Annotated in this window: 51 protein-coding genes and 8 pseudogenes; 30 read left to right on the top strand and 29 right to left on the bottom strand. The window is 61.7% G+C overall.

Annotated elements, in window-relative coordinates; translation table 11 throughout:
* The first annotated feature begins 161 nt into the window (after positions 1-161).
* Positions 162-842, top strand: coding sequence for a nucleotide-binding protein (locus NKJ01_RS26975; RefSeq protein WP_352732642.1), 681 nt, complete (start codon positions 162-164; stop codon positions 840-842).
* Positions 839-1,246 carry a hypothetical protein gene (locus NKJ01_RS26970; protein ID WP_352732640.1) on the top strand — a complete coding sequence of 136 codons (408 nt, stop codon included), beginning with the start codon at positions 839-841 and terminating at the stop codon, positions 1,244-1,246. The genes NKJ01_RS26975 and NKJ01_RS26970 overlap by 4 nt, the downstream gene beginning before the upstream one ends.
* 117 nt (positions 1,247-1,363) lie before the next feature.
* On the opposite strand, the gene NKJ01_RS26965 is transcribed toward NKJ01_RS26970, so the two are convergent.
* The 3 genes from NKJ01_RS26965 to NKJ01_RS26955 form a co-directional block, all read right to left on the bottom strand.
* Entirely contained in the window at positions 1,364-1,705 is a 342-nt protein-coding gene (locus NKJ01_RS26965; RefSeq protein WP_352732638.1) for a hypothetical protein, read from the bottom strand.
* Between the two features lie 57 nt (positions 1,706-1,762).
* Positions 1,763-2,086: a DUF736 domain-containing protein gene (locus tag NKJ01_RS26960; protein ID WP_006205585.1), complete on the bottom strand. Its 324-nt coding sequence runs from the start codon at positions 2,084-2,086 to the stop codon at positions 1,763-1,765.
* A 713-nt stretch (positions 2,087-2,799) separates the two neighbouring features.
* Positions 2,800-3,045 (bottom strand): hypothetical protein, encoded by a 246-nt coding sequence (locus NKJ01_RS26955; RefSeq protein ID WP_352732636.1) that lies wholly within the window; start codon positions 3,043-3,045, stop codon positions 2,800-2,802.
* A gap of 113 nt (positions 3,046-3,158) precedes the next feature.
* Between NKJ01_RS26955 and NKJ01_RS26950 the strand changes: the two genes are divergently transcribed.
* Positions 3,159-3,302 carry a hypothetical protein gene (locus tag NKJ01_RS26950; protein ID WP_352732633.1) on the top strand — a complete coding sequence of 48 codons (144 nt, stop codon included), beginning with the start codon at positions 3,159-3,161 and terminating at the stop codon, positions 3,300-3,302.
* Positions 3,303-3,566: 264 nt separating this feature from the next.
* Here the strand turns inward: NKJ01_RS26950 and NKJ01_RS26945 are convergent, their stop codons facing one another.
* From NKJ01_RS26945 to NKJ01_RS26920, 6 genes and pseudogenes are all read right to left on the bottom strand, one after another.
* On the bottom strand, positions 3,567-3,848 hold the full coding sequence (locus NKJ01_RS26945; protein ID WP_352732630.1) for a type II toxin-antitoxin system TacA family antitoxin: 282 nt from the start codon (positions 3,846-3,848) through the stop codon (positions 3,567-3,569).
* A 156-nt stretch (positions 3,849-4,004) separates the two neighbouring features.
* Positions 4,005-4,414, bottom strand: a pseudogene (locus NKJ01_RS26940) (hypothetical protein).
* Positions 4,404-4,664: a type II toxin-antitoxin system prevent-host-death family antitoxin gene (locus tag NKJ01_RS26935; RefSeq protein ID WP_023758670.1), complete on the bottom strand. Its 261-nt coding sequence runs from the start codon at positions 4,662-4,664 to the stop codon at positions 4,404-4,406. The pseudogene NKJ01_RS26940 and the gene NKJ01_RS26935 overlap by 11 nt, the downstream one beginning before the upstream one ends.
* A gap of 72 nt (positions 4,665-4,736) precedes the next feature.
* Entirely contained in the window at positions 4,737-5,675 is a 939-nt protein-coding gene (locus NKJ01_RS26930; RefSeq protein WP_352732627.1) for a DUF2493 domain-containing protein, read from the bottom strand.
* Positions 5,676-5,922: 247 nt separating this feature from the next.
* Positions 5,923-6,966, bottom strand: a complete 1,044-nt coding sequence (locus NKJ01_RS26925; RefSeq protein WP_352732624.1) for a DUF7146 domain-containing protein — start codon at positions 6,964-6,966, stop codon at positions 5,923-5,925.
* A 12-nt stretch (positions 6,967-6,978) separates the two neighbouring features.
* Positions 6,979-7,611, bottom strand: coding sequence for a hypothetical protein (locus NKJ01_RS26920; protein ID WP_352732621.1), 633 nt, complete (start codon positions 7,609-7,611; stop codon positions 6,979-6,981).
* Between the two features lie 185 nt (positions 7,612-7,796).
* Between NKJ01_RS26920 and NKJ01_RS26915 the strand changes: the two genes are divergently transcribed.
* From NKJ01_RS26915 to NKJ01_RS26905, 3 genes are all read left to right on the top strand, one after another.
* Positions 7,797-8,990 (top strand): DUF1173 domain-containing protein, encoded by a 1,194-nt coding sequence (locus tag NKJ01_RS26915; protein ID WP_352732619.1) that lies wholly within the window; start codon positions 7,797-7,799, stop codon positions 8,988-8,990.
* Positions 8,991-9,326: 336 nt separating this feature from the next.
* Positions 9,327-9,449, top strand: a complete 123-nt coding sequence (locus NKJ01_RS26910; RefSeq protein ID WP_280948961.1) for a hypothetical protein — start codon at positions 9,327-9,329, stop codon at positions 9,447-9,449.
* A gap of 244 nt (positions 9,450-9,693) precedes the next feature.
* A complete protein-coding gene (locus NKJ01_RS26905; RefSeq protein ID WP_352732616.1) occupies positions 9,694-9,906 on the top strand; it encodes a KTSC domain-containing protein in 213 nt (70 codons plus the stop codon).
* Positions 9,907-10,088: 182 nt separating this feature from the next.
* On the opposite strand, the gene NKJ01_RS26900 is transcribed toward NKJ01_RS26905, so the two are convergent.
* The 4 genes from NKJ01_RS26900 to NKJ01_RS26885 all read right to left on the bottom strand — a co-directional run bounded on the left by NKJ01_RS26900 (position 10,089) and on the right by NKJ01_RS26885 (position 11,809).
* Positions 10,089-10,274 carry a DUF3606 domain-containing protein gene (locus NKJ01_RS26900; protein WP_023761792.1) on the bottom strand — a complete coding sequence of 62 codons (186 nt, stop codon included), beginning with the start codon at positions 10,272-10,274 and terminating at the stop codon, positions 10,089-10,091.
* A 324-nt stretch (positions 10,275-10,598) separates the two neighbouring features.
* Positions 10,599-10,955: a helix-turn-helix domain-containing protein gene (locus NKJ01_RS26895; protein WP_352732613.1), complete on the bottom strand. Its 357-nt coding sequence runs from the start codon at positions 10,953-10,955 to the stop codon at positions 10,599-10,601.
* A gap of 223 nt (positions 10,956-11,178) precedes the next feature.
* Positions 11,179-11,550, bottom strand: coding sequence for a hypothetical protein (locus NKJ01_RS26890; protein ID WP_156938610.1), 372 nt, complete (start codon positions 11,548-11,550; stop codon positions 11,179-11,181).
* Between the two features lie 46 nt (positions 11,551-11,596).
* Positions 11,597-11,809: a hypothetical protein gene (locus NKJ01_RS26885; protein WP_352486273.1), complete on the bottom strand. Its 213-nt coding sequence runs from the start codon at positions 11,807-11,809 to the stop codon at positions 11,597-11,599.
* 125 nt (positions 11,810-11,934) lie between these two features.
* Between NKJ01_RS26885 and NKJ01_RS26880 the strand changes: the two genes are divergently transcribed.
* On the top strand, positions 11,935-12,225 hold the full coding sequence (locus tag NKJ01_RS26880) for a DUF1173 family protein (RefSeq protein ID WP_352732610.1): 291 nt from the start codon (positions 11,935-11,937) through the stop codon (positions 12,223-12,225).
* A 459-nt stretch (positions 12,226-12,684) separates the two neighbouring features.
* On the opposite strand, the gene NKJ01_RS26875 is transcribed toward NKJ01_RS26880, so the two are convergent.
* The 3 genes and pseudogenes from NKJ01_RS26875 to NKJ01_RS26865 form a co-directional block, all read right to left on the bottom strand.
* Complete coding sequence (locus tag NKJ01_RS26875; protein WP_352732607.1) at positions 12,685-14,835, bottom strand: ParB/RepB/Spo0J family partition protein; 2,151 nt, start codon at positions 14,833-14,835, stop codon at positions 12,685-12,687.
* Positions 14,836-15,187: 352 nt separating this feature from the next.
* Positions 15,188-15,526, bottom strand: a pseudogene (locus tag NKJ01_RS26870) (hypothetical protein); the annotation flags it as partial.
* A 196-nt stretch (positions 15,527-15,722) separates the two neighbouring features.
* Complete coding sequence (locus tag NKJ01_RS26865; protein WP_352732653.1) at positions 15,723-15,986, bottom strand: hypothetical protein; 264 nt, start codon at positions 15,984-15,986, stop codon at positions 15,723-15,725.
* Positions 15,987-16,465: 479 nt separating this feature from the next.
* On the opposite strand from NKJ01_RS26865, the gene NKJ01_RS26860 reads away from it, so the two are divergent.
* The 9 genes and pseudogenes from NKJ01_RS26860 (at position 16,466) to NKJ01_RS26820 (ending at position 27,224) form a co-directional block, all read left to right on the top strand.
* Positions 16,466-17,548, top strand: coding sequence for an ABC transporter ATP-binding protein (locus NKJ01_RS26860; protein ID WP_352604539.1), 1,083 nt, complete (start codon positions 16,466-16,468; stop codon positions 17,546-17,548).
* A gap of 36 nt (positions 17,549-17,584) precedes the next feature.
* On the top strand, positions 17,585-18,910 hold the full coding sequence (locus NKJ01_RS26855) for an ABC transporter substrate-binding protein (protein ID WP_352732603.1): 1,326 nt from the start codon (positions 17,585-17,587) through the stop codon (positions 18,908-18,910).
* A gap of 93 nt (positions 18,911-19,003) precedes the next feature.
* Positions 19,004-19,942, top strand: coding sequence for a carbohydrate ABC transporter permease (locus NKJ01_RS26850; RefSeq protein ID WP_023761783.1), 939 nt, complete (start codon positions 19,004-19,006; stop codon positions 19,940-19,942).
* A gap of 1 nt (position 19,943) precedes the next feature.
* Positions 19,944-20,837 (top strand): carbohydrate ABC transporter permease, encoded by an 894-nt coding sequence (locus NKJ01_RS26845; protein WP_023761782.1) that lies wholly within the window; start codon positions 19,944-19,946, stop codon positions 20,835-20,837.
* Positions 20,838-21,215: 378 nt separating this feature from the next.
* Complete coding sequence (locus NKJ01_RS26840; protein WP_352732599.1) at positions 21,216-22,388, top strand: MFS transporter; 1,173 nt, start codon at positions 21,216-21,218, stop codon at positions 22,386-22,388.
* Positions 22,389-22,524: 136 nt separating this feature from the next.
* Positions 22,525-22,731, top strand: a pseudogene (locus NKJ01_RS26835) (ABC transporter ATP-binding protein); the annotation flags it as partial.
* Positions 22,732-23,069: 338 nt separating this feature from the next.
* Positions 23,070-23,819 (top strand): SDR family oxidoreductase, encoded by a 750-nt coding sequence (locus tag NKJ01_RS26830; RefSeq protein ID WP_352604543.1) that lies wholly within the window; start codon positions 23,070-23,072, stop codon positions 23,817-23,819.
* A 2,717-nt stretch (positions 23,820-26,536) separates the two neighbouring features.
* Complete coding sequence (locus NKJ01_RS26825; RefSeq protein WP_352486265.1) at positions 26,537-26,779, top strand: DUF982 domain-containing protein; 243 nt, start codon at positions 26,537-26,539, stop codon at positions 26,777-26,779.
* 226 nt (positions 26,780-27,005) lie between these two features.
* Positions 27,006-27,224 carry a hypothetical protein gene (locus NKJ01_RS26820; protein WP_352486264.1) on the top strand — a complete coding sequence of 73 codons (219 nt, stop codon included), beginning with the start codon at positions 27,006-27,008 and terminating at the stop codon, positions 27,222-27,224.
* Between the two features lie 247 nt (positions 27,225-27,471).
* Here the strand turns inward: NKJ01_RS26820 and NKJ01_RS26815 are convergent, their stop codons facing one another.
* Positions 27,472-27,861, bottom strand: a complete 390-nt coding sequence (locus tag NKJ01_RS26815; RefSeq protein WP_352604547.1) for a hypothetical protein — start codon at positions 27,859-27,861, stop codon at positions 27,472-27,474.
* A gap of 289 nt (positions 27,862-28,150) precedes the next feature.
* Positions 28,151-28,450, bottom strand: coding sequence for a DUF1236 domain-containing protein (locus NKJ01_RS26810; RefSeq protein ID WP_352732595.1), 300 nt, complete (start codon positions 28,448-28,450; stop codon positions 28,151-28,153).
* 604 nt (positions 28,451-29,054) lie between these two features.
* On the opposite strand from NKJ01_RS26810, the pseudogene NKJ01_RS26805 reads away from it, so the two are divergent.
* The 3 genes and pseudogenes from NKJ01_RS26805 to NKJ01_RS26795 all read left to right on the top strand — a co-directional run.
* A pseudogene (locus NKJ01_RS26805) lies at positions 29,055-29,246 on the top strand (Arm DNA-binding domain-containing protein); the annotation flags it as partial.
* Between the two features lie 173 nt (positions 29,247-29,419).
* Complete coding sequence (locus tag NKJ01_RS26800) at positions 29,420-29,620, top strand: hypothetical protein (RefSeq protein ID WP_023761775.1); 201 nt, start codon at positions 29,420-29,422, stop codon at positions 29,618-29,620.
* Between the two features lie 102 nt (positions 29,621-29,722).
* Positions 29,723-30,148: pseudogene (locus tag NKJ01_RS26795) on the top strand (DUF899 family protein); the annotation flags it as partial.
* Positions 30,149-30,282: 134 nt separating this feature from the next.
* Here NKJ01_RS26795 and NKJ01_RS26790 read toward each other — a convergent pair.
* Together NKJ01_RS26790 and NKJ01_RS26785 are read right to left on the bottom strand one after the other, a co-directional pair.
* A complete protein-coding gene (locus tag NKJ01_RS26790; RefSeq protein WP_352732593.1) occupies positions 30,283-30,645 on the bottom strand; it encodes a hypothetical protein in 363 nt (120 codons plus the stop codon).
* Positions 30,646-31,205: 560 nt separating this feature from the next.
* Positions 31,206-31,409 carry a hypothetical protein gene (locus NKJ01_RS26785; protein WP_352732590.1) on the bottom strand — a complete coding sequence of 68 codons (204 nt, stop codon included), beginning with the start codon at positions 31,407-31,409 and terminating at the stop codon, positions 31,206-31,208.
* A 299-nt stretch (positions 31,410-31,708) separates the two neighbouring features.
* On the opposite strand from NKJ01_RS26785, the pseudogene NKJ01_RS26780 reads away from it, so the two are divergent.
* From NKJ01_RS26780 to NKJ01_RS26770, 3 genes and pseudogenes are all read left to right on the top strand, one after another.
* Positions 31,709-33,540: pseudogene (locus tag NKJ01_RS26780) on the top strand (fimbria/pilus outer membrane usher protein); the annotation flags it as partial.
* A 38-nt stretch (positions 33,541-33,578) separates the two neighbouring features.
* Positions 33,579-34,487, top strand: coding sequence for a Csu type fimbrial protein (locus NKJ01_RS26775; RefSeq protein WP_352732650.1), 909 nt, complete (start codon positions 33,579-33,581; stop codon positions 34,485-34,487).
* A gap of 471 nt (positions 34,488-34,958) precedes the next feature.
* Positions 34,959-36,194, top strand: a complete 1,236-nt coding sequence (locus tag NKJ01_RS26770) for a GGDEF domain-containing protein (protein ID WP_352732587.1) — start codon at positions 34,959-34,961, stop codon at positions 36,192-36,194.
* A 355-nt stretch (positions 36,195-36,549) separates the two neighbouring features.
* On the opposite strand, the pseudogene NKJ01_RS26765 reads toward NKJ01_RS26770, so the two are convergent.
* The 8 genes and pseudogenes from NKJ01_RS26765 to NKJ01_RS26730 all read right to left on the bottom strand — a co-directional run.
* Positions 36,550-36,696, bottom strand: a pseudogene (locus NKJ01_RS26765) (PAS-domain containing protein); the annotation flags it as partial.
* Positions 36,697-36,733: 37 nt separating this feature from the next.
* Positions 36,734-37,054, bottom strand: a pseudogene (locus tag NKJ01_RS26760) (PAS-domain containing protein); the annotation flags it as partial.
* A 1,475-nt stretch (positions 37,055-38,529) separates the two neighbouring features.
* Positions 38,530-38,718, bottom strand: a complete 189-nt coding sequence (locus tag NKJ01_RS26755) for a hypothetical protein (RefSeq protein ID WP_352604563.1) — start codon at positions 38,716-38,718, stop codon at positions 38,530-38,532.
* Positions 38,719-39,122: 404 nt separating this feature from the next.
* Positions 39,123-40,106: a substrate-binding domain-containing protein gene (locus NKJ01_RS26750; protein WP_352732584.1), complete on the bottom strand. Its 984-nt coding sequence runs from the start codon at positions 40,104-40,106 to the stop codon at positions 39,123-39,125.
* A 71-nt stretch (positions 40,107-40,177) separates the two neighbouring features.
* Complete coding sequence (locus NKJ01_RS26745; RefSeq protein ID WP_352486259.1) at positions 40,178-41,233, bottom strand: ABC transporter permease; 1,056 nt, start codon at positions 41,231-41,233, stop codon at positions 40,178-40,180.
* Complete coding sequence (locus NKJ01_RS26740) at positions 41,233-42,750, bottom strand: sugar ABC transporter ATP-binding protein (RefSeq protein WP_352732581.1); 1,518 nt, start codon at positions 42,748-42,750, stop codon at positions 41,233-41,235. Before NKJ01_RS26740 ends, NKJ01_RS26745 begins: the two co-directional genes overlap by 1 nt.
* On the bottom strand, positions 42,747-43,745 hold the full coding sequence (locus tag NKJ01_RS26735) for a LacI family DNA-binding transcriptional regulator (RefSeq protein ID WP_352486258.1): 999 nt from the start codon (positions 43,743-43,745) through the stop codon (positions 42,747-42,749). The genes NKJ01_RS26740 and NKJ01_RS26735 overlap by 4 nt, the downstream gene beginning before the upstream one ends.
* Before the next feature lie 350 nt (positions 43,746-44,095).
* Positions 44,096-44,347, bottom strand: a complete 252-nt coding sequence (locus tag NKJ01_RS26730) for a terminase gpA endonuclease subunit (RefSeq protein ID WP_352732578.1) — start codon at positions 44,345-44,347, stop codon at positions 44,096-44,098.
* A gap of 152 nt (positions 44,348-44,499) precedes the next feature.
* Between NKJ01_RS26730 and NKJ01_RS26725 the strand changes: the two genes are divergently transcribed.
* Positions 44,500-45,501 (top strand): DUF1236 domain-containing protein, encoded by a 1,002-nt coding sequence (locus NKJ01_RS26725; RefSeq protein ID WP_352732575.1) that lies wholly within the window; start codon positions 44,500-44,502, stop codon positions 45,499-45,501.
* A 564-nt stretch (positions 45,502-46,065) separates the two neighbouring features.
* Here NKJ01_RS26725 and NKJ01_RS26720 read toward each other — a convergent pair.
* The gene (locus NKJ01_RS26720; protein ID WP_352732573.1) at positions 46,066-46,659 is read right to left on the bottom strand and encodes a TetR/AcrR family transcriptional regulator; all 594 of its coding nucleotides are present in this window, start codon (positions 46,657-46,659) and stop codon (positions 46,066-46,068) included.
* A 187-nt stretch (positions 46,660-46,846) separates the two neighbouring features.
* On the opposite strand from NKJ01_RS26720, the gene NKJ01_RS26715 reads away from it, so the two are divergent.
* The 7 genes from NKJ01_RS26715 (at position 46,847) to NKJ01_RS26685 (ending at position 55,229) form a co-directional block, all read left to right on the top strand.
* Positions 46,847-47,341, top strand: a complete 495-nt coding sequence (locus tag NKJ01_RS26715) for a (2Fe-2S)-binding protein (protein ID WP_352732571.1) — start codon at positions 46,847-46,849, stop codon at positions 47,339-47,341.
* Entirely contained in the window at positions 47,338-48,396 is a 1,059-nt protein-coding gene (locus NKJ01_RS26710) for an FAD binding domain-containing protein (RefSeq protein WP_352732569.1), read from the top strand. Before NKJ01_RS26715 ends, NKJ01_RS26710 begins: the two co-directional genes overlap by 4 nt.
* Positions 48,389-50,641 carry a xanthine dehydrogenase family protein molybdopterin-binding subunit gene (locus NKJ01_RS26705; protein ID WP_352732566.1) on the top strand — a complete coding sequence of 751 codons (2,253 nt, stop codon included), beginning with the start codon at positions 48,389-48,391 and terminating at the stop codon, positions 50,639-50,641. Before NKJ01_RS26710 ends, NKJ01_RS26705 begins: the two co-directional genes overlap by 8 nt.
* A gap of 731 nt (positions 50,642-51,372) precedes the next feature.
* Positions 51,373-51,660, top strand: a complete 288-nt coding sequence (locus tag NKJ01_RS26700) for a hypothetical protein (protein ID WP_352732564.1) — start codon at positions 51,373-51,375, stop codon at positions 51,658-51,660.
* Positions 51,661-51,792: 132 nt separating this feature from the next.
* A complete protein-coding gene (locus NKJ01_RS26695) occupies positions 51,793-53,259 on the top strand; it encodes an efflux RND transporter periplasmic adaptor subunit (protein ID WP_352732561.1) in 1,467 nt (488 codons plus the stop codon).
* 10 nt (positions 53,260-53,269) lie between these two features.
* Positions 53,270-54,010 (top strand): ABC transporter ATP-binding protein, encoded by a 741-nt coding sequence (locus tag NKJ01_RS26690; protein WP_352732559.1) that lies wholly within the window; start codon positions 53,270-53,272, stop codon positions 54,008-54,010.
* Positions 54,011-54,068: 58 nt separating this feature from the next.
* On the top strand, positions 54,069-55,229 hold the full coding sequence (locus tag NKJ01_RS26685; RefSeq protein ID WP_352732556.1) for an ABC transporter permease: 1,161 nt from the start codon (positions 54,069-54,071) through the stop codon (positions 55,227-55,229).
* The last annotated feature ends 448 nt before the right edge of the window (positions 55,230-55,677 follow it).

The following is a 55,677-nucleotide window of genomic DNA, read 5'->3' as shown; positions in this document are numbered from 1 at the left end:
CCCTTTAGCGAGCCCTTATCGATGCGCGCCTGGGTTGCCAAACCAGTCTTCCCCGTCGACAATGTCACCATGTTGCGACCGTGATTTCGTTTCATGTGTCCATGATGACTTGTTTCCAGGTTGACATGGAAACAAGGAGACAACGCCGGAAGGAGGCCCCCATGATCATCTGCGCTGCGATCCCAAAGGGCGGCACTGGCAAATCGACGATGCTGCGCACCCTCGCATCCGTCGCGCTGCATAGGGCGTACTCGGTCGCTCTTATCGACGGCGACCGGCGGCAGAACATGAACCGCTGGTTCCAGATGCTGGGCGAAGCTGGCAATCGTCCTGACAGGCTCCAGATGGTGAGCGCGATGACACCGCAGGAAATCCTTCGCGCGGCCGCCACTCACAACGGTGAACGCTCGGTCGTCTTGATCGATACGGAGGGCACCACAAACGATAACCTCATGGCCGGGCTCTTCGCCGCCGATATTGTCGTCGTGCCGGTCTATTTTGCCCTCGACGATGTCACCGCCGCCATCCAGATCACCGACCACTACATCCCGCTGGCGGTCGAGAGCCGGGGTAGACCGCTGCCTGCGATATTCGTGCTGACCAAGCAGACCATCATCGATGGCAGGGCGCGAGCCCTGACCGAACTGCGCGCCATCATCCAGGCCAACGGCACGCCCATTGCAGGACACGTCCTGCACAATCGCGTTGCCTACCGCGACCTTCAGACCGGGCAGACCCTTTACAGCCCCGAGGTGCCTGACGCGAAGGCGATTGCCGAGAGCGAAGGCGTCTTCGACGACCTTCTGCAAACCTTCATCGAAGCCACAAGGAACGCGGCATGAGTGAAGAAGCCGCACCGAAACCCGGTGACGACAAGAAAGCCCGCATGATGAAGGCGATCTCCACGCAGCCGCCGGCGCTGCCCAGCATGTTCATCCCACAGAAGGCCGAGCCATCAGGGATCAAGGAGCAAGCTACGCCACAGATGCAGGAACCGGCAACGCCATCCCCGGCAGTCGGGCCCGATTTCCGCAAGCTGCTGCGGCAGGGTCAGAAAAGGGACCCCATTGCCGGAAAGAAGATTCGCGAGGAGGAGATGATCCGCTGTGGTTACTACCTGACGGCTGCGGAGCAGCGCCAGTTCAAGTTACTGGCGATCAGCAACGGGCACAGCATGACCGAACTGCTGCGAAAGGCCGTGCAGGATTATATCCGCGTTCATAAGCACAAACTGCCAAAGGAATAATCGGCGGTATGGAGTCGCTGTCGCATGCTGTGACGGGTGATGTTCGTGGCTCTTTGCGACGCGCAAAAAAAAGGCCCGCAACGGAAACACTCCGTCGCGGGCCCTGAGACGTGTTGCCTACTTGGGTTGGTTGAGGTGTTTCAGCACCTCGCCGAGGATTGTGTCTCGCACCGGACGCCCGCTGGCTGCCGCTTTGTCGTCGACCAGCTTTGCGGCCAGTTTGGGCGACAGCGCCATGAAGTCGTAGCCGTGTGAGATGGCTGCATGGCGAATATCCTCAAGTGCTTCGAACGCGCGATCGTGGGTGCCGAGCCAGAGCGCGGGCTCGTCGGTTTCTTCGTGCAGGAACGCTTGCAGGGAGTAGGTCCGAAGCGGTGGGTCGTAACCGATGACAGCGTCTGGATCCGAGCGGACTTTTCCGGTGACGGTGACAGTGACAGTGATGGTGTAGCGGCTCATAGCAACTTCCTTTTGCCGGGGGGGAGCCGGCCCCTTGCGGGGCCGGCCACCGATGCCTCACTGGGGGTTGTTCCAGAGGATGACCTTCTTGTTTTCCTCGCCGCCCGGGGCGGGTGCGAGGTTGCCGAAGATGACGCCGATCTCAGGAGCTTCCAGCTTGACTGAGAGGTATTCCTCGCCCGAACGCTGGGAGATGCGGTGCCAGCCGGCTCCGATCTCGAAGCCCGTGCGCTTGTTGACGATCCGGTAGTCCGGTGCGTCCTCGCGCGACTTGTTGGTGTTCGGGATGAGGGTGATCGGGGCGTTGACCCGCAGCGTGGCAAAGACGCCTTCCATCGAGCCGTCGGCTTTGGTGGTGAGGTTTGCGATCGTGGTGGCCATGGTGGTTCTCCTTCGGTTGCATCGGGACCATTCCCGATGGCGCCAAAGGAGAGGACCGTCCTGCTGCGGTCATCTCGGTGAAAATTCTGGAAAATTCTATTTGCCGAAAAATAGCGGGCAGGCCCTTCGCCTGCCCGCAGACAAAAACAGAAATCGAATTTTCCTGAATATTCGCCGAGTGTACCCCCAACGGGGGTTGACCGCACAAAGCAGGCGGTCGTCTACAAAGGCGACATGAAACGGGAATGGCCCCGGATGCGACCGAAGGAAAAGAACTCAGGCCGCCATCGCCAGACCGCCGACGCAACGCTGCCGGATCGCAGGACCAGGCTGCAGCCTCTCGGGTCATGTCGTCGGCATCGCCAACACATCGAACAGCAGCCCGGCGCGTGGCCGCCTTGCATGTTCGGTCTCGCGGCAGAGTGGTTTCGAGATCGGAGCCGGCTGGCAGCGGCCTTCACGCCCCCTCGGGGACGATACCGCGCAGTCAGGTTGGATGACCCGGCAAGCCAGGATGTTGTTCGGCACGCTTGCACCCGTTTCAGAGGCGAGAAGCGTCAAGATGATCATCCTGCGCAACGCCCGCGGCTCGGCGCGAGGGCCGGTTTCAAAAGGGGCCGGCTCCGGCCGTTCATACTGGTGAAGTTGGGGGCGCGGGCCGGATCAAGCATATCGGATCGGACCCGCCGGCTGTCGGCGAGACCACGCGTACATCATCCCGGCAACGCCAGACGCTCGTCCGCCGTCATGCGGGCTTCGGCCTGGCGGCGAATGTCCAGACCGGCGTGATGAAGCATGGCGCACCAGTCTCTCACATTGTAAGTGGTCGCCATGCTACCCTTGGCCAGATCGTAAATGACGCACCGCTTGTTCGCGATGGCGAGCCGAAGCATGTTGACGGCCGTCTCGGGTGATGCGCCGTCCCAGACCATCATCCCAAAGTCGGCGCGCCGCGCCATCTCCCGGTCTTTGGCGGCGTCGTACCAAGATCCATGAGGTGCCTTCAGGTGACGGGACATGGTAGGCGGCCCAGTCGCCCAGGGGGTTCCTTGCCGGCATGGAAGACCCCGACATGTTCGTAGCCGTAGCCAGCGAGCAAGCCCTGCGCCTCGGCATCGGCTCCGGGCGCGTCGCCAATCAGCACGCCGTGCTCGGCAGCAACGATTGCGCCGATGCGAGTGATGGCAGGTTCTGGCAGCTCGAATATCTCGCGTGATCCGCCTATGAATATCATCGACATGGTGACTTCCCTTCTCTGCAGCGTCCCCGCCCCGCGCCGGCCGCCCTCTCACTCTGGCCCGGCGCGAGGCCGTAGTAGCCGACGACTGTTCCCTCGTCGTGAATGACCAGGACGCGGGTAAACCCGCGGGCCTGGTTCGTTCGCGCGAAGTCGGCCAGCAGCGTTGAGCGCCGGCTTGCCGCAATCGAAGCTGTCGACGCGGTGCGCGTCGTCGAGGAGTTCGATGCCTGAAAGCGCCACCTAGCGGTCCCAGGGCGGGGACCGACGCAGCCGCTCGGCCGCCTTCGGCGGGGACGGAGCGGCCGGGGCTGTGATCGCCTGCATGAAGGCGTCATAGGCTTCCGGGAACACGCGGATGACGGTTTCGTTGAGGATGGCGGCCCGCGCCTCGTGGAGTGCTGCGCGCCGCATGAACTCCGCGCGCGACAGGCCGAGCAGCTCAGCACCGCGGTCGATGATGGTGAGATCATCGCGACGAAACCGCATCGAGACGGATATCTTCCTATTTGCGGCGGCGGTCATGCTGTGTTCCTGTGCTGGAATTGAATACGTCGGCGCAAAGCAGCATGACACCGGATTTGCGCGACGAACATTCCTGTTCCTGCGACCGGCGTACAGGCATGCGGAAACGGCGGACTGATCCGATCCGAGGTATGCTCCCTGCCGCGAAAGAGAACGTCAATCCAGACGGCTGACGCGGCGGCCCTCGCTGCGCGCTTCGATAAAGGCGCCTGCGATCTTCATCATGAATGCGTTGCTGAAACGACCGAGGGGCTTACCGTCGGATTCGATGTACCAGTTCGGCAATATCGTAGTTGTATTCGTCAACCACGATCCAACAGCGCTTGAGATCGGTCAGACCGGCGCGGCGGCACTCGATAGCAGAGACTTCCAAGCCGACTCGATCGGCGGGCGGTGGCTAGGTGGTTATCGCCAGGAGCGCGAGATGGGTCAGGCCGTCTCTTGCGCTGCGGACAGCAATGACCACGCAGGTCGGCCGGCTTTTGCGGCCTTCCGTTTCGCCGCGCTCGTGTTGCCATGCCCAAAGATACGGGTATCACCTGACCGGGCAGAAATCTACCGCTCATCATCGTATCCTTCGCCGCGCGCTAGCCGGTCGATCTCGGCGGCGAAGACTTCCGTGTGTTCCTCCGGCATCTCGGAGACACGGTATGCGCGGCGGGGATCGCCGCCGATGCGCATCCGTTCGTAGTGCTCGTAACTCATCAGCACGAACCGGGGTTTCCGGTGCTTGGTAAGAATAACGGGTTCGCGGCTGGCAACGTCGGTGACGTCGCCAACCTGCTTGTTGAGATCCCCCGTCGTGAACTGACGCATGGCTGGACTCCTTTTCGATCTCTATATTATCCAGAATTATCCAGATTTTCTGGATTTGGAAGAAAAGGGCGCTCACGCGCCGCCCTCCGCGAACCGCCAGACGGGAATGCCGAGCCGACGGGCCTTGTCGGCGAGGTTGTCGGTGATGCCGGAGCCGGGAAAGACGATCAGGCCATAGGGCACCACCGAGAGAAGCTGGTCGTTGCGGCGGAACGGAGCCGCCTTGGCGTGCCGGTTCCAGTCCGGCTTGAAGGCGATCTGGGTGACCTTACGGTTCTCGGCCCAGCAGGCGGCGATACGTTCGGCGCCGCGCGGGCTGCCGCCGTGGAGCAGGACCATGTCGGGATGCTTCTCGCGGGCCTTGTCGAGCGCCTCCCAGATCCGGTCGTGATCGTTGCAGTCGAGGCCGCCGGCGAACGCGATCTTGGTGCCGGCAGGCACCAGCACCTCGGTTTCGGCATGGCGGCGGGCGGCGAGGAAGTCTCTCGAGTCGATCACCGACGCGGTCATCGCCTGGTGGGAGACCTTGGAGCCGGTGCGCGGCCGCCATGCCGATCCTGTTTGTGCCTCGTAGAGGTCGGCGGCCTCATCGCGCATGATTTCCAGCACGTTGCGGCGCTCGATATAGGTGATGCCTTCCGCGGTCAGCCGTTCCAGCTCGACGGACTTCACCTCCGAGCCGTCCTGCTCCTGCTGGCTCAAGCGCTGGGCCTCCTCATTGCGGTCGAGGTTGCGGGCAATGCGCTCGGCGGCGCGGTGGAAGACGTTTGCGAAGGACCAGAGCAGGTCGTCAAGATCGGGTTCGAGCCTGGTATCGCCGAGCATGCCCGCAAAGGTCTCGACGATCCCGGCGAGGCCGGCCCGGATCACCTCGTCGTCGGGAAGGGGCCGAGGGTCGGGATCGTCCTGATGCGGGCGATAGCCGTACATCTGCAGTTCGAGGATGACGCGGTCGGTCGGCGAGGACGCGTGGAAGGGCTCGTAGGAGTCGAAAGGAAGCTCGTAGGTCATGGCGTGTCTCCGTCGGTTGTGGCCGCGCCTATCGCGGCCTGACAGCGCATCCCGGCCGCGCCGCGGGCCGGGCCGCACCGAAGGCCGAAGCGCGAGCGGAGGACGGCGCAGCCGTTGCGGCCGTGACCGGGGGGTGGCAGGGGTCGCCTCTCGGGCAGGCCGCGGGCGCAGCCTCTCCGGCGGACCGTCGCCATGCCTGCAAGGCTTCCGGTGACGCCGACCGTGCCCGCCTGCCGGCCCCGCCCGTTCATCCTGGTGGCAGGAAGAGACGGGCATCATTCGGGACGAGCTGATCGCTGAGCCATGCGGCGAGATGAGCTGGGCCGAGATGGCGCAGATCGTCGTTGAAGTCGCCGAGCTGCGGCCGCAACACCAGGGCGAGGATTCCTGACTCGCCTGCGCGCTGGCTGAGACGTTCGATGCCGTGCCGGCCGGCGGCGTCAGCGTCGGCCGCGATGTAGAGGCGGCGGCAGCCGGGGGGAAGCCTCAGGCCGGCAAGGTGATTGGCCGAGGTGGCCGCGGCCACCGGCAGCACCGGCATCACAGTCCGTAGCGAGGCCATCGTCTCGAGCCCCTCGCCCGCGGCCATGACCGGGACGGGCGCTCCGGGCAAGTGGCCTAGCCAGATGCCGTTGCCAAGGAGATCCCCCAGCGAGCGGCGTGGATCCGCGAGTTGCGCCTTGCCCTGACCCGAAGGATCAAGCCAGGTGCGTTGTAGGCCGGTGATCTGCCCGTCGAGGCTGGTGACAGCGGCAATGAGCGCAGGAAGAGTCTGCGTCTCGCCCGTTACGAGATCCCTGTAGTAGCAGCCGGGATGGAAGCGCAGCGCGGGCTCATGCGCGGAAAGCAGGATGCCGCGGCCGGCGAGGTATCGTTCGGCCAACGTGCCGGCGATCGGCTGCGACATGGCGAACAGGCGACGCGCGGCGTCAGGCGAGCCGGGTGCGGCGGCAGGCTGGCGTTGCGCGTCAGGAGCTTGGGGCGGTGGCGGCGGCATAGATAGAAAGCGACGCGCTTCATCCGCGATGTCACGGAAGTTGACGAGGCCGCAACTTTCACGGATGACATCGAGCAGATCGCCAAATTCAGATGTCGCCTCGTCGACCCACCTACCCGCCGGGCCCTTGGCGTTTGCCCTCAGCCGCACATGCATTGAGCGGCCGCGCGTGTTGCGGACATCGCCGACGATCCAGTGATTGCCGGAGCGATGGCCGTTGGAGAGATATTCGCGGCACACTGCCTCGGCGTGTTCGCCAAGGCGGCGCGCCAGCTCGGAGGCCGAGCCGGTCATGATCGCCTTCCCTCAAAGCGCGAGATGATCGTCGATATGGGCGGCGTCGTAGCGCGAGACGGGGAACCGGGGAAACAGCAGGCCGAGGAGATCGGCCCGCGTCTCGGCAAGCTCGTTGAGTGTGATCGAGGCGCGCGCCATCTCGGCATGGACGGCGAGCAGACCGGTGCCGGCCGAGGGTTCGAGAACGAGGTCGCAAGATGCGATCGACGCTGCGCGCGCCGTGATGAAGGCCAGCGGCAAGGGCGTAGAGAGCTGCTGCATGGCCTGGCTCTCTTCGGAGCGTCGCGTATGGGTGGGAAGAAGTTCGGCGATGCGCTTCATCATCGCCAGCGTTGCCCGCGGCGTGGTCGACCGGGACAGGATCGCAGGGCCGAACCGGCGCAGAAACAGCACCTGGGCGGTTTCGAGCGCCTCATAGGCGTCTTTCCAGACCCAGAACCCTTGCGCATCGCTGCCGCCAAAACTTGTCGTCATGGCGGTGCGCAGTGCGGCGGTGGTGACAGGCTTGCCGTGTTCGAGGAAGGGCAAAAGCCGCATTGCCGCCTGATAGATCGCCTGAGCGTTGTTGATGGGGGCGTGCATCGGCGCGCAGACGGAAGCGCCGGTACGTGCGACGGTTGAGGTGGTCGAAGCAATGTTCATGGAAATGTCCTTCGCGAGAGGGGAGTGGCGCCCGCGCCGGCACTCTCTGCGCGCCAGCCGGGCCGCACTCCTCCCGGCTCCTCTCTGCCTCTCGCGCTGATGCACCAAACGGGTTGCACTCTGCGCAAAGCCATGACTTGAATGCGCGCACAGGGATGCGGCGACGACCTGGAGCTGCGGAGGTGATGCGACGGTTCAGAATTGGCAGTGAGGTCTACGAGGAGGGAGCGCCTGACCTGCAGGCGGCGCTGGCGAACGCCTATGCCCGCACCGAGCGTCCGCTATGCCTGTGCCGCGAGCCGGGCTGCCCGATGTACATCGCCCGCATCGGCGGCCTTCACCTGATCAAGCGCATGCCGCTCAGCGGCGGCGGGCATGATCCATCCTGCGATTCATACGAGTCGCCTTACGAGCTGTCCGGTCTGGGCGCCTTGATGGGCAGCGCGATACAGCTCGATCCGCAAAGCGGCATGGCGGCCCTCAAACTGGACTTCAGCCTGTCGAAGACAGGGAGCCGCGCAGCATCCGTGCCTGCGGGGCAAAGTTCCGCCAGCGCAACCGCCGATCCCAGGAGGATGTCGCTGCGTGGCCTCCTTCATTATCTCTGGCACGAGGCCGAATTGACGGTCTGGACATCGAGATGGGCCGGCAAGCGACATTGGTGGAATGTCCGCTGGCATCTGCTCGAGGCTGCCGGGCAAATGACGGTGAGGGGCGGACGCCTCGCGGATATCCTGTTCGTGCCCGAGCCGTTTCGCGCCGAGAACAGGCAAGCGATCGAACATCGTCGCAATGCGGCTCTCGGCATGGCGCTCCCGCCGAAATCCGGCCCACGAAAGTTACTGGTTCTGGTCGGCGAGGTGAAAGAGATTGTTTCTGCCCGCTCCGGTCAGAAACTTGTCATCAGACATTTGCCCGGCTTTCCCTTTTACATCGACAATGCATTGGATCGGCGTTTGCAGATACGTTTCGAGAAAGAATTGTCACTGTGGGGAGCGGATTCCAGTTCACATTTGATGGCGATCGCGACGTTTGGACTGAACGCGGCCGGCCTCGCCATTGTCGAGGAGGTCGCGTTGATGGTGGTGTCCGAGAACTGGATTCCTTACGAGACGATCCCGGAGAAAAGGCTCGTCGACGCGCTCGCCCGCCTTCGCGAGAAAAGCGTGAAGGGATTGCGCTACGACCTGCAAACCGACCAGCCGATCGCCAACGCACTGCTCCAGAACAGGGACGAGCCGATAGCGCTCTTTGTCGTTCCGGCCGGAGCGCACGAGACCTTCGAAGCGTCGCTCGAGGAAATGATGGCCGCGCGACCGGAGATCGGCTCCTGGGTGTGGCGGGTCGGCGAAGGCGACATGCCGCCGCTACCGGTTTGAGCGTCGGACGGAATGTCCCAATCCGAATGCCGAGCTTTGCCGCTTGGGCTTCGCCTGCTGTTCCGCGTAGGCGCCGTGGCTATAGCGTGCCAATCGAGTGACCGGCCATGCTGGACCATCCATGCCGCCCGCTGGCCCCGTCTGCACGCCGGGACTCTCCGACTAAACGGCAATAGTGAGGCCGGGTTACGAACGTGCACTGCATGGGTATCGAGGCGGAACGCGTCGACCGCTCCTACCGATCGCCGGCCGCACGGATATTCTCAATTCCTTGGCGCCATGGCAGTATTACCTGCTCTCCGGCGCATCGATGCCGTTGAAGCGGATGCGCTGCCCGTGGACGTCGATCGTGCCGCCGTCGACGACGGAGGCGATGCCAATGATCGGTTCCGGCTTCGCCCGATCAAGTTCGACACGTTGAACTCGGGCAGGCTGTCGCCGTTCTGCATGGCCGCTTGAAGGGCCAGCGCGCCGGCTGCGGCGATGGTCCCGGCACGCTCACCCATCGTTGGGTGCACGAAGCGCTTGGTACTTGTGCGGTTGCGCCACTTGTCGAACGGGTGTCGTGCCGTGATCTGTGCAAGCCCTTCTCCCGGGGGAGAATGCGCCCAAACGCTGTAGTCCAAACAACGCGCCGAGGAACGTTAATGCAATCGCGAAGTTGATGCACAGGCGCGTGGTTTCGTAAAAAGAGCAAGGGTCTATGCCCTCCACCTCGATAAGCAAAACAGACTATGATCCGGAGAGCCGTGTCTTGTCCGTGTGGTTTGTCGCCAGTGGCAAGCGCTACGAGTTTGAAGGTGTGCCGCCGGAGACTTTTGCGGCGTTCCGGGCAGCCTTCGCCAAGGGCCGCTTTTTCAACGACCACATTCGAAATCACTTCCGGTATCGTCGAATTTCAGGCGACGAGCGCTGACCGCTAGGCGTCTGAATCAAGCGGCTTATGCCACGGCTGCTCGTGCCACAGCACTTGTCGGAGGTCGCGCCGGTCGACCGCCTGGCCACACACCGGGCACGTGTGGAAATGGTCGCGCTCGTCGGCTGGCTCTTTCCCATGCCGACTGCCGATGATCGTCGGCCCCAAATCGGAAAGCTTCGTCACCCCCGCAGCTTTCTGGCCTCATGCGCCAAGGTTTTGCGGTCGTTGCCATGCTCGCCGATCAGTTCCCGAACCTGCTCGGGCGTGATTCGGTGCTGCTTGGCGAAGTAGCGGACCTCATAATCCTCGTCGGCGGACACGCGATCGCGGTCCCGGAAATCTCGTTTGTATTTGTGGTCGCCCATCGCTGTTCCTCCTGGTGAGGAAAACAGTGACGCGGCAGGAATGTTCCGCATTGCTTTTTCAGCAAGTGCTAACGGAACTCTTATGGCTGTGCGATATCAGCAAATTGTTGGCTGGAGTGCTTGTACGTGCCTAACTCCGCTGGCGGCGTCCGGTTGTCCTTCATTCGTCCGATTGAGCCGGAGCTGGTCGAGCAGCCAAGGGCGATGGCTGGGGCCACGAAGTTCGACGGCCACCGGACCCAGGCCATCAAAGATGTTGACGGCAAGACCCGGCATTGACTGAACGTCGAAATATCGGCCGCGCGATGATAAGCCTTGTACTTTTCAACGTCGTGGCAAAGGATCAAGCAAATCGGTAGGGCTCGTCCCTTCATTCCGCCCTTGTGGTTGTTGCGCTCGACCGGCTTCTGCCGAATGGGGCCCAACGTCCTTGAACCGATTACTTCGGACAGCATCTTCCGAGAGATTGGCCAGCGATAGCCCTTCAGCGGTGAAGATCACACCTGCTGCTTCCAAAGCTCGTCGAATGCGAGCGAGGTTGCCGGCACGCGGAACCCTGTTGCCATTCTCAAATTCGCGGATCGTGTCTTCGCTAACGTCGGACCTGCCGGCTAGTCGCGCACGAGACCAGTTCAAGAGGGCTCGTGCTGCTCGCGACTGCTCTGCTGTAAGGATTTGCACAACGAGCCTTCCCGCCACTGACCTCGCCCAGAACAGCGTAACGGGCCGAAGGTTCCGACAAATTTCATCAACTGCTAATGCAACGGAAATCTGTCTGCCGATGAAGCAAATAAGCAAATCCGAGAGCTCTATCGCGTTTGGAGGTGGCCATGCCGTCGGTGAGATTGCGACTTAAGTCCTGTGCTGAACGGCAAAAGTCCCAAGCGCGAAACATCAGGGTCGGTCACTCATTGAATGCCTGCCGGCGAACATGAGTCCCTTCATCGTCGGTTGTTGAGCGCCCGTCATTGTATGTCCCCGAGTGGCGGGTGCTCTCATTGGAGGTCGGATGCTGCCTGGTGAGATCATCGCGAACACGTTTGCAACGCTTCTCCTGATCTGCGTTGTTACCGTTGTGCTCTTCCTTTTCGGAAAACCACTGTGGCCTGAACAACAGGTCCGGATGGTGATAATCGTACCGGTTGACAGGACGACCACGACGGCGATTGCGAACACCCAGGTTCAGCTGCCTCGCAATTTCGATCTGAGCAAAGCGATGCCGAAACCAGAGCCGCCTCTTGGTTTCGCAGATCGTTAGACTCGTCGCAATGCGCATGCCGCGGACGCATTGCCAATCACAGTGGCGGGGGCGCTTCTGGCCATTAGGTCCGGTTGGGATAGGCGCGTTTCGCCTGTGCGCTCTTGCAGAGCTGATCCAATTTGTCGCGGATCCGATCGTTATCAAGCAATAGCTTGGCGCGTGGGAATCCTCTTTTGCGAAGCTCCCATTCGATGACCTGCCACCCTTCGTAGTCGCCAGATTCCGCAAGCTTGCCGGCCTCGCGCCACATACGCACGTCACGCTCTCGGGACATGACTTTTCTCCCATCCTCTTGCGCCGAGCATACTGCTGATCGGAGCGAATATGCGAAATGCCTATCGCGTTCCGTCAAGGCAGCCGGATCCCGAGGGCCGACCGCTGCCTGCGCGGATTGCTTGGTTGGCCCGTCAGCCGCGTGAGACGGTGCCGGAAAAGAGGCTCGTTGACGCGCTCGCCCGCCTTCGCGGGAAGACCGTGAAGGGATTGCGATATGACCTGCAGACGGACCAGCCGATCGCCAACGCTCTGCTCCAGAACGGCGACGAGCCGATAGCGCTCTTTGTCGTCCCGGCCGGTGCGGACGAAGCGTTGGAGGCTTCGTTGCAGGATATGATCGCGAACCGACCGGAGATGGGTGAGTGGACCTGGCGGATCGGTGAGGAGGAGATCCCAGCCCTTCCATGGCTGTGAACGGCATCTCAAATTTCCATCAACGTCGTGAATCGATTGCCGGCAATCGATTCAGACAATGCATTGGACAAGGACGCTGCTGTCTTGGACCATGACGCTATGGTGAGGGGTGACCAGCGATCGTCCTTTTCGGTGAGCATGCTGCGGGTTTGCGAAGATCCGCGGCGTAAGCACAGTCGGCGGCTGATCGTTGTAAACATTGAACTCGCTATGCCATTCGACCTGTCCGAATCCAGCGTTGCATCGGCGAGCGAAACTCTGGAGAGTTGGCTTTCTCATCGGCGTCCGCCGGGGCGTCACCCCGGTCGATGGTTCATTTGACCAACTTCTGTTCCAGTCGAACATGTCGATCTCCGTGAAAGGAGGGCCCGGGCGCGCTATGGCGGTCCCGGGCTTGAGAGTGAGTTACAGCCGGAAAGGCCCGGCGGAATGCCGGGCCCGGTGCGAGCGTGAGGCCGATTATTCGGCGGTCTGGAGGTGGTCGGCCTTGTCGCCGTCGATGGTCACCGGCTCATCGCGGGACGGATCCGCATCGTCGGCGAGGAAGGCCGGCAGCTCGGTGGCATCGCCGTCGAGAGCTGACTCGTGCGACATGTCGTCGGCGACCGCATCGCCAGAATCGGTAGCCATTTCATCGACCTCAACGCGCAGCGGCTCTGGAAGCCAGTTGGACCCTTCGAGAAAACGGGCGGCCTCACGCGCCATGCTGTCCTTCTTCATGTGGTCGATCAGCTGCGCAGATTCTATGCCACGAGCTTCACTGACAGCCTGTAGAATCCGCGCTTTGGTGAGCCTCCCGAGGAACTCGACCGAAGGCGTCCAGCCGGCGTTGACCATGTCGAACTGGAGCGAGCGGCCAAGCATGTCTGCATGCTGGAGCGCCTTCGCTCGCCTGTTCCAGGGTTCGACCACCGCATTGAGGGTTAGCGAGACGCAGTGCGCCAACAGCGCCTTGCGGCTTGCTTCGTCGAGGCCGAGAAGGAAGTCCCACAGGCCTTCTGCCTCATCGGGCAAATCGCGATCCCACGCTTCGTGCCGCTCGGCGATCTCCTTGGCCCAGGGCGTCTCAGCAAGACCCTCGACCTGACTGAAGCTGCCGCTCTTCAGGCTGATCTCAAGGCAGGTGTCCGGCGCGAAGCGATAGAAGACCTGCAGGACGAAGGCGTGGAGTGCGGCGACGAAGGCCATGTCGACGTCACCGGCGAGTGCGTTGCGCAGTGCCAGCGTCCGCTGCGCGGTCAGGTCGAAGACGAGTCGATCAGGCAGCGGCTTGATGCCATCGTCCTCGCTGTCGTCACTAGCGCTGTCGTTCACTGGATTGCCGTTGACGACAACACCATCGCCACAGTCGTCGCCACTGGATCGGGTTCCGCGGTCGGCGCGTCCTTCCTCGCCCTCATCGACGTCGCCGGTTTCGGTCCGCGGCTCGTCCTCCGATCGCACGAAACCGGCATTGACTTGAAGCTGACCATTCGCAGCGAGGGTCACGAACACACCGGCAATGGCCTTGTGGGCGGGATCGTAGCTTTGGGGACGATCATCGATCGCATCGAGCTCGGCACCCAGCTGGTCGAGCTTCGCCTCGATCGCTTCGTCGGCATCGTCGGCCTTGGCATAGTCCGCATCCAGCTTGTCGTATTCGGCCTTCAGCGCATCGTAGCGTTCGATCTCCCCGGCGCTGAGTTCCTCCGCCTCGGCATAGATGCGCCGCATGCCGGAGGTATGGCCGTAGGGAAAGCTGATCGCCGCCTCGACCCATTTCCACCCTTTGGCGCGGATCGCCTCGGCATCCATCTTCAGCTTGTCGAAGACGAGCTGCTCGAGGAGCGCCGCATCCTGGAACCAGCCGCCGGAATCCTGCTCGAAGAGATCGCGCAGGATGACGCCGCCGGCCGCCTCATAGGCCCCGGCACCGACATAGACGGCCCGGCGATCATCGGCCCGGACCGTCGTCTCCGTCAGCAGGCGTCTGATGTAGTACGGCTCCTGCATGTGCGAGCTGGCAATTCGCTCCCAGACCTGCTCCTGGCGCGCGTGATCGTCCGAGATCGAGAAGGCCATGATCTGTTCGAGCCGGATTTCGTCCTTCTCGTAGAGGTCGAGCAGCTTGGGTGAGACCGATGCCAGCCGCAAGCGCTGCGTCACCGTGGCTGGCGACACGAAGAAGCGCGCGGCGATCTCTTCCGGATCGAGGCCCTGATCGCTGAGTGTCTTGAACGCGCGAAACTGGTCGAGCGGATGAAGGTCTGCACGACGCAGGTTCTCTGCAAGCGAGTCTTCTTCGGCCGACGTCTCGTGCCTGCGGTTGACGATGCACGGGATCAGCTCATTCTTGGCCAGGCGCTTCTGCTGGATGAGCATACCGAGTGCGAGATAGCGCCGGCCGCCGGCGGGCACTTCGAACGTGCCGGTCTCCTCGCCCTCGCCGTCGAGCACGGGCCGAACGTTCAGGCTCTGGATCAGCTTCCGCCGTCCAATGTCTTCGGCCAGTTGCTCGATCGACACGCCGTCCTTGATGCGCCGAACATTCTTCTGCGACAGCATTAGCTTGTCATAGGGAATATTCTCGGCGGCGTTCATCGCGATCTTCTGAATGGCGTTCTTTGCCATGGTCTGGTTCTCCGTGACGGGCGGCCCGGGGCCTCTCCCTGAACCTCCAAACCCGTCTAGAAACTCCCTCCCTCCTCTGTCTCCAGGCCTCACGCCGCCGCCGGCCGCCTGCCGCCTGCCGCAGATTTTGATGGGTCGAAATGATGATGCCCGCCATGGTTTTGGCTTGCTGATCTCTTCGCGACGACGACGCCGAGGGCCCCAGGGTGTTGGCGTGGTCCATCTCCCGGCACATGACCGTCCGGACAGAAAAGGCGCCGTCTTCGTGCTTTTGAGGACGGAGCTGGGATTAATGGACATGACAGATGTGCGGCCGGCGCGCGGAGGTCCTCCACGCCAGGCGTCGGAAGGATCACGCAGCGAAATCGAGAAGCTTCTTGGCCTTGCCCTCCATCTCCAAACGATCAACCTGATACGACTTGTCGCGCGCGACCCGCGTGATGCCCTGTACGAAGTCGAAAATTGATTTCGGCGGCCGGCCTTCCTCAAGCAGCATAGTATCGATGATTCTTGCTGTGTCGGATTTGGAGAAGCAGCGCTTGCGCAGGAAGCTCTGGCGATCTTCATCATGCCGAGCGACGATCCGTTGCCGCGCCGTCTTGATGCCGTTGACGAACGGCGTAGGCGAGGAATCGGCAAACTGGATCAGCGCCAGTCCAGCTTCCAGAGCGAAACGGGAGGCTGCGTACCTCAGTCGCTGCGTAGGATTTTCGCTTCTATCGCCGCTGCAACGAAGGCTCGTTTCGCTACCGGCGTCTGGGCTTCACCACGCAGGACCTGAAGAAAAACATCCATAGCCAGTTTTGCGTTTCGCCAGACTCCAGCGAAATAGAACCAGTCACCGTCGGCGAGCGAGAAGCTATAGGCCTTGCCCCCGCTTTGGAGCCTCAACTCGGATGCCGGAACGAGGCAACGACGACTGGGAAACGTCCGACCGCGCAACGCGCCGTTGATACCAGCAGGGTCTCCTTAATGATCGCGCCGAGCAGATGAAGACGCTGGAAATCGAGAACGGACGCCTCGAGTTGCGGGCGGTACAATCCGAACTTCGACATCTCCAGCGACACCACGACTCTCAACGCATCTGATCGCGATGGTTTGTGTTCCTCGTCGACGATCTGAACCCGATGGAGCCCTTTTTGAAACGACACCTACCGCCGGCTCTTGCGTGAAAGAATACCCCTCAGCGAAGGCGCTGGCAAATGGTGGCGCCCCCTCAATCGAAGCGGCTGAGCAGGATTGACAGGCTCCCGTTTTACGCCCGTGCTTTTCGTGGAGCGCTTATAGAAACGCCTGAATGTCAGCAGGAAATATCCAACTGCAATACAATAAGCGTGAGGACAGCCCGAGCGAGCGCCAGCCAAATGGAACCAGACGCCGTTGGCATAGGTGTCCCGCGCCCTTCGGCCGCGGGTTTACGGCATAGACCCGTCGTTCTGCGGTTGTGCATGGCCGCTTTACAGGTGGAATTGGTAGCGCTACGGTTTCAAGGTCGCGTGACCCAGGGGGATCTGGGGCAGACGTCGCCGACGCCAGTGGTGGATTGCCGCACTGCCGGCATCCGTTTCAAACCACGCCTGGTAGAAACGGCTCCCCGTGACATTCGCAGGGGACCATCGGGAGGAGTTCGATGGCGTCTGTCGCGATTGGCGATGTCTACAAATCGTTCGGGGCCACCGAGGTCCTGCATGGTGTCAGCGTCGATATAGAAGACGGCGAGTTCGTCACGCTGGTCGGACCGTCCGGCTGCGGGAAATCGACACTTCTGCGGATGATTGCCGGCCTGGAAAAGATTTCGCGCGGCCATATCTCGATCGGCAGCCGGATCGTCAATGACGTTGCTCCGAAGGAACGCGACGTGGCCATGGTCTTCCAGAATTACGCGCTCTATCCGCATATGACGGTTGCGGAGAACATGGCGTTCTCGCTTATGCTCAAGGGTGTTCCGAAGACGCATAGCGATGCAGGCGTCAAGCGGGCAGCCGAGATCCTCGGGCTGGTTGCTCTGCTGTCGCGCTATCCGCGGCAGCTTTCAGGCGGCCAACGTCAACGCGTCGCCATGGGCCGCGCGATCGTGCGCGATCCGCAGGTGTTCCTGTTTGATGAGCCGCTCAGCAATCTTGATGCCAAGCTCAGGGTGCAGATGCGCGCCGAGATCAAGGAGTTGCACCAACGGCTGAAGACCACGACCGTGTATGTCACGCACGACCAGATCGAGGCCATGACCATGGCCGACAAGATCGTGGTCATGCATGACGGTATCGTCGAGCAGATCGGGCCGCCCCTGGAACTCTACGACCGGCCGAACAACCTGTTCGTCGCAAGCTTCATCGGTTCTCCCGCCATGAACATGCTCAAGGGAACTATCCTGACCGAAGGCACGCCGCGCTTCCAGGGCGAGGGAGGGATTTCGGTGCCTTTATCCGGGCTGTCCTCCATCGGCAATGGCGAGCCCGTCGTGCTGGGGATACGGCCCGAGCATTTGCGGCTGGACGACAATGGCATTCCGATCACCGTGGTGGTCATCGAGCCGACCGGCTCGGAAGTACAGATCATCGGCCGGACGGCGGGAGGCGAGGACGTTGTGGCCAATTTCCGGGAACGCCATTCCTTCGCGCCGGGAGAAACCATCCGGTTGTCGGTCGAGCCTGGTCTCGTTCATCTCTTTCACGGCGAAACCGGCAAGCGCATCGATCAGCCCCCGCAGCGGTAAGCGACACGCAACGAGGAAAGACAGGAGGAAACGAGCATGAAATTCACCAGACGCGACGTGATCCGCACGACCGCCGGCGCCGCCGCTGGCGCCTTGGGGAGTCGGTTCGTCGGCTCCCCGGCCTTCGCCCAGGAGGGCTTGAAGTACAAACCAGAGGACGGCGCGAAGCTCAGGCTGCTGCGCTGGTCGCCTTTCGTGCAGGGCGACGAGGACCAGTGGCTGAAAAACACCAAACGGTTTGCCGAAGTGACGGGGGTGGAGGTCCGCGTCGACAAGGAGAGCTGGGAAGACATTCGCCCCAAGGCTGCGGTCGCCGCCAATGTCGGCTCCGGTCCGGACGTGATGTTTGTCTGGTTCGACGATCCGCACCAGTACCCCGACAAGCTGCTCGACGTGACGGAACTGGGCGATTATCTCGGCAAGAAATATGGCGGCTGGTACGATGGGCCGAAACAGTATGCAGCGCACGAGGGCAAGTTCATCGGCCTGCCTCTGGCCACCATCGGCAACGCCATCGTCTACCGGGAAAGCTGGGTGAAGGAGGCCGGTTTCGCGGAGTTTCCGAAGGACACGGCCGGCTTCCTCGAGCTGTGCAAGGCACTCAAGGCCAAAGGCCATCCGGCCGGCTTCACCCACGGCCATGGCGTCGGCGACGGCAACAACTACGCGCACTGGCTGCTGTGGAGCCATGGCGGCCAGATGGTTGACGAGAAAGGCAAGGTCACGATCAACAGCCCCGAGACGGTCAAGGCGATCCAATATGCGCAGGAGCTTTACAAGACCTTCATTCCCGGGACCGAGAGCTGGCTCGACGTCAACAACAACCGCGCCTTCCTGGCCGGCGAAGTGAGCGTCATCGCCAACGGGATTTCCGTCTACAACACCGCCAAGGTCAACAAAGACAAGGATCCGAAGCTGACCGAGATCGCCAAGGACATGCGCACAACCAACATGCCGATCGGTCCGGTCGGGAAATCCGTCGAGCTGTTCCAGGTGACCACGGCCGTCATTTTCAACTACACGCCCTACCCCAACGCGGCGAAGGCTTATCTGCAGTTCATGTTCGAGGATCCGCAAATGTCGGACTGGATCACCTCCTCGGCGTGCTACTGTTGCCAGACGCTCAAAGCCTTCGCCAACAATCCCGTCTGGAAGGCCGATCCGAACAATGCGGCTTACGCGAAAGCCTCGGAAACGCTGCGTCCCAACGGCTATGCCGGGCCGCTCGGCTACGCCTCGGCCGCCACCATGGCCGACTATGTTCTGGTCGACATGTTCGCCAAGGCCGTGACTGGCCAGGCCACACCGCAGGAAGCGATGGAAGAGGCGGAAAAGCGCGCCAACCGCTACTATCGCGTTTGACCACAGCTGAGCCGGGCGGCCGACCGCGCTGCCCGGCTCGGTTTCGGCGGCGGCTTGCACCGCCATGCAACCAGACTTCACGAGGAGCCACCCATGGCCGTGAATTCCGCTGCGGTTCGGCCGCGCCCGTCGATCCTGTCGCGTCTGGCCGAAAGCCGCAATGTCCTCGGCTTCGGCTTCATGCTGCCGGCGGCGGCGCTGCTGCTGGTTTTCCTGACCTACCCGCTCGGGCTCGGCGTCTGGCTCGGTTTCACCGATGCGCGCATCGGCCGCCCCGGCATCTTCATAGGCATCGAGAATTATGAATATCTGTGGAGCGACAGCGTCTTTTGGCTCTCGGTCTTCAACACGCTGCTCTACACGGTCAGCGCCTCGATCCTGAAGTTCGTGCTCGGGCTCTGGCTGGCGCTCATCCTCAACCAGAACCTTCCCTTCAAGTCGTTCTTTCGCGCGGTGGTGCTGCTGCCCTGGGTGGTGCCGACGGTGCTTTCGGCGATCGCCTTCTGGTGGATCTACGATTCGCAGTTCTCGATCCTGTCCTGGGCGCTGCAGCAGATGGGACTGATCGACCATCGCATCAACTTCCTCGGCGACCCGACCAATGCCCGCGCCTCGGTCATAGCCGCCAATGTCTGGCGCGGCATTCCATTCGTCGCAATCACTCTGCTCGCCGGCCTGCAGACCATCCCGCAATCGCTCTATGAGGCCGCCACCCTCGACGGCGCCAGCCGCTGGCAATTGTTCCGCCACGTGACCCTGCCGCTGCTGACGCCGATCATCGCCATCACTATGACTTTCTCAGTATTGTTCACCTTCACCGATTTCCAACTGATCTATGTGCTCACTCGTGGCGGCCCGGTAAATGCTACCCATCTGATGGCGACATTATCCTTCCAGCGCGGCATTGCCGGAGGCCAGCTCGGCGAAGGCGCGGCAATCGCCGTCGCCATGATCCCCTTCCTGCTGGCGGCGATCCTGTTCAGCTATTTCGGCTTGCAACGGCGCAGATGGCAGCAAGGCGGCGGAGACTGACATGGCCGCGATCAAGCAAGCCGAGCGCATTGACACCGACGAAGGCGGCATGGGCTACCTGCAAAGCCTGCCGCGCCGGGTGGTGACGGTCTATCTGCCGCTACTGGTGTTCATGATCGTGCTCCTGTTCCCCTTCTACTGGATGACGATCACGGCGATTAAGCCGAATGCCGAGATGACCGACTATGCGAACCACAATCCGTTCTGGGTGGTTCATCCGACATTGCAGCACATACGCTATCTGCTGTTCGAGACCTCCTATCCTGGCTGGCTGCTCAACACGATCATCATCTCGACCGCCGCCACTTTCCTGTCGCTGTTGGCAGCGGTGCTGGCGGCTTATGCGATCGAACGCCTGAGATTTTCGGGCGCGCGCCAGGTCGGCCTCGCAGTGTTCCTGGCCTATCTTGTACCGCCTTCGATCCTATTCATCCCGTTGTCGCTGATGGTGTTCAACCTCGGCCTCTATGACACACCGTTCGCGTTGATCCTCACCTACCCCACCTTCCTCGTCCCGTTCTGCACCTGGCTGCTGATGGGCTATTTCCGCTCGATCCCGTTCGAACTGGAAGAATGCGCTCTGATCGACGGCGCGAGCCGCTGGCAGATCCTCACCAAGATCGTGCTGCCGCTGTCAGTACCCGGCCTGATTTCGGCCGGCATCTTCGCCTTCACGCTATCCTGGAACGAGTTTATTTACGCGCTGACCTTCATTCAATCGTCGGAAAAGAAGACGGTACCGGTCGGCGTGCTCACCGAGCTGGTTCGTTCCGACGTCTATGAGTGGGGCGCGCTGATGGCAGGTGCGCTGATCGGCTCGCTGCCAGTGGTGGTGCTCTATTCATTCTTTGTCGAGTACTACGTTTCCTCAATGACGGGCGCGGTAAAGGAATAACGTCGTGCGACCGACAGCGCTCGCGAAGACGATGATCCCATCGTCGCCCGGGCAACAACGCCGATGCCCCTGCCAAATTGCAATCGTCACCTCCTACCTCTACCCCAAGCAGGAATGCGTCGAGGCGATGGTGCTGGAGACCGCCCTCCTCATTTCCGGCTGCCATTTGGGCGATGTCGGCGCACGGCATGGAGGCGAGCTAAGAGAGAGCGTGGTGGGGCGGCGGCGGCAAGCAGCGTGGGCGCGGCAATACGCTTGTCGCGGGTGATGATCGCGGATCGGATCATCAACGCCGAGGTCCCCATTCGCACAGGAAGCATCATTCTGCAGATCCCAATCCCCCTGTAACGCGATGCGCGTTCGTGGCAGAACTTTGGCATGGCACGCCTTCGCCCGCTGCTGGCGTTTTTAGCGCTCTATGCTGCAATGTATGCTGCATTCGGGACAGCGTCCCCGTTCTGGCCACGGTATTTTGAGGCGCGCGGTCTAACACCTGAAGAGCTGGGCGTTCTGTTCGGGCTAGGCAACGCAGCCCGGCTGATTGCCGGACCGCTCGCCAATCGAATAGCAGACCTTCTCGGCGCCCTGCGCATCACCCTGGCGGTCTGCATCGGGATCGCGGTGGCGGCGACGCTTGGGCTGGCTGCCGTGCAAGGCCTCTTCCTTCTGTTGATCGTCTATCTGGCCCAGTCAGCCGGCCTGGCACCGATCACAACCCTCGCCGACGCCCTTGCGGCGCGCGCATCGGTGCGCGATCCGGTTTTTGAGTATGGTTGGGTGCGGGGTGCGGCATCAGCAGCCTTCGTTGCTGGCACTCTCGCGGCAGGCCAGGTGCTCGGAGTTTTGGAACTGGGTGCGATCATATGGATGTACGCCGCGCTGCTCGCCGGCGCGTTGGCTGCCGCCGCGCTGGTGCCGGAATCAGACACCGGCGCCGAGCGGGCAGCGGACCCTATCGGGCAAAGCGCAATCGGCGGGCTGCGCGAGCTGCTCGGTCTTGCGATTTTCCGGCGCATCGTCCTGATTGCGGCGCTGATCTATGGCAGCCATGCCATGCATGACACCTTCTCGGTCATCCGCTGGACAGCGGCCGGGGTCGGAACGGTGGCGAGCAGCATACTTTGGTCGGAAGCCGTCGCAGCGGAGGTAGTGGTGTTCGTTGTGGTCGGGCCGATCCTGCTGCGCCGGCTTGGGGTGGCCGGGGCCGCTGCTCTGGCCGTGGTGGCCGGAATCCTTCGCTGGGTCGTGGAAGCGGAAACGGCGACGATTTGGATGCTTGCGCTCGTGCAGCCGCTTCACGGCATTACGTTCGCACTGCTGCATCTTGCCTGTATGCGTGTTATCGCCAGCAGTGTGCCCGCACATCTTGCCGCCACTGCGCAGGCCTTTTACGCGATCGGCCCGGGGCTGGCCACCGCGGGCCTCGTTTGGGTGTCAGGTCAGCTTTATGGAGCGTATGGCCCGCCCGGGTTCCTCATGATGGCGGCACTCTGTGTGCTGTCCCTCCCGCTGGTGACTCGACTTCGTGAAAGACCCCCAACATCGGATTGACACGTATGGACGATGGTCGCAACGCCGGGCCTGTTCCACGCCTTCGGCTTCAGCGGACACCGGCTCTTGGTCGGTTCAACCTTAAGCCCGTGCGCCAGTCGGGTTGGCATCTCAGTTATCCCCTCGCGCTTTATCGGAAGCCGCCGACAGTGGCCGTGTCGCGATCGACAGCAAGCCGATCGATGGTGTCGGCGCCGAGCGGGCGGTGATCTTCCAGGAACCGCGTCTGTTGCCTTGGCTGACCGTACTCGGCAACGTCGGCTTCGGTCTCGAGGTGCGGGGCGTCGCGAAACTGGATGCCGAGGAGAAGGCCCGCTTCTACATCGCGCTCGTCGGTCTCGCCTAATTCGCCGACGCCTTTCCCCGGCAGCTTTCCGGCGGCATGGCCCAGCGCGTCGGCGCCCACGCCTCGTCGCGGCTACGCAGCGCTGCTCGCCGCCTATCAGACTCTGGTTCGAAGTGGGAAGCCCATAAGACGCTCTTCAGAATTGGCACCGTCCAGCGATATTGCACGGACGTCCGGCTCGTCATGACAGCTGGAATGTTGTCACTCATCTCGTTGGGTCCCGCGATTTTTTATTTGGCCAAGGATGGCTGCTGTCCTGTTGAACGCGTAATGCTGAACGCGACTGTAGTTTAGAAGCCCCCCGGGTGGGGGGCGACCGTATGAGGAACTCCGTCATGCCCAGACTGCGGAACAAAGCTACGCTGATCACCGGCGGCACCAGCGGCATCGGGCTCGCAACAGCACGCCGCTTTCTCGAGGAGGGTGCTCGCGTTGCGATCACCGGCACCAACGAGGGCCGTCTGGACGAAGCCCGCAAGACTCTCGGCGACAATGTGCTCATCATCGCTGCCGATGCGGGCAGCGTTGCCGCCCAGGATGATATCGCCCGACAGCTGGGAGCGGCATTCGGCAAGCTCGATGCTGTCTTCGTCAACGCTGGCATCGTTGACTTGCGTCCGCTTGCCGACTGGAGCGAGGCGGCCTTTGACCGGAGCGTTGCCATCGATCTGAAAGGACCTTACTTCCTGGTCAAGGCCTTGGTCCCGCTCTTTTCGAATCCGGCATCAATCATTCTCAGCGGCTCCGTCAACGCACACATGGGAATGGCTGGAACGCACGTCTATTCGTTGGCAAAAGCCGGAATGATTTCGTTGGCGCGAACGCTCTCCGGTGAGCTGATAGGGCGCGGCATCCGCGCCAATGTGATCAGCCCGGGCCCGATAGACACGCCGCTCAACGACAAGCTTGGTCTCGGTCCCGCGGAAACGAAGGCGCGGGCGAACGCTGTCGTCGGGATGGTCCCGGCCGGCCGTTTTGGGACGGCCGAGGAAATTGCCAATGCGGTGGTGTTTCTGGCATCCGACGAATGCCGCTTCATGGTCGGTTCTGAAATGCTAATCGATGGCGGCATGAGCATCATGTGAGAACTCGGCCGAGCGATGGATCTCGAACTGCGGCTCACGCCAACGCGGCAGTGGCGAGAGGGCGCCAAGGCAGAGCACGGCTTCTCGAATGCCCGGCCTTTCTGGCCTGCCGATCGATCCTGCCGGGCAAATCCGAGATGGGGTCGAGACGCGACCTTCGCGCCAACACTGGCGGAGTCCGCAAGTGGCACCACCATGACCTCCAACACGCTCGCCTGCGACGTCAGCTTTCAGGAACGGCAAAGCGGATCTACACGGCCGAGATTGGGCGTTGCGATCATTGGCAACGCCGAGAACGAGACCCAAAGGGTCAAAGAAGGCTACTCAAGAAGAATTCGCTGAGGCCCGAAGCCCCTCTATCTTGACGCGCATAGTCGACGTGCATTCATTTCAGGCGCGGCGGCAGCCGATTGGTTAAACGTCAGGCTCGAACTTGCGTCACCAGCTTCATGAAAGCCCCGATCGGGCGAACCCCCTCACGCGCGTTAAGACATGTTGCGAAGGATTCGGTGAATGGTTTGTGGTCCGCGATAGACAATAGCGTCAGACGGTGGTCGAACTGGAACTCGGTCTTTGACACAATGCCGGCGTTCTGTGGCTCTTCCGCCGTATTATTGCTGGTGAGATTCGACCAGCCGTTTCAGCCACATAAACGCGCGAGCAAGGCTTAGCGAAGTGACGCTGGACAGCGGCGGATGCGGTTTTCCGACGATTGCTCGAGCCGCCCCCGTGCTCCGTACCTGACGATGCCGAGCGAGCCGCTGTTCGCGGAGCCCTCTGCACGATCCCGCCTGATAACAAACACCTCACGCCGGCTGTGCGGGGCGGGATCGTGAACCCCCGCTGGTCGAAGGCCTTATCATATTGTTCAACACCGTCGAGAACCTCAGCGCCTCTCTCGGTGTGAGGCCCAGAAAAACATAGCCGTCGAACTCGGCCACGTTCTCTCGTACGGCATCCCAAACCAGCCATTCTCCGCTGGGGTCGCACAGCGGCTCGTAAGGGCCCCTGCCCATTAGGGTCATTTTACCGATTCTAACCTCCTGGACGCACCTGCAACGCTTCCTCGATCCATAGAGAAGAGCGTGCAGCCATGCAGCGGGCACGGCGTTGTCATCCCCTGGTTTGGGGTGCGAGGACACGCTAGGCCGCCAGCAATAACGGGGCTTCGCCGTTTTTCCCCTCTGGCATCCCTCGCGCCCGATTAACATTACAATTATCTAATACAATAATCTTGCGCCGCCACCAAGTCAAACCTCGAGGCCACCTCGAGTTTTGTCGTAGGGTGCGACTGCGTTTTGTTGTCTGGCTGCTTGAGCCGCCTTTCGCGACCGCTGGTCCACGGAGTCGCGTTGCGCGATTATTCACAGCGCGGCAGCGTGCTGAGTTCTGTAAAAGCAGCCGCAACGACAGCGAGACCAGTTCGGTCTCTTCGCGAAGCAGCTTCTGTTCGTTCGGCGCGGCTTCGCAAGAGGTTCCGCATCTCCCATGGTTTCAAGCGATTCGACGGCCGCCGATCTCCACCTGCCCGCGGGCAAGCGCACGATCGACGCCTGATTTCAACGATCGGCTTCAAGGCTTTGCCCAGGCTTGGCGGAGGTCGACCTGTCGATCGATGATGTCGAGACCACGCCTGGAGATCCTTCCGCCGTTCGATTGAGTTCCGCATGCAACGGCAATCCTGACCATGTCCGGTTGGCAGGCAATCGCCGTGCTCGATGAAGCGGTTCGTCGCGGCATAAACATCAGGACTTCAGTCTTAGTTGAGCTATTGCTAATATGCCGATAGCTTAGCAGCGAGGGGGCGAATCCTGGCGCTCGTAGCTCAAACAGAACAGAGTGGAGGCTCGAATGGGCGATGACAAGCTCTGGCATGGTGCCATTCACGACCATCAGGTCGGATATTTCGCTTCAAAGAACGGTTTGACTACGGACCTGGCTTGGGAGTTGATCCTAAAATACGGCAACAACCGAAAGGCCGTGATTAAAGCTGCGCAGGATTTGCTCTGGCAACATGGCCGACCACCCGCATGCTCCCCTGTAGAGCCCCCACCGCCCTTGGCGAAGAGCGTGGGCCGACGAAAGCGGTAGCTTGCAACGCTAGCTGCGAGACTTTGGCGTTTTGAAGACGGCCAAGGACTTCATAGGCAGAATGCGCTGTTCATCCGGTGGAACGGGACAAGTTGTGGCCGTTTGGAGGCTGAAACGCTCTAAAGCAGCCTACCGAGCGCAATGATGGCCTGGAAAAGCCAGTCTGAAAGCTTCCGACTACGCGGTAGCGTCCGACGTCGACCTTGTAACCGGCCCGCTCGTTAGCTTGGGCGTGTGAATTTCCATCGGGGTCATGGCTGTCACTCCTCGACGGGCGCCGGGAGACTCTCTCCCGAACCTCCACCCACTCTTCCTCTCTCGGATCGCGTGCCCCAGAAGCTCCGGCAATTGCGGCAGCGGCCACGTCAGGGCTGACAGCCAGGGGAAGGCTTGGGCTTCAGGAAGTGCGCCCACGGGACCAGCGCCGCTTCACCTTCCGGAATCCGCTGTCCACAAGAAAACCGGAACCCACCGAGATATGGCGGCTTGCTGAAATTGCACAGGCAATTTGTGTTGAGATTGAGCAACTGCAAGTTCTCTTCGAGTTTAGCCATACATGTATGAATTGACGCGACGTCATGATACGCGAAGACCGGGATCGAAGTCGGAACTGAGAGAGTAATTGCATGTCGAGCAGGTTCGTCCGGCCCGTGGTGGTGCAAATTGGCCGGCATGACGGTGAGCGCGTCGTATTCGATGTGAACGACGCAGCCACGATCCTGCTGCGGAGTTTCCCTCATCAGACGAAGAAGAGAAAACTGGCTATGGATGCATGCCTTCAGGTTCTGCGTGGTGAAGCCCGGACGCCGGTAGCGAGACGGGCCTTTGTTTCAGCGGCGTTAGAAGCGAAAATCCTACGCAGCGACTGAGGTCCAGATGATATTAGCCTCAATGGCTCCCAGAGTGACTGGGGAAGCAGAGCCTCACGCCGTCGCACAGTGAGATCGGGATTTGTGCAGACGAAGCTGAGACCGGGATTTGTGCAGACGAAGCAGAGCGCCGAGTCCTGCCGCCATGGGAAACAACCGATGTTCATCTGCCTGACTCGACAACCGCCAGGAAGACGGCAATATTTGCGTTGAACGGAGATAACATATGCGAGATTTGCCGGGCGACATCGATGCGGACGTTGTGATCGAAGTCAGTCGGTTCCTCGATGATGCCGAGGATCTCGCGCCTTTGCCGGTGCATGAACTGGTCAAGCGGATTCGTACGACACTCCAGACCCGCCTTTCCGATCAAGCAATCGAAGAACTGGTGGTCGAGATGGCGTCGAAACGTGGTTTGCCTATGGTCTTCGACAAGCCAGCATAGTCAATTCTTCCAGAACACTTGGAAATATCGGCAAAGGCGGGCGGCGAATTGTCGTTGCCTTCGAATGAGCGGGAAGAATGGCAGGTCGAGAAAACGGCCATGGATCAGTCTTCCGCATGCCGGGCTGGCGAAGATAAGCCATGGGCTTGACAGCCTGTCATCATGGTTCTCATTTCACCGGTGAAGTGGCAACGCAGACTGCACAATCCTGGCAGCGAGACCGCCCAATCAGCGCTGGGCGTAGTCGTCAGTTTGCCCGTTTCTCGCGCGCAAGAAAAAGGCCGGACCAAAGGTCCGGCCAAGTATGAAGGTCAAAGACCTCCAGAGGGGAACGCGCCGGACGATGGGAGGAAACATCCGACGCACCGCGCATGTAGGTCAGCAAAGGTGAGACTTCAACGACAGCCGGTAGGCCACCAGACTTGGTCATCTTGGTGCACTGAAGCTTTGCGTGCCTGATGCGCTTGCCGAAATCACATGGGTGGTTCAGCCAGCCGAGCCCAATAGCGGTCCCGGCAGGACGATTAGCTTCGCTGATGTTCGAGCAAGTGAAAGCATCGTTCCAAGTCGCAAGCGACGCCTGGCATCTGAAAGGCAAGAAGATCGGGTAGTCCGACTGACCCGGCTTGTCGGGCATCGCATCTCCTATGCGAGAGCAAAGCCCGCGCCGCTTGCAGGAAGCGCGGGCCGATCGGGAGCCCGGTGAAGATCCCGATCTTCAGCAACGATGGGGTTAGCATCGTCTGCCGCAGCACGAATAGTTAGAGATCACTAATGTTTCGTCAAGCCGACTTTGCAGGGGTGTCGAAACACGCCTGCAGCGTGCCTCGTCCTGGCCGAGTGTCAAAGCCCGCAGCCCGCCACCTTAGAAGCGGTGACGGGCCAATCAGGAAGGGTAAGGAGTGCTACGTTGCGCTACGTGTTCGTCAATCGTAGACCTTCACAATTTTTCGGGTTCCCGGATCCACAAGGACGGTTCGGTTGTCGATCACAGCATAGTGATATTTGACATTGGGGATTTCGTGAACCTCGACGGTTTCGGGCAGAGCCGTACCCACATTGAGTTCGACACCGGGAACCTTCACAGAAGCGAGCGGCTGCTTCTTAACATATTCCCTTACGACCGTGTCCTGTTCAGGCGTGATCACAACGTCCTGAGCTGCAACTGCGCCGACGCCGGCAAGCAGCAGAACCGCAGCAGCGGCGATCTTGAAATTGGTTCTCATGTTTCAATGCTCCTATGGAGTGCGTTGCCCCGCCCCGCCGAACTTGATTGAATTCAAAATGTTCCTCCCCTGGACCTTAGTCCACGTAATGACTGGACCTAGGTCTGAGTTGCCACGGCAACGGTTCTGACGTTCTGACCGCCTCGCCCAGTTCGAGGCGTCATTTGTCGCACTGTTGGGAGAAACGTTTGCGCGCTTGTGGAAACGCCAAACAGGCGACTTCATACCTGATGAAATTAGCTAGCTGTGAGCGCCTTTGCCGCTGGAAGCACTAAGAAGGGTCGAAAGCCTCTTAAATATCTCCGCGTTTCAGTCGACCGCAGCCGCCTCCAATTTTCCAGCGCGCAGCAGGTATTGCTAAGCGACGGAGAGAGCGCCCGCCAATGCGGTGGCCAGGGACAGTCCTGTTTTTCGATCAAAACAGATGGTTATGAAGTTTCAACTGTCCAGCGATGTCGATTGAGGTTCAACCAAATCCGTCTACGTTGTGGGGCGAGTTCGAGATCTTCGATAAAGCCCCAGGGCCAGCACCCAGGAAAAGCAACTTAGCGCTCTCCAGCTCAAGCAGAAGCTATCTCCCGGCAGATACACTGATGGAAATGGACTTTATCTGATTGTTGACCCATCGGGCGCCAAGCGCTGGATACTCTGGGTCGTCGTCCAGGGACGGCGGCGGGACATAGGGCTGGGAGGTGTCTCGCTTGTCGGTTTGGCGGAGGCGCTCGAGGAGGCCAACCACATGCTCTATATGCTCAAGAACAAGAACCTCAGCGACGCGAAAGCCAGGATCACCTGATCCTCGCCACCTGAGTCGCATGGCGGGCAATCAGCGGCTGCAACCAAATCGACTGAAGCTCGTTGTACCTTGTCGAGTTCTGTACGTTTCCGACAAATCTCTTGCGAAGTAGCGTACATTGGGTAAGATGGCCCGCGGACGGCCTCTCGACTAGTCCTGCGATGAGGCGAGCCATGGGCAATAACGATCTGTCCGTCGTCCTGCGCGATGCTAGGTTTCTCCTGCTTCAGATCCGAAGGTCCGTCTCATCGGGCGGTCACATTGAGGCTGTGCCGGAGTTCGACGCGCTGGTTGGCGTGGCAGTTGACGAGGCCACGCGCAAGCTGTCCGCTTTGGATAATGAAAAGCCAAAGCGAGGCGATTTGCCCGACTAGCGAAAACATATCCGGCCGAGCTGTCCGCCGTTGAACTGGCAGCGTATTGTCCCAGCTGATATGGCCGCGAGCGGGAGATAACTGTGGGCGATTGCGAGGGCCGCCAACCAGCATTTGATGCATCACGATGTCTCCCTCGTCGTGTGCTCGCGCGCTCCTCTTACCGAATTGCTGGATTTCAAGGCGCGGATGAATTGGCAGTTCGATTGGGTGTCGTCATTCGGCAGCGATTTCAATTTCGACTTCCAGGTATCGTTCACGGAGGATCAGATCGCCTCGGGGAAGGTGTTGTTCAATTTTGAAGAGGTCGCGATGACAGGGAGAGATCGCGCTGGAGCGACCGTTTTCTGCAAAGATGGCGATGGCGAGATTTATTGCACTTTCCACGTGCGATGACGTGGCGGCGAGAACCTGATCGGTACATACAGCTATATCGACCTGACCCCGTTCGGCCGCAATGAAAACGGGCCGTCCCATACGCTTGGCGATTGGGTCCGTCCTCATGACGAGTATGATGCTCGATGCTAATCCCGGCGGCGGCGCGTGGTCACAATCCTCGCTGAATGAGGGTCTGTAACGACCCTTAACTTGATCCAGCCAATGCCGGCCGAGCTGCTCGCGCGAGAAGTGGAGCACCAGGGCGTCCCTAAAGGGACTCCTTTTCAATTCATCACCCCGGAGAGCACCACCATGCGCAAGCAGATCAACCATGCCCGCTGCCACGCCTCCTTCAGCACTACGCGCTCAAGAATGCCACCAGATCGGCAGCGGCGCGTTCCGCCTTCTCCAAGGCCTTCGTCCACACTGACGCTCCCGATGTCGTCATCAAGGTCGGCAAACTCTACAGCAAGCGCTGCGGCCTCACCGATGGCTTTCCGCGCTTCGCCCAGCGCCTGCTCGACGGCGACATCCACCCGAAGTTCTTCGCCAAGATATACGGGCTGGTGGTCGACGCCGCCCAAGGCGTCTTCTGGTGCGTCATGAAGCGCTATCCGAAGATGCGCGGTGGCAAGAAGACGCACCATGCACAAGGCCATCACCGGCAGAACCTAGGAGAGAAGATGTTCAAGAATGGTGAACCGGGTGCAGCCCAGGCGGTCCCAGGCACGGTCCATACATTTCACGTCATTCAATCCAGCCTCGGCGTCGGGATCGGTGGATTTATCTCCCATCCTGGGCCCCCGCCGCAGGCGCTCTCTAGATCTCGGCTAACAGCCTGAGGCTACTGCCGCTCAAAACATATATTCAGGCCAATAACGCACCATGACCCACAGCGCCGCCGCGATCAGCGCCATGATTCCAGCGTATTCCAGTACGAGTCGGAGGGAAGGCATTGCCCTTTTTACGCTACCGACATTTGGTTTAGCCAGTCATTTCCGGGCGAGTCTCACCTAGAGTCCAGCAGCACCACAGCGGCCTTAAGCCCAAACCAAAGCCAAAGGTGCGCGGACATTGCCATGCAAGCTAATATGGCAGCAAGCTCGGCCCGCCGTGGCGGGCTTTCTGACTGGCCGGTGTCCAGGAGAGTTTGGCTACAGCAGCCTCACGGCTGGTTCAACACTTCTGCTCCGGTGGCTCCAGCAGCCTAGCGGCGCGCGATCAGCAGACAGAGCTGACGCAGGTCGCGATCATAAGTGCCGGCGCTGCCGAGCACGTCGACGCAGCGCTTCTTCATCCGCGTCAGCTGGCTGCCCGACATGTCGGCGACGACACTGGGCGGGCTGACGGTGCTCGCCTTGGAGGGATTGCTTGGGTTGGACAGACTATTTGGGTTCGTTCCAAGGCTCACTCCTAGACCGGTATTTTTGCCGTCGCCTACGCTCACTTTGGCACCGACGCCGATCCCCCTTGTGTCTCCAACTGTCGCTCCCAGTCCGGCGGTCACGCCGCTCGACCCGACCAATGTTGCGCCAGCGCCAGCATTGATGCCGCTGGAACCGCCGACCGAGGCGCCGAGGCCAGCGTTGACGCCACCGCTGCCGCCGATCGATGCGCCCGCCCCTGCGTTGATACCACTCGAGCCACCGATGGAGGCACCCGCGCCGGCATCGACACCGCCACTGCCTCCAATAGATGCCGCGGCGCCGCGGCTATTCCGACGGGGAGCTCCAGGACTTCACCCGGCTGAACACCACCTGGAGTTATTCCGATCCCGAGCGCCTGGTCACCTACAGGGCGGGAGATTTCGTTTCTGGCGGCTTGGCCTGGACGCGGGCTGTCTATCTCGGCGGCATCCAGGCACAGCGCAATTTTTCCCTTCGTTCGGATCTGGTCACCCTTCCGCTCCCCTCGTTTGAGGGCACCGCCGCCGTGCCTTCGACCTTGGAGGTCTATACCCAAAACGTGCGCACCTATGCGGGCGACGTGGCGGCAGGACCATTCCAGGTCGTCAACCTGCCGGTGTTCACGGGAGCCGGGGAGGCGCGCGTGGTGCTGCGAGACAGTCTTGGCCGGGAAACCACGGCGACGCTTCCGTTCTACGCATCCAGTATGCTCTTGCGAGAAGGCCTGCTCGATTTTTCGGCCGAGGCAGGAATGCCAAGGCGGAATTTCGGGGTCGAATCCAACGACTACGACCAGCATGCCATGGGCGTCGCCACCGTCCGCTACGGGCTGAACAACTGGCTGACGCTCGAGGGCCATTTCGAGGGCGGTCAAGACCTGCTCAACGGCGGATTGGGTGTCGCCTTCCCGCTCGGCTCATATGGCGCCGCCTCGGTCGCGTCGCGGGAAGCCACCATGGCGGAGACACCGGGTCGCTGGTGAACGCATCGCTGGAACTCAGCTACGAAGGTTGGTCGCTGTACGGCAGGGTTCAAAGAGCATTCGGCGACTACGAGGACATCGCGTCGGTCACTGCCGAACCCGAATTCTCGGGACCGGATGGTCTTCCGATCTTCAGTCCCGGCGTTCCGCGCGCGATCGATCAGGCAACGCTGTCAGTGCCGATGCCGCTCGATCTGTCGAGCCTCAATCTATCCTACACCCATCTCAAGGACGCCGCAGGCCAACGCAGCCAAATCGTCGGCCTCTCCTACAGCCAGCAAGTGTTCACGCGCAGCACGCTCTACGCAACAGCATTCACGGATCTTGAAGACCGCAAGAGTTTTGGTGTGTTCGCCGGTATCTCGGTCGCGTTCGATGACGGCATCACCGCCTCAACCGGGGTCGAACAAGGCCCTGATGGCATGAATGTCGTCGCCGACGTCGCCAAGGCAGAGCGGCTTGAGAATGGCAGCATCGGCTGGCGCGCGCGAACGTCGGAAGGGGATGTTCCCAATCGATCTGCCGCACTCAGCTACCGCGCTCCGTTCGCGCGCTTCGAAGCAGGCGTCCAACAATACGACAAGGATGTCCGCGTGACAGCGCAGATGGACGGCGCCATCGCAGTAGCAGGTGGCAGCGTATTTGCGTCCAACCGCATCGACGACGCTTTTGCTGTCGTCGATGTCGGCACGCCGAATGTGGAGGTTGCGCGTCAGAACAGGCCCGTTGGCAAGACGGACAGTCGTGGCCGTATTCTTGTGCCCGATCTCAATTCCTATGAAGCCAACATCATCTCGATTGATCCGAAGAACCTGCCGGTCGATGCCGACGTTCCGGCCACCAAGGAAACGATCGTTCCAGCCGACCGCAGTGGGGTGGTGGTCAAATTCGGGGTATCGGAGACGCCGGCGGCAGCACTTGTCACCTTTGTCGATAGCAGCGGCGCGGCACTCGAGGCCGGTCTGAAAGGCAAGCTGGACGGCGCCACCGAGGAATTTGTGATCGGCTATGACGGTGAGGCATACGTTCGCGGGCTTGCTTCTCACAACGCAGTTGTCGTCGAGCGGGCTGACGGCAGCACGTGCCGCGCCGAATTCACTTTAAAACCAGCAACTGGCCAGCAGGTCGTGATCAGGAACGCAGTGTGTTCGTGAAACTGTCCAACTTCCGGAATCTCGTCGTCGCAGTGGTAATGCTGCTGCCCGGCACCGCCTGGTCGCAAAGCTGCAGCTTTGGTGTGTCGGACCAGAGTTTCGGTTTCATCGACACACTTTCCGGCGCGCAAACGAATTCAACCGGGACCATGAGCGTCACCTGCAGCGGCACGCCGTTGGCCCGCATCCTGATATGTCCAAATCTGGGCGCGGGCAGCGGCGGTGCGACGGCGGCCGCGCGCCAAATGCTCAGCGGATCGAACATCCTCAATTATCAGCTCTATTCCGATTCGGCTCGCAGCGTCGTTTGGGGCACCTACTCCTGGGGATTTCCGGACCGTGCCCCGGCACTTGCCCTGACGCTGAACGCATTGGGAACCGGCACCGGGACCGCAACCATATACGGCGCCGTTCTTGGCAGCCAACCGACAGCGCCCCCTGGAAGCTATCTCTCCGCTTTCTCCGGCAGCAATGTTGAATTCCGATACCGATACACCAAGTCCAGTTCCTGCGGCACCGGAACGGGCACGATCTCGCGGCCAAGTTTCAACGTGACCGCCACCGTTGCGGCAAACTGCCTGGTCGCCACTCACAACGTCGATTTCGGTGCTGTCGGAATTCTCGACGCAGATATCGACTCGAGCGGCCAGGTATCGGTCACCTGCACCCCGGCTACCACTTATACCGTCTCCTTGAGCGGTGGCACTACGGCATCGCCGCCAACAGCGCGCAAGATGTCGAAAGGCGCCGAAACCGTCACCTATGGCCTTTACAAGGACGCTGCGCGAACCCAGCCCTGGGGAGACGCAGCGACACCGGGAAGCACTGTGGCGGGGACCGGCAGCGGTGCGGTACAGAACCTGACTGTCTATGGCCGCGTGCCTCCGCAGACGACGCCCTCGGCCGGCGTCTATACGGATACAGTGGTGGTCACGGTCACGTATTAGGTCTGATGACCGGCTCGTGTGATTTGCAATTCCGTTCATCCTTGTTTGTCTGCCGACGTTGCTTGCGCGGCCGCAGCCCCGGTCAACCCCAGAGCTGCAAAACCACCGATACCTGAGAGCATATTTCTGCGCGTCATCATCACATGTTGTGGCAACGGTTTCCGACTCGACGTACATCACTCGTAACAGAGCAGCTTGTCCGGCGGAGGATTTCCGCACCGATCTAACGCGCGCATCATTTCGGCAATAGCGTTCTGCCTTGACCGTGCGCGGGGTTTTCGAAGCATGTGACTACACGCCGAGCCACCCCCGACGGAATGGTTCCTGGCGCTACGAAATCCGCTCTCAAGCAATCAAATCTTCAGGATGAGCAGGCATGCTTGCTCATTCGGACGTCCGCGACCGGTCGGATGGATATTTCAGGAGAAGAGCTTAGGCCCAACTATTGTGTCACATCTGGTGAATCTTGACATGCAGGAAGACCCTGCCTTGACCAGCGAAGTGGACCGCCTGCTAGCGCGTCGCACGCGCGAAATTCGCCTCAAGGGCGAGATAAACCGCCTGTTCCGAGAACGCATCTGGTCGCAGACGGCGAAGACCATCCGCGCCTGGATGGTCTGGGTAGCTTTGTTGGATGTGCTGACCATGGCCCTCAACATGCTGATGCTTCCAGCCGCTATCGCGGATTCCATGCTATTGCCTGGCGTGATCCTTCCGCCTGTCGCGGTGGCCGTCGTCCTTCTCTGGCGAAAGCCGCAGACGCCCTGGATACAGGGGGCGTCGCTGATCGCAGGCATGTTCCTCATCTTGTTGTCGGTTGCCCTGGTCGGCGTTACCGCCGGCGGCGAATTCTACGAACGCCATTTGAACATCATGCTCTTCGTGGCGATTACTTCCATTATCATCTTCGGCATCCCGCTGGCCTGGACGGTGACCATTGCCGCCTTGGCGCTCAGTATTTATCTGGCTTTTCAACTGCAGAATCCGGCCATTGGCTTTGGAAGCGCCGTGGCGGCGACCCTGTTTTTCGCCAGCGGCATTTTCGCAACCGTCGCCGCGCGTCGCGTCATGACAATTCTGGCTCAAAAGACTTTCCTGTTTGAGCTTCGCGACAAGCGCAGGGTCGCGGAACTGGCAAAAGCCAATGATCGTCTGGAACTCCTGGCGAAGACCGATCCGCTCACAGGCATCGCCAACCGGCGTTGGATGACCGAAACGCTTGACCATTTGTGGGGAAGTGACAAGCGGTGCCTGGATGGCGCGGCAATGCTGATGTGCGATATAGACTTCTTCAAGAAGCTGAATGATCACCTCGGCCATGCCGAGGGCGACCGATGTCTGGTTGAGGTCGCGAACATCATCCAGGAGAACGTCAGGCGGGATCGCGATCAAGTGGCCCGCTATGGCGGCGAAGAGTTCCTGGTGCTCCTGCCTGCAGTGAGTGAGGATGAGGCGGTCTCCGTGGCCGAGAGAATTCGCAAGAGCGTTGAGGACGCCGGTTTGCCCAACCCCGGATCACGTTTATCACACCGCGTCACCCTTAGCATCGGAGTAGCGGTTCAAGCGTCTGAAGAGGCCATTTCGCCGGAGCAATTACAGCGTCAAGCGGATGCTGCACTATACTTGGCGAAGCAATCGGGCCGAAATCGGGTACTGTTGCACCGAGCGCAGTCTTCAGAGCGCAAAGCTATTCCCTCGGCAACGTAATCCCGTCGGGCATCCCGGCGGCGCGGTGCAGGCAGGAACTCAGCGCGTGGCGAACGCGGTGCATTGTGGACGCGTGTCGGACAAAGCCGGCCTCGGAGCCGCCGTCGTTCTCATCGTAATGGTCGGCGGAGCGCGTGATTGGTTGGTTGGCGAAACGCGGCGCTTTGCGGCTCCGTTCAGTATCGATTTCCGAGAGGCGCATCGGCCAGCACATGACGACGTCGCCCGCCCGATAAAGTAGCGGTCGGCGAGCTTGATACCTCGACAAAAATCATGTCGAATCCTGAAGAGGCGCAACATCCGTCGCGTCTCAAAAGTGCCGCTCCATCAGTTTCCCGAAAATTCAGTCCGCGTGCTATACGTCCGCGCCGTGTTCTGCACCACTTTCATAAAAGCTGAACGCGCCGCGACGCCGCTGCTCGGTAACGTCCAGATAGGTGGTTACAAAACCGCCGCTCATGAGCGGAACGCCACGAACCTCCATCCCCATGCCATTCGGCCTCGTACGAGGTAGCTGTGCGCCGTACGCTGTTTGGCCAGTTCAAGGCGCGATGTGATATGGTCTCTACGCAATCCGGACCGTATTCCCCCCTTTCGGCATTGAACCGAAACAAGTCCTCCATATTTGGAAAGCCATCTGCAAAAAGCTCCGGCGGATAGTCCAGCATCGATTTTTGCTGTTCATTGCAAAGAACGATCCGCAGATCATCGTCAAAGAGCGATATGCCTCTGGGAACATTGTCGACGACTGCCTCGAGCAGTCGAATCCTTTTCCGCAACAGCTCATCGGACGGGCCGACAGTCTCCTCCCTTGCCGGTTCGCTGTCTTGGACTGCCTTTGAGGTTCGCAAAGCTGACATACGTTTCTCACGGACGGTTGAGCGGCAACCATTAGCATTACGGCATGTTTCTTTAGTTCGCGTTTAGGCAAATTCGGGATTGGCCGCTGCCCGCGCTGAGATCCCCCATGTGGTCCATTACGCCCGCATCCGGTGCATGTGAGCCTTCAAGCGAGGCCTTCCTCCGGCAGCACCAGCTAAGCGCACCCGACATGACGCGCTCGACCGCCAAGGATCGTCCAGGGGCATGTCTGTTTGTCGATGAACGGCGAAAATGGGGGCGTTTGCAGGCCGGTAGCTTTTCATCGCGTGTGCCGCCCGGCTCATATGGTCGCGCGCCGACCTGCAGAAGTCTGAACAACATTTCTCCTATCGCCGCCCTTAAATTCGGGAAAGGCGGGATCGTTTAGCCTGAGCTAAAATATAGTCAGTCCCCGCAGGTTCTCTAAGTAAGTATCGGCTAACAATGCAGAACATCCAGGGATCGTTCCCGGAACCAATGCGGTTCCATCGGACCTTTGCGTCGATAGAATAAGACTTTGGTCCGGCCTTTGATCAATAGAAGGTGGGCGCAATTCCAGGAATAGCCGTGACTAGTGAGGACTATGCTTCTGCTTAGCTCGAATGTCGGGTTGTCCCGAAATGGCTCACTCTCGATCAGCGCCACGAGATCGTATGGCTCCGACGACGGCTCCAGCCGCGCCAGACGGTGAACCAGATCTGCCGACTGCTGGCGGCGCGACGTGGTGGAGTGAAGCCCGAATCCAACCGGCAAGCTCTGAAACTTCCGGTTGGAAAATAATTTAGACGTTCCCGCTCAACCACCCAGCAGAAAGAGCAGCACCCGGCAGGATCTCTCGACGCCACCTTGATTGGTTTTGGAAAACTAACGTGAGGAACGCTGTCGCGAACTATCTCGGTGGGGAAGGCTACAGAAATCCGGCAAGGTCCAGTAGCGTCCATGAAAAATGTGGGGTGAAGCGTGGGGTGCGGCGCTTCATTTTCCCTCTTCGGCTGTAATTTCAATTTTGTCAGGTGATCTGGCGGAGAGAGCATCTAGCGTCATGACCTTGGAGCGGCAGATGCTCCGTTGTGGGAAATCCGAATGTCTCGAAATGGCGTTACTTGCTCGTTCAGGGGCCGCTACCGTTGATTGCAAGCGGCCCTGGGCAGCCCTGCGAATCGAGCCGCCATCAGAATCACCATCTGTTCTCGTCGTTCGTGCTACAATCGAAGACGAACGTAGAGACCGACAGCGGCGCTTGGCAGGGTAACACCCCTGCATTCCCCTACGGCTGGTAATCCTTTTGGCGCAATTGCGTGAGCGCTGAAGTAAAATTACACTTCGGCTTACGTGGGGAAAGGCGCCATGTGCGGCGCAGACAATGTGCCCCCAAAGCCCCGCCGCCGCATGGGTGCATGTCCCCACGGCTTCGCCTGAACGGTAAAAACCCGCCGTCGCAACGGCGGGTTTTTATCGTTTCCGGGTTACGCAGCTACTTGCGTATGATCCATTCCAGCAACTCAGGATCGATGTCATCGCTATCCGTGAAGTCGCTTATCAGCTGCTCAGCAAACGTACGCCATCGATCTTCAGGGATTTTCTCTTCGATGACGAGTTTTATGAAGGCGCTGCGCAGAACGTCGCAGACAAAAGGCGATACCTGATTACATGGCTGGTCCATGATGCCAACTCCCCATCAGAGGGCGGGAGCTTTGCGAAGTCCCAAGCACCGACGCCCTGTAACCCAGTTGGTGACGACTTCGATTCATAAGCACATCCGACGTAGGCACAATGGGATTCCACCGTACGTTTTTAACCAAACCGAAGTGCCTGGATTGCCCGGCTTCGGGCGAGCGCTAGCTTGGCGGGGCGGCTATGACTAGCCGCAGCGCCGACGCGGGTTTCACTGTTGTCTCACCGGCAATACCGCGCCGGCCGTTTTGCCGGGTCTGTCAAATATGTAATCGCCTTAGCGTTGTTTGGCGTACTTTCAGCGCGATGCCCTCTTTTGAGTTGCCTTTGATAGTTGCGAACGCAAAGAGGGCGGGGTCGCGCCCGCCCTCTTCGCGTGAGTTGCAGCCGTGGCTACTTACCTGACAGCTGCTTGGCGTTCTCGGCCGTGATCGCCGTCGTGTCGACGGTGACCGTGGGTTCCACCGACGAGGCGCAATCGAGCAGGATCTTCTTCGACATTTCGATCGCTTCCTTGGCGCCGGTCGGATAGGTGAAGGTCGCCGCCCAATCACCCTTGGCGACGGCTTCGATGCCGCCCGCAGGTCCCGGCAAGCCATCGGTGCCGATGATCTTGACGTCCTTGCCGGCGCCCTTGGCGGCAAGCAGCGCGCCCGCCGCCATCATATCATTCGAGGCGTAGAGCACCTTGATGTCGGGATGCGCCTGCAGCATGGCGGCGAAGGCGGTCTGGGCTTTGTCCGGCACCCAGTCGGCGGCCTGCTCGGCCACAACCTGGATCTTGGCATTCGCCTTCACGCCGTCCTTGAAGCCGTTCAGCCGTTCGACCGCCGGCGTGGAGCTTGGCAGTCCCTCGAGCACGGCTGCCTCGCCGCCGTCCGGCAGCAAGGTCTTGGCGGTGTATTTGCCCGCTTCCATGGCGATCTTGTAGTTGTCGCCGCCGATAAAGGCGGTGTAGTCCTTTCCAGGATCGCCAACCGTCTTGCGATCGAGTTCGATGACCGGGATGCCGGCATCCATGGCACGCTTGACGGCAGGCGTCAGCGGTGCCGCCTCAAAGGGCGAGATCAGCAGGAGGTCGATCTTCTGGGTGATGAAGTTGTCGACCTGCGAAGTCTGCGTGTTGACGTTGCCGGCGCCGTCGGCGATCTGCAGCGTGAAGCCTGGCACTTGCTTGGCAGCCGCGGTCAGCTCGTCATTGACGTGCTGGCGATAGGGTTCTGCATTGTTCGCCTGCGAAAAGCCGATGATGAACTGACCGTCCTTGGCGCAGGCCTTGACCATCGGGCCGGCAGCTTGGGCGGCTCCCGCCATGCATAGGCCAGCGCCTGCCAGAAGCGCGGCCTTGAGCGCACGCCTTTTTCTTGTGGTTTTCATATTTACTCTCCTCCTCGTCGGGCCGGGGCCAGACCTTGGTTGACTGACTCTTACTTGCCGCCGCCTTCGTCCTAACGGCCCAAACCCTCGCGGCGGCGAACGAGGGATTGAAGCACTGCCGCCAGCACGATGATCGCGGCGGTCGCGAGCAGCTGCATGGCGGGGGTAATGTTGTTGAGCTGAAGGATGTTGGCGAGCGCGCCGAGCATGATGGTGCCGGCAACGGTGCCGACCATCGAGCCGGCACCGCCGAACAGGCTGGTGCCGCCAATGACCACTGCGGCGATTGCGGTGAGCTCGTAGCCCATGCCGTCATTGGCGCTGCCGAAATTGAACTGGCCGGCATGCACGATGCCGGCAAGTGCGGAGGCAAAGCCGGTGATGGCATAGACCGAGATCTTCACCATCGACACCGGCACGCCGGAAATGCGCGCGGCGCGCTCATTGCCGCCGACGGCAAAGACATAGCGGCCGAAACGTGTGGTGTTGAGCACCACCGTGGCGATCGCGGCGAAGGCGATGAACACGATGGTGGCCACCGGAACGGTGTTGCTGAACAGGCGTTCGCCAAGCACCGCGAACACCGGGGGCGCCAGGCCAGGCCCGTCGCCATAGGAAATGTTGATGTACTGATTGCCCGACACCACCAGCGCCAGTCCGCGCGCCGCCTGCAGGCCGGCCAGCGTGACGATGAACGGCTCGAGCCGGAAGCGGCTGGAGATGGTGCCCTGGATCGTGCCGAAGACGATGCCCATGACCAGCACGGCAAGGATGGTCGGGATGAGGCCAAAGCCACCCGAAATCATCATCGATGCGGTCACCACGCTGGACAGGCCAAGCACGGCGCCGACCGAGAGGTCGATGCCGGCGGTGATGATGACGAAGGTCATGCCGATGGCGATGATGCCGGTTTCCGACACGGCGCGCACGATGTTGGCGATGTTGTCGGGGTTGAGGAAGAGGATTTCGCCATGCCGGCGCGGCGAGAAGATGATGCCGCCGATCGCCACCAGGACCAGTCCAATCAAGCTCTGGAAACGCACGATGAGGGCCAGCGGGTCGCGATGTTTTGCTGCCGGCACGGGCACCACAGGCGCCCCTGCGATCGAAATCTTGTCCTGCGCCATCAGGCCTCCCTGCCGTTTGCCGCGGCAAGCACCGTGTGCTCGTCGACGCCGCCGATGAATTCCGCCACATTGCGCCCCTGGCGCAGCACCACGATGCGATCGCACAGGCCGATCAACTCAGGCATCTCGCTGGAGGCGACCAGGATGCCGAGCCCTTGCGCCGCGAGTTGCCGCAGCCGCGCATAGATCTCGCCCTTGGCGCCGACATCGACGCCGCGTGTCGGCTCGTCGAGCAGCAGCAGCCGGGGATTGCCGAGAATCTCCTTGGCCAGCACCACCTTCTGCTGGTTGCCGCCCGAAAGCGCGCCGACAGCGATGTCGGGGTTCTTCGGCCTGATGTCGAACTGGCCGAACGACTGCCTGACCGCATCAGCCTGGCGGCGCGGCGACATCAGGCCTGCCGGCGAGATGCGGCGGATCACCGACATGACGAGGTTGAGGCCTACCCCCATTCTGAGCATCAGGCCGCTGCCTCGGCGGTCGTCGGTGACGAAGGCGATGCCCGCGTCGCGCGCGGCCTTGATCGAATTCAATTTCACCGGCCGGCCGTCAATGGCGACCTCGCCTTCCCAACGGCCGGACAGACCGGCGCCATAGAGCGCGCTCAGCAGTTCCGTGCGCCCTGCCCCCATGATCCCGGCCAGGCCGACGATCTCACCGGCATTGACGTCGAGCGAGATGCCGGTCGGCGGCTGCCATCCGGCACTTTCATGGGCAAGCCGGAAGCTCGCGTCGCGCAGGCTGAGCAGCGTCTTGCCGGCCGTCCTGGCGCGTTCGGGATAAAGCTCCTCCAGCGGCCGCCCGACCAGCAGCCGAACCAGCTCCGCCTGCGGCGCGCGCGGCTCAGTGACCCCGGCAACGCGGCCGTCGCGCATCACCGTCACCCGGTCGGCGATCAGCGGCACCTCTTCCAGGCGATGCGAGATATAGACGATGCCGACACCACTGCCGGCGAGCTTGCGCATGATGTCGAACAGCCTTTCGACCTCGCCGACCGTCAGTGCCGCCGTAGGCTCATCCATGATCAAAACGCGCGAGGCGTAGGACAGCGCCTTGACGATCGCCACGACCTGGCGCTGACCGATCGACAGATCGGCGACCATGCTGGCCGGATCTATGGCAAGCTCGATGGCTTCCAAGCGTTTGCGGGCCTCGACGCGCATCGCCGGCACGTCGAGGAAACCGCCCGGCCGCATCAGTTCGCGGCCGAGGAACAGATTGGCCGCGACGTCGAGCGTCGGCACCAGGTCGAGTTCCTGGAAGATGGTGGCGATGCCGGCCGCCTGCGCCTCGCGCGGATTGTTGAAGGCTACCTGCTTACCGTCGATGAGAATGCTGCCCTCGTCCGGGATGTAGACGCCCGATAAGAGATTCATGAGCGTCGACTTGCCGGCGCCGTTCTCGCCGAGCAGCGCGTGGATTTCCCCGGCCTTAAGATCGAAGTCGACGCCGCGCAGCGCCTGGACACCGCCGAAGCGCTTGACCGCACCGGTGACGGAAAGCAGCGGCGCGCTCATGCCGGCCTCGCACAGGATTGGCGGGCCTGCAGCGTCGCCTGCAGCCGGACCGCCTGCGGCTCCAGGCCGCTCGACGCAATGCGGGCGCAGAGCAAGGCCGCGGCCTGCCGGCCGATCTCGGTGCAGGGCTGGGCGACGAGTGTCAATCGCGGCTCGAAGCAATCGGCCCATTCGAAATCGTCGAAACCGGCAAGCGAGATATCCCCTGGTATCGAGAGACCCCTTTCGCGGATTGCCCGGACCGCTCCGATGGTCGTCATATTGTTGCCGGTGATCAATGCCGTGGGCGATGACGGCAGGGACAGAATGGCGTGGGTCGACGCCGTAGCGCTCACCGTGTCGACGTTCTCGCACGAGACATACTGCGGCAGGCATTCAAGTCCATTGGCGGCAAGCGAGGCGCGAAAGGCCTCGATGCGCTCACGCGTCGTCGCCAAGCCCGGCTGGCCAGCGAGATAGCCGATGCGCTTGTGACCGAAGGAGGCGACGTGGTCGATGAGCGTCCGCATCGCCGTTTCGTTCTCGACACCGATCTGGTCAAAGCGCTGATCGGCGAAGCGGTCTATAAGCACGCAGGGGAGCTTCTTCTCGGCCAAATAGTCGATGGCGCGCTGCGGCGCGCCCGACGGTGCCAGGATAACGCCGTCGACCCGCCGCTGGTGGAAGGCGCGCACCACCGACAGCTCGCGATCGGGATCCTCCTGCGTGTCGGAGAGGAACACCATGAGGCCAAGACGCGCGCATTCGGCTTCCACCGCGCAGATGATGTCGGTGAAATAGGGGTTGGAAATCGCCGAGATCGCCAGGCCGACGCTGTTGGTCGAGGCCATCTTCAGCGATCGCGCCAGCTCGTTGGGCTGATAGCCCATCGCGGCAATCGCGTCATTGATCAGCCGCGCCTTCTCCGGCGAGACAAAGCGGGTCCGGTTGATGACATGCGAGACGGTCGAAAGCGACACGCCGGCGCGGCGCGCGACCTCAGCCATTGTCGGCATGGCGGCTCAATTGGAGTGCTGGCAAGCGCTCCTCCCTGATGATGCGTTTCCGGTCCGCTCTTATTGGTTCTGGCGGATTTGGGACTAAGGTAGCGCTGTCGAAACGTTTGCGCAATCGCTTCGATGACCATTTTCGACCAATTTGCTCTCGGGGCAATTTCAATCAAACTCACCGGTGGAGGGGCGGCAAGATCGCGGTGCCAATGCGAGGAACACATGAGCCCAACCGAGAAAGACTCCCAGAATGCAGCTTCGATTCCAGCGTTTACGCGCTCATCGTTGCTGACCGCTTTTCCCTTCTTATAACTCGTCAGAGGGGATCGATGATCACGGTACCTAGATGCGGCCGGTTATTCTCCTGGCAGTAGCGTAGCAGCGCGATCACGAATGCGGCGTATAGGATTGGACGAGTTCCGCACGCCGAAGCCACGGACGACATAGAAGACGGAGCGCTTCTGCACGTCCAAGCCGCATGTGATCCGATGGACTTCGCGCGGCAGATCGCCGACCCGATAGGGCAGGCGCTTTGCCATCACCTCTTGCCACTCGGGCGTCTCGCCGACGCCGCCGAGCGCGTAGTACTCGCCGAAGCCGGCGTTCATGGCCGGGCTTCATCGAGCACGGCCGAGCCTTGTTTCTGACAAGATAGCTGTCTGCGTTTTCACATCACCGGGTTTTGCGGGCAAATTTCGGAACTATGCCTTTCGCCTGCGGTTTATGGAAGGAAGGGACCGAGTTCCGAAGGAGAAATCAGATGAAACATCTTCTGATCACGAGCATGATTGCGCTCGGCGTCGGGTGTGGCGCCGCGATGGCGCAGACCGAAACCGCGCAGCCGAGCGGAGGCGACAATTGCGCCGCCGGCCAGGCCGACTGCCAGAAGGGCGGCAAGGCGGGCGAGCAGGCCCAAAGCAAGATGAAGTCGCAGACCGAGCAGAATGCCCAGGGCAAGGCCGGCGCCAACACCGAGGAGCAGGCCCAGGGTAAGGCCAAGGTGAAGACCGATGAGCAGGCCCAGGGCAAGGCCGGCGCTAACACCGAGGAGCAGGCTCAGGGTAAGGCCAAGGTGAAGACCGATGAGCAGGCCCAGGGCAAAGCCGGCACCAACACCGAGGAGCAGGCTCAGGGTACGGCCAAGTGCCAGACTGGCATGACCAACTGCCCGAAGGGTTCGAAGACGAATGAGCAGGCCCAAGGCAAGACCAAGATGAAGACCACTGAGCAGAATGCTCAGGGCAAGACTGGCACCACCACTGAGCAGAACGCCCAGGGTACGACCAAGATGCAAACCCAGCAGAATGCCCAGGGTAAGACCGCTACAACCACTGAGCAGAACGCCCAGGGCAAGACCGGCACCACCACTGAGCAGAACGCCCAGGGTACGACCAAGATGCAAACCCAGCAGAATGCCCAGGGTAAGACCGGTACGACCACCGAGCAGAACGCTCAGGGCAACGCCAACGTTCAGACCGACCAGAACAAGACGGCCTCGATCAACAACGTGACGGTCGAGCAGAAGACGCAGATCACGCAGATCATCCACGAGACCCACGTCCAGCCGATTCGCGATGTCGGCTTCGACATCTCGGTCGGCGTCCAGGTGCCCCGGCATAAGATCCGCCTGCATCGGCTGCCACCGCGTATCGTCGAGATCGTCCCGGCTTATGAACGCTACGAGTATTTCGTGCTGGCTGACGGACGCATCGTCATCGTCGATCCGGATACCTACGAGATCGTGGCTATCCTGGAGGCCTGATCGGGACAACATCGCGAAAAGCAAAAAGACGCTGCCGTGCCGCAAGGCTCGGCGGCATCTTTTTGCTCTGGCATCAAAGGTCCACTCGCGTTGGAAAGGACATGCAAAATCTCATAAAATTGAACCACACATCCGACAGAAAGGCCGCAATGACGACTGTAATACTCCGGAAGATCCGTACCGACAAAGCTGGCGCGGAGCGGGGCAGCGACAACAACGCTGTTAAGGAGGGCCTGCATTAGCCGAACGCGGAAAACCGTGAGCTGAGATACTCAAGGATCAATAGCGGAACAGCTGCTTCACCCCATGTGGCTCGCAATCGCGGAAGGTTGCGGCCCAAGTCCGGTCGTTCAGGGCATTGGCTTCGATGAGGGCTTCTGCCGCAGATCGGCCTCCGGCTTGAAAGCTTCCCGCCCCGACCCATGCCTTTCCCCCCCTTGCCCACACCGGTCTCGCTTAGGCAGCCCCCCTCATCCGGCCGCTTCGCTGGCGCTCCTCCCACAAGAAGGAGGGAGGTCGTCTACGCAGCGCTCCACCTCGTATGCGATTGCCGTCCCTGCCCCCTCACCCGGCTTCGTCGCGGCGCACGCGCAGGCCGTCGACGAAGACGTCGACGAGGCGGATGACGGTGGCCTGCCAGCCGGGCTGGTCGCGCGTGTAGCACATGCCGATCAGGGCGCGCATGACGTCCTCCGGCGCGATGTCGTCGCGGATTTCGCCGGCGGCGACGGCCGCCGCCATCAGATTGCCGACGGAGCGGGCCGACTGCGCGGCGGAATGGGCGTAGAGCTCGGTCGAACTGCCGGCGGCCGGGGCAAGAGCGGCGAGCATGCCCTTCTTGGTGGCGACCATGCCGACATTGGCATGCAGCCAGCGGCGCAGCGCCTCGAGCGGCGGCGCCTCGGCGGCGAGCGTCACGGCCAGATCGACGAGTTGGTCGACCTCGCGCCGGTAGACCGCCTGAAACAGCGCCTCGCGCGTCGGAAAATGGCGATAGAGCGTACCGATGCCGACGCCGGCGGTTCGGGCCACAGCCTCCAGGCTGGCGTCCGGGCCGCCGGCGCTGAACACGTCATGCGCCGCGACGAGCAGGCGGTCCCGGTTGCGGACAGAATCGGCGCGCGGTTTCCGGCTTGCGTTTTCGGTTTTCTCGCCCATCTACCTTTCATTCCCAATTTTTTGCTTGCAAAACGGAGGCACCCTCCGTATAACACATCTCGGGCAGCCGGTGTGGATTATGTTGATTGTAGCCTCGCGCCCTGCCTCCTGAAAGGCTTGCTGTCTGCGTCGCACAGCCGACCCGCCACGTCGATAAAATTCTGAGACATAACCCATCGGAGCGAACATGACTTTGTCCGTCACGTTAACTGTCAACGGCGTCCGCAAGGACGTTGCGCTGGAAGACCCGCGAGTGACACTGCTCGACCTTCTGCGCGAGCGGCTTCATCTTACCGGAACGAAGAAAGGCTGCGACCGCGGCCAATGCGGCGCCTGCACGGTGCTGGTCGACGGGCGGCGGATCAACGCCTGTCTTGCGCTGGCGGTCAGCCTCGACGGCGCCGATGTGCAGACCATCGAGGGCCTCGCCCATGGCGACCGGCTCGACCCGGTGCAGGCCGCTTTCATCGAACATGACGGCTTCCAGTGCGGCTTCTGCACGCCGGGCCAGATCATGAGCGCGGTCGGCCTCATCGGCGAGGGCGATGCCGGCAACGACCCGCAGCGCATCCGCGAGGGCATGAGTGGCAATCTGTGCCGCTGCGGCGCCCATGCCGGCATCATCGAGGCGGTGCTCGACGCACAGCAGCGCCTGTCCACCGAAGAACGGAGTGTCGCATGAACCTGTTTGATTACGTCCGCCCGGCCTCGGTGGCCGAAGCCGTCGCCGCCGCCGCCGAACCCGGTGCCGCCTATCTCGCCGCCGGCACGAATCTGCTCGACCTGATGAAGGGCGGCGCGTTGCGCCCCGGAAAGCTCGTCGATGTCACAAGGCTGCCCAGCCTCGACCGCATCGAGCGGCTTGCCGACGGATCGCTGCGCATCGGTGCCATGGTGCGCAATGCCGATCTCGCCCGCGATCCGGCCTTCGCCGCCGCCTATCCGGCCGTTGCCGAGGCGCTGCTCTCCGGCGCCTCGCCGCAATTGCGCAATGCCGCCACCGTCGGCGGCAATGTGATGCAGCGCACGCGCTGCGCCTATTTCCATGACGCGGCCAGCGCCTGCAACCGGCGCGACCCTGGCGCCGGCTGCGACGCGCTGGGCGGCGAAAACCGCAGCCATGCCGTGCTCGGCTGGTCCGACGCCTGCATCGCCACCCACCCGTCGGATTTCTGCGTGCCGCTGGTCGCCCTCGACGCCGTGGTCGAGATCGAGGGACGGGACGGCCGCCGCGAGGCGCTTTTGGAGGATTTCCATTTGCTTCCGGGCGCGACGCCCGAGCGCGAAACAAACCTTGCGGCGGGCGAACTGGTCACCGCGCTGCGCCTGCCAGCCAGGGCAGCCGGTTTCCGTGCGTACTCACGCTATCTGAAACTGCGCGAGCGCACTTCGTTTGCCTTCGCGCTGGTCTCGGCCGCCGCAGCCTTGCGGATCGAGAATGGCAGGATCAGCGAGGCCCGCCTGGCGCTTGGCGGCGTTGCTGCGAAACCGTGGCGCGCCCGCGCGGCGGAGGCGCTGCTGGTGGGGGCCGCGCCGGACGGTGACGCCTTTGCAAAGGCGGCTGCGGCCGCGCTGGCCGACGCAAGACCTTCAGGTGACAACGCCTACAAGATCGAACTGGCGAAGGGGGTGGTCAAACGCGCACTGCTGCTTGCGGCGGCCGGAACGCCGGTCCGCATGCCGGCGCTGCCCGGATCCGTCTTTGCTTCCGACACCGGAGTTGCCTCCCATGCCTGAGACCATTCCCTTTTCCGCCCCCCATGTCCGCATGGGGTCTTCGAGCGGCCAGCCGCTAAGCCGCCGCGACGGCGTGCTCAAGGTCACTGGCGCCGCGACCTTCGCCGCCGACAACCATCCTGAAAACCTGCTGCATGCCGTGGTCGCGGTCAGCACCATCGCGCGCGGCCGCGTCGCCTCGCTCGACGTGGCGGCGGCGAAAGCCCATCCCGGCGTCGTCGAGGTGATCACGCCGGCCAATTGCCCGCCGCTGGCGCTTGACCCGGAAGACAAACACTCGCTGTTCGACTTCCGCTTCGACGCCTTGCAGAACGACCGCGTGCGCTATGCCAAGCAGCCGATCGCGCTGGTCGTCGCCGGGACGCTGGAGGCCGCGGCCGAAGGCGCGCGGCTGCTCGCGCCGACCTATGAGGCTGAGACCGCGCATGTCGGCTTCGACGACGGTGAGCCCTACGATCCGCCGGCGGTGGGAATCGGCAGCCCGCCGAACTTCGACAAGGGCGATATCGCCGCCGGTCATGCCGCGGCGGCCCACAGGATCGACACTGATTTTGAGACGCCGCCGCAATATCACAACGCCATGGAACCGCACGCCATCGTCGCCGAATGGAATGGCGACCGGCTGACCATTGACACGCCGAATCAGGCCATCGTCATGTCGCGCGCGGCTTTTGCCGGCTATTTCGGCATCCCGGCCGAGAACGTGTTGCTGCGCAGCCCCTTCCTCGGCGGCGGCTTCGGCTCCAAGGCGATCATGAACGGCCACTACATTCTGGCCATCCTGGCCGCGCGCATGCTCGGGCGCCCGGTCAAGCTGGCGCTGCCACGCGACCAGATGTTCGGGCCGGTCGGGCATCGCGGCGCGACGCGTCAACAGCTCCGCCTTGGCATGGATGCGCAAGGGCGTCTGGCCGCGCTGGAACACCGCACGGTGGCAATGACCAGCAGCTTCGACGATTTTATCGAACCGGCGTCCAACGCCTCGCTGAACCTTTATGCCAGCCCGGCAATCTCGACCCGGCATTCGGCGGTGCGCGTCGATATCGGCACGCCGGGGCCGATGCGGGCGCCGGGCGAGGCCACCGGCTCGGCGGCGCTGGAATGCGCCATCGACGAGGCAGCACTTGCCTGCGGGCTCGACCCGCTGGAATTCCGCCTGCGCAACTATGCCGAGACCGATCCGGCCTCCGGCAAGCCGTTCTCGGCCAAGTCGCTGCGCGAATGCTATGCGCGGGGCGCGGAGAAATTCGGCTGGGCCGGGCGTCCGATTGAGCCCAGGCGGATGCGCGACAAGGGCGGAAACCTTGTCGGCTGGGGCATGGGCACGGCGCTGTTCCACGCACCGATGTTCCAGGCCGAGGCGCGTGCCACGCTGCGCGCCGACGGCACAGCGCTGGTCGAGACCGCCGGGGCCGACATGGGCCAGGGCGCGTGGACGGCGCTGGCCCAGATCGCCGCCGACGGGCTCGGCCTGAGTATCGATCAAATCGAATTCCGCTCAGGCAATTCGGAGCTTCCCGACGGCGGCGTCGCCGGCGGCTCGGGTCATACCGCCACGGCGGGCACCGCGCTCCACAACGCCGGCACCGACGCCATCGCCAAGCTGGCGGAACTTGCCGTCAACGCCCCGGATTCGCCTTTGTTCGGTGCCGGCAATGCCGGTGTCGAGGCGCGCGACGGGCGGCTCCATCATCGCGCCGACGAAACCCGCAGCGAAAGCTTTGCCGACATTCTGGCGCGGGCCGGCCTGAAGACCCTGGAAGGCATGGGCGCCGGCGGACGTGATCCAGCGGACGCAGAGGCGCGGGCGATGTTCTCGCACGGCGCGGTGTTCGCCGAGGTCAAGGTCGACGCCGATCTCGGCCAGGTGAAGGTGACGCGGCTTGTCGGTGCCTTTGCCGCCGGGCGCATCATCAACCCGAAGCTGGCGAAAAGCCAGCTCTATGGCGGCATGATCTGGGGCCTTTCCTTCGCACTGCATGAAGAGGCGGTCCACGACCGACGCAGCGGCCGGCCGATGAACGCCGACCTTGCCAGCTATCACATCCCAGTCCATGCCGACATTCCCGATATGCAAGCGCTGCTGATCGACGAGGACGACCCATATGTCAACCCGCTCGGCATCAAGGGCGTCGGCGAGATCGGCATCACCGGCACCGTCGGCGCCATTGCCAACGCCATCTGGCACGCGACGGGTGTAAGGGCGCGCCGCTTTCCGATCCGCATCGAGGACATTGTCTGCTGAGGAGATTCGCTGCTAAGGCCCAGCCCTGTATCCGAGCAGATCGCCGGCCTCGACAGCGCGGAGGGCCCTTCGCTCAACCTTACCTGCGGCGAGGACCGGCGACGCTTCTTGTGGATGTCGGTGAGATGGACAAGCTCATCTCACTTCAATCGCTTGCGCTCCCGGACGATATAGCAAGCCAAGTTAGGGGCTACGCGCATCGACTGTGACGGCCCAGGTACATGGGACTCGCGTGCCAACGGAGATGACGGCTTGCGTTTTGCGCAGGAGTAAAAACGGGGAGTAACTAGTTCTTTAGCCTACAAGTCTACGCATAAGGCGTAGACTCAACATCTATATGATAATATCAAATACAGTTCGGTCTAAAGTGAAAATATCGGTTGCAATGGCGCGATAAATCGTTAACGCTTATCTTTAGTGAGAGGCTTGGTTCTAACGATCGACTTGCCAGTTCGGTTGGTAGGCAACGTCGACGGTTACGTCGGGTCGCATTGCTGTCGGTTGCAGCGCTGCCGAGAAACAGACACATACACAAGAGTCTTCGGCAGCGCGGTGGCAGAGTACCGCTGCCGGCTGCCTCGCATTCGTTAATCTAAAAGATCCAGGCTTCCACTGACCGGCTGATCAAAGATCGGCGGGCAATCCTTAACTTGCGCTGCGGGCTGGTGCCAGAGAGGGCCTGTGCAGCGCGTTGTGCAACTTTGGCTCTGGCAAAACGAAGGGAGGATCACATGTCCAGACATTGGCTAATTTTGGCGGCAGCGGCCGCATTCATGGGCAGTGCATTTGTGCTCGGGTCGGGTGCCGCTTTCGCCTCTGGGTCGTCAACGGAGTGCGAAGCCGCGGGCGGGACGTACACTAAAGACGGCCCGAACTCTATCTGCGTCTACCCTGAAACCACTAAGGATGTGAATGGCAACGCCTACGGAACGGCAACGCAGGACACGACGACCGGCCAAGGCAATCTCGGCAACGATCCCGTCACGACGTGCACCGGCAATCCGGGGCATTGCAAGTAGTAACTGGCCCTTTTTGAGGTGCCGCCCCATGGCGGGCGGCGCCTCAATGGCCACGCATGGGATGAGGCAGGAGCATCGACCCACGCTTCGCCTATTGGCCGATCAACTTTGCGTCTCCAATTGGTTCTGAAGATGACGCGCATTGTATTGCTAGCAACGGCGTTCCTGGGCGCGGCCGCGATACCATCGAGCCAAGCGTCGCTGTCGCCGTCGTCGGTGCTCGGCCAGTTGCCATCAGAGCTTGATCGGCTGGCAGCTTTTTTGTCTTCCTCCTCCGACGATTTGAACGCACACTCCTACCGCACAGCAGCCGTCGAGCGGGGCGACATTGTCACAACCGTGCAGGCTGCTGGCACGCTGAACGCGCTGGTGCTGGTCGAGGTGGGCTCGCAAGTATCCGGCCAGGTCAAAGAGCTTTTTGCCGATTTCAACTCCAGCGTGAGGGAGGGTCAGGTCATCGCTCGGGTGGAGCCAGAAATATACGAGGCAAAGGTGGCGCAGGCCCAGGCCGAGCTTGAGATGGCCGAGTCGCTTGTGCTAGTGCAGCGAGCCCAAGTTGAGCAGGCACTGGCTGAGGTGGAAACTGCCGAGGCAAGGCGCACCTCCGCGAAGGCTGAAAGCCTGCGCGCCCAAGTTGGGCTTGACGGTGCGGCACAGGATATGGAACGCAAGCGCCCCCTCGCTCAGCGCAAGGTCATCGCATCCGGCGAATTGGACCATGCTGAGAACGCCTACAGATCGGCCGAGGCGCAGGTAACTGCGGTCCGCGCGGATGAGCTGTCGCAGGATGCGTCGGTCCGCGCAGCTCAGGCGGCGCTCCACATGGCAGAGGGGCAGCTTGCGAACACTTTGGCGCAGGTGAAGCAGAAGCAGGCAATCCTGCGTCAGGTGCAGATCGATCTTGAGCGTACCTATATCCGTTCGCCAGTCACCGGCACAGTGGTCAACCGAGCCGTCAGCGGTGGCCAGACGTTGGCGGCCAGCCTCCAAAGCCCGGTCCTGTTCACGATCGCACAGAACCTCGCGCAAATGCAGGTCGAAGCCTCAGTGGTGGAGGCGGATATCAGCCGCTTCTCGATGGGGCAGCCGGTCACCTTTACAGTCGATGCCTATCCCGAGCGCGTCTTCGCCGGCACCGTAAAGCAGATCCGCAAAGCACCGCAGATCGTGCAGAACGTCGTCACCTACGTAGTGGTGATCGCTGCCGAAAATCCCGACGAGCTGCTGCTGCCCGGTATGACTGCCAATTTGCAGGTGGTGGTGGCACAGCGGAAAGACACCTTGAAAGTGCCAAACGCCGCTCTGCGCTTCCGGCCACGGGGCGACGGCCTAGAGGAGGCCCGTCTGAATGAGACCCCGCTATTCAAATCGGTTGAGAACAGCGGCATGGAGCCGGGATCGATTGGGCGAGCCTTTGTACTAGGACCGGACGGCAGGCCGGAACCGGTTGCGCTTCGAATCGGGATCAGCGACGGCCGAATGAGTGAGATTCTGGCTGGAGAGCTGGCCGAGTCGCAGCCGGTCATTACCGGGTTCGCCGCGGCACCAGGACGGGATGCCGAGGCCTCTTCGGTCCTGGTTCGGTTCCGGCTGCAGTGAGGCACCGGCGATGGTCCTGATCGCAGTCGAGGCCCTGCGTCACAGCTACCGCATCGGCGGCGGGCTGGTATGGGCGCTCGACGGCGTTAGCCTGAACATCGAACAGGGCGATTTCGTCGCCGTGATGGGAGCTTCAGGTTCCGGCAAGTCCACCTTCATGAACATTTTGGGGTGCCTCGACAGGCCAGCCGAAGGCAGTTATCGGCTTGACGGTATCGATGTCGGCCGCCTCCGTCAGGATGCGCTCGCGGCAATCCGCAACCGCAGCATCGGTTTCGTATTTCAGTCTTTCAACCTGCTGCCGCGCACCAGTGCGCTGGAAAATGTTGAACTGCCGCTCGTCTATCGTCGTATGCGCGCGGCCGAGCGCCGTCGCCGCGCTCTCTCGTTGCTCGAAAAGCTCGGTCTGGGCGAGCGAGCGAGCCATACACCAGCGGAGTTGTCAGGCGGACAGCAGCAGCGCGTTGCCATTGCCCGCGCTCTGGTCACCGAGCCTTTGGTCCTGCTTGCCGACGAGCCAACCGGAGCGCTCGACAGTCAGACCGGGCAAGAGATCATGGCGATTTTCCGCCGTCTCAATGGTGAAGGGCTCACCATTGTGCTGGTGACACACGAGCCGGAGGTTGCTGCCAATGCCGGTCGCATCGTGACCTTCCGCGACGGGCGCATGGTGGCCGACTATCCCGCTACGCAGCACGCATGGCATTCGGGCTCCCAAGGCCGTCTGTCGCTGGTCTACAACAATGCCTAGTAGCGCAAGAGCGGCTTTGCGATCGATGCGCGCCCACCGCCTGCGCAGCGCCCTTACCATGCTGGGCATCATCATCGGTGTCGCCGCTGTGGTGGTAATGATGTCCATCGGCAATGGCGCTCGCGAACGCATCGCGGCTCAGATTCGCAGCCTCGGCACCAACCTTATCAGCGTCACTCCAGGCAGCGCACGCATGGGCAGCGTCCAGCTTGGCAGTGGTGCCGCTCCGCGCCTGAGCGAAGGCGATGCGGTGGCGATCGAATCGGAGATCCCGGGCGTCATTGTTGCGGTGCCGCTCCTTTACAGCCGGGCTCAGTTTACGGTCGGGAACTCGAACTGGCAGGGTGTTCTTCGCGGTGTCACTCCAAGCTATTTCATCGCGCGCGAATGGGCCGTCATGGCTGGGCGTGAAATGATATGGGAAGATGACAGGCGCGCCGCCAATGTGGTGCTTCTTGGGACCACAATGCGGGAGAAGCTGTTCGGCCAGGCCGACCCCATTGGTGCCCCGTTGCGCATACGCGATGTGCCGTTCACCGTCATCGGTGTGCTCGAGCGCAAGGGCCAGAGCGTGTGGGGCGACGACCAGGATGATGTTGCGCTGGTTCCAATAACGGCAGCTCGGCGTCAATTCGTTGGGACCAGCCGTGCCAATCCTTGGCAGGTCCACAATATCACGGTCAAGTTCGCAGAGGGCGTGTCGGCCGAGGACACCATGGCGGCCATTCATGACCTGTTGCGTCAGCGGCACCGGCTGCAGCCGGGCCAGGAAGAAACCATCATGGTGAGCAATCTGGCCGAGGCGGCGGAGGTTGAGGAAACGGCAACGAATGCCGTATCACTGCTTCTTTTCACGGTCGCGTCGGTGTCTCTGGTGGTCGGCGGCATCGGTATCATGAACATCATGCTTGTGACCGTTACGGAGCGCACCCGCGAGATCGGGCTGCGGCTCGCGGTGGGCGCGCGCCAAAGAGATATCCTTGCTCAGTTTCTCGTCGAGGCCATCACCCTTGCTTTGATGGGTGGCATCCTCGGTGTATCCATCGGGATCATCGCGGCGGCTGCCATTGGCACATTCGCTCAATGGCCGGTCGTCATCGATCTCAGCGCGGTGCTGCTTGCCGTCAGCTTCGCCGCCTGCGTGGGCGTCTTCTTCGGTTATTATCCCGCCCGCAAGGCTGCACGGCTTCAGCCTATCGAAGCCCTGCGCGCCGAGTGATCCGATACAGCTGGTATGACTGCCACCTCGTGCATCAAACAGCGCTTAGTCTCGCTCTGCGGTTCCGTGATTGAGTACCATCACGCGCGCTCCGGTGGGAGAGATGCGGACCGGCAAAATTTCGTCGTTAGCGGTCAGGGGCATAATCGGTCGACTGGAAACGAGTTCATCCCCATCTGGACCGGCTTTATTGCTGCAACAGATTAGCACTGATGCGAACGAATGGGTGCTCAAGTGCTCAGCACCGCTCGTACTCAAAAGCGTGCCGGTGCACGGCACTGGCCGAAGTGATGCTGCCGAAGCCATCGCTAACTGAACTGTCTGAATGACGGCTTCCCGCCGTTCCGCGACGTCCATGTTGACCCGGGGAATGACCGGGTCAGATCGCGTCGATGCAGGGGGGCGCGTGAACGTCCGCTTCTCACATTCCAAGCCGCAAGTCCGCTTC

The sequence above is a fragment of the Mesorhizobium sp. M0276 genome, assembly GCF_040321755.1.
GTDB lineage: Bacteria > Pseudomonadota > Alphaproteobacteria > Rhizobiales > Rhizobiaceae > Mesorhizobium.
This window is presented reverse-complemented; position numbering and strand designations above follow the sequence as displayed.

Bases quoted from the DNA above. Each gene is read 5' to 3' on its own strand.
- NKJ01_RS26975 (WP_352732642.1), top strand. From the start codon at position 162: ATGATCATCTGCGCTGCGATCCCAAAGGGCGGCACTGGCAAATCGACG.
- NKJ01_RS26970 (WP_352732640.1), top strand. From the start codon at position 839: ATGAGTGAAGAAGCCGCACCGAAACCCGGTGACGACAAGAAAGCCCGC.
- NKJ01_RS26965 (WP_352732638.1), bottom strand. From the start codon at position 1,705: ATGAGCCGCTACACCATCACTGTCACTGTCACCGTCACCGGAAAAGTC.
- NKJ01_RS26960 (WP_006205585.1), bottom strand. From the start codon at position 2,086: ATGGCCACCACGATCGCAAACCTCACCACCAAAGCCGACGGCTCGATG.
- NKJ01_RS26955 (WP_352732636.1), bottom strand. From the start codon at position 3,045: ATGGCGCGGCGCGCCGACTTTGGGATGATGGTCTGGGACGGCGCATCA.
- NKJ01_RS26950 (WP_352732633.1), top strand. From the start codon at position 3,159: ATGTTCGTAGCCGTAGCCAGCGAGCAAGCCCTGCGCCTCGGCATCGGC.
- NKJ01_RS26945 (WP_352732630.1), bottom strand. From the start codon at position 3,848: ATGACCGCCGCCGCAAATAGGAAGATATCCGTCTCGATGCGGTTTCGT.
- NKJ01_RS26935 (WP_023758670.1), bottom strand. From the start codon at position 4,664: ATGCGTCAGTTCACGACGGGGGATCTCAACAAGCAGGTTGGCGACGTC.
- NKJ01_RS26930 (WP_352732627.1), bottom strand. From the start codon at position 5,675: ATGACCTACGAGCTTCCTTTCGACTCCTACGAGCCCTTCCACGCGTCC.
- NKJ01_RS26925 (WP_352732624.1), bottom strand. From the start codon at position 6,966: ATGACCGGCTCGGCCTCCGAGCTGGCGCGCCGCCTTGGCGAACACGCC.
- NKJ01_RS26920 (WP_352732621.1), bottom strand. From the start codon at position 7,611: ATGAACATTGCTTCGACCACCTCAACCGTCGCACGTACCGGCGCTTCC.
- NKJ01_RS26915 (WP_352732619.1), top strand. From the start codon at position 7,797: ATGCGACGGTTCAGAATTGGCAGTGAGGTCTACGAGGAGGGAGCGCCT.
- NKJ01_RS26905 (WP_352732616.1), top strand. From the start codon at position 9,694: ATGCCCTCCACCTCGATAAGCAAAACAGACTATGATCCGGAGAGCCGT.
- NKJ01_RS26900 (WP_023761792.1), bottom strand. From the start codon at position 10,274: ATGGGCGACCACAAATACAAACGAGATTTCCGGGACCGCGATCGCGTG.
- NKJ01_RS26890 (WP_156938610.1), bottom strand. From the start codon at position 11,550: ATGCGCATTGCGACGAGTCTAACGATCTGCGAAACCAAGAGGCGGCTC.
- NKJ01_RS26885 (WP_352486273.1), bottom strand. From the start codon at position 11,809: ATGTCCCGAGAGCGTGACGTGCGTATGTGGCGCGAGGCCGGCAAGCTT.
- NKJ01_RS26875 (WP_352732607.1), bottom strand. From the start codon at position 14,835: ATGGCAAAGAACGCCATTCAGAAGATCGCGATGAACGCCGCCGAGAAT.
- NKJ01_RS26860 (WP_352604539.1), top strand. From the start codon at position 16,466: ATGGCGTCTGTCGCGATTGGCGATGTCTACAAATCGTTCGGGGCCACC.
- NKJ01_RS26855 (WP_352732603.1), top strand. From the start codon at position 17,585: ATGAAATTCACCAGACGCGACGTGATCCGCACGACCGCCGGCGCCGCC.
- NKJ01_RS26850 (WP_023761783.1), top strand. From the start codon at position 19,004: ATGGCCGTGAATTCCGCTGCGGTTCGGCCGCGCCCGTCGATCCTGTCG.
- NKJ01_RS26845 (WP_023761782.1), top strand. From the start codon at position 19,944: ATGGCCGCGATCAAGCAAGCCGAGCGCATTGACACCGACGAAGGCGGC.
- NKJ01_RS26840 (WP_352732599.1), top strand. From the start codon at position 21,216: ATGGCACGCCTTCGCCCGCTGCTGGCGTTTTTAGCGCTCTATGCTGCA.
- NKJ01_RS26830 (WP_352604543.1), top strand. From the start codon at position 23,070: ATGCCCAGACTGCGGAACAAAGCTACGCTGATCACCGGCGGCACCAGC.
- NKJ01_RS26825 (WP_352486265.1), top strand. From the start codon at position 26,537: ATGTCGAGCAGGTTCGTCCGGCCCGTGGTGGTGCAAATTGGCCGGCAT.
- NKJ01_RS26820 (WP_352486264.1), top strand. From the start codon at position 27,006: ATGCGAGATTTGCCGGGCGACATCGATGCGGACGTTGTGATCGAAGTC.
- NKJ01_RS26815 (WP_352604547.1), bottom strand. From the start codon at position 27,861: ATGCCCGACAAGCCGGGTCAGTCGGACTACCCGATCTTCTTGCCTTTC.
- NKJ01_RS26810 (WP_352732595.1), bottom strand. From the start codon at position 28,450: ATGAGAACCAATTTCAAGATCGCCGCTGCTGCGGTTCTGCTGCTTGCC.
- NKJ01_RS26800 (WP_023761775.1), top strand. From the start codon at position 29,420: ATGGGCAATAACGATCTGTCCGTCGTCCTGCGCGATGCTAGGTTTCTC.
- NKJ01_RS26790 (WP_352732593.1), bottom strand. From the start codon at position 30,645: ATGGTGCGTCTTCTTGCCACCGCGCATCTTCGGATAGCGCTTCATGAC.
- NKJ01_RS26775 (WP_352732650.1), top strand. From the start codon at position 33,579: ATGCTGCTGCCCGGCACCGCCTGGTCGCAAAGCTGCAGCTTTGGTGTG.
- NKJ01_RS26770 (WP_352732587.1), top strand. From the start codon at position 34,959: ATGCAGGAAGACCCTGCCTTGACCAGCGAAGTGGACCGCCTGCTAGCG.
- NKJ01_RS26755 (WP_352604563.1), bottom strand. From the start codon at position 38,718: ATGGACCAGCCATGTAATCAGGTATCGCCTTTTGTCTGCGACGTTCTG.
- NKJ01_RS26750 (WP_352732584.1), bottom strand. From the start codon at position 40,106: ATGAAAACCACAAGAAAAAGGCGTGCGCTCAAGGCCGCGCTTCTGGCA.
- NKJ01_RS26745 (WP_352486259.1), bottom strand. From the start codon at position 41,233: ATGGCGCAGGACAAGATTTCGATCGCAGGGGCGCCTGTGGTGCCCGTG.
- NKJ01_RS26740 (WP_352732581.1), bottom strand. From the start codon at position 42,750: ATGAGCGCGCCGCTGCTTTCCGTCACCGGTGCGGTCAAGCGCTTCGGC.
- NKJ01_RS26735 (WP_352486258.1), bottom strand. From the start codon at position 43,745: ATGCCGACAATGGCTGAGGTCGCGCGCCGCGCCGGCGTGTCGCTTTCG.
- NKJ01_RS26730 (WP_352732578.1), bottom strand. From the start codon at position 44,347: ATGAACGCCGGCTTCGGCGAGTACTACGCGCTCGGCGGCGTCGGCGAG.
- NKJ01_RS26725 (WP_352732575.1), top strand. From the start codon at position 44,500: ATGAAACATCTTCTGATCACGAGCATGATTGCGCTCGGCGTCGGGTGT.
- NKJ01_RS26720 (WP_352732573.1), bottom strand. From the start codon at position 46,659: ATGGGCGAGAAAACCGAAAACGCAAGCCGGAAACCGCGCGCCGATTCT.
- NKJ01_RS26715 (WP_352732571.1), top strand. From the start codon at position 46,847: ATGACTTTGTCCGTCACGTTAACTGTCAACGGCGTCCGCAAGGACGTT.
- NKJ01_RS26710 (WP_352732569.1), top strand. From the start codon at position 47,338: ATGAACCTGTTTGATTACGTCCGCCCGGCCTCGGTGGCCGAAGCCGTC.
- NKJ01_RS26705 (WP_352732566.1), top strand. From the start codon at position 48,389: ATGCCTGAGACCATTCCCTTTTCCGCCCCCCATGTCCGCATGGGGTCT.
- NKJ01_RS26700 (WP_352732564.1), top strand. From the start codon at position 51,373: ATGTCCAGACATTGGCTAATTTTGGCGGCAGCGGCCGCATTCATGGGC.
- NKJ01_RS26695 (WP_352732561.1), top strand. From the start codon at position 51,793: ATGACGCGCATTGTATTGCTAGCAACGGCGTTCCTGGGCGCGGCCGCG.
- NKJ01_RS26690 (WP_352732559.1), top strand. From the start codon at position 53,270: ATGGTCCTGATCGCAGTCGAGGCCCTGCGTCACAGCTACCGCATCGGC.
- NKJ01_RS26685 (WP_352732556.1), top strand. From the start codon at position 54,069: ATGCTGGGCATCATCATCGGTGTCGCCGCTGTGGTGGTAATGATGTCC.